General features: G+C 68.5%; 58 protein-coding genes and 1 pseudogene (1 of these 59 cut by a window edge). 31 read left to right on the forward strand and 28 right to left on the reverse strand.

All coding sequences use genetic code 11. From position 1 onward, the window contains the following. Window positions 1–110 precede the first annotated feature (110 nt). The 3 genes from ACSQ2G_RS14460 to queC form a co-directional block, all read right to left on the reverse strand. Window positions 111–476, reverse strand: a complete 366-nt coding sequence (locus ACSQ2G_RS14460; RefSeq protein WP_436031988.1) for a 6-carboxytetrahydropterin synthase — start codon at window positions 474–476, stop codon at window positions 111–113. 74 nt (window positions 477–550) lie between these two features. Further along, entirely contained in the window at window positions 551–1,183 is a 633-nt protein-coding gene (gene queE, locus ACSQ2G_RS14465; RefSeq protein ID WP_436031990.1) for a 7-carboxy-7-deazaguanine synthase, read from the reverse strand. A 153-nt stretch (window positions 1,184–1,336) separates the two neighbouring features. Then, a complete protein-coding gene (queC, locus tag ACSQ2G_RS14470) occupies window positions 1,337–2,092 on the reverse strand; it encodes a 7-cyano-7-deazaguanine synthase QueC (protein WP_436031992.1) in 756 nt (251 codons plus the stop codon). Window positions 2,093–2,573: 481 nt separating this feature from the next. Between queC and ACSQ2G_RS14475 the strand changes: the two genes are divergently transcribed. The 3 genes from ACSQ2G_RS14475 to ACSQ2G_RS14485 all read left to right on the forward strand — a co-directional run bounded on the left by ACSQ2G_RS14475 (window position 2,574) and on the right by ACSQ2G_RS14485 (window position 7,264). After that, window positions 2,574–5,429 carry a TonB-dependent receptor gene (locus ACSQ2G_RS14475; protein ID WP_436031994.1) on the forward strand — a complete coding sequence of 952 codons (2,856 nt, stop codon included), beginning with the start codon at window positions 2,574–2,576 and terminating at the stop codon, window positions 5,427–5,429. Between the two features lie 210 nt (window positions 5,430–5,639). After that, entirely contained in the window at window positions 5,640–6,002 is a 363-nt protein-coding gene (locus ACSQ2G_RS14480; RefSeq protein WP_436031995.1) for a BlaI/MecI/CopY family transcriptional regulator, read from the forward strand. Then, window positions 5,999–7,264 (forward strand): M56 family metallopeptidase, encoded by a 1,266-nt coding sequence (locus tag ACSQ2G_RS14485; protein WP_436031996.1) that lies wholly within the window; start codon window positions 5,999–6,001, stop codon window positions 7,262–7,264. Before ACSQ2G_RS14480 ends, ACSQ2G_RS14485 begins: the two co-directional genes overlap by 4 nt. Window positions 7,265–7,442: 178 nt before the next feature. Here the strand turns inward: ACSQ2G_RS14485 and ACSQ2G_RS14490 are convergent, their stop codons facing one another. Then, window positions 7,443–7,760, reverse strand: coding sequence for a hypothetical protein (locus tag ACSQ2G_RS14490; RefSeq protein ID WP_436031998.1), 318 nt, complete (start codon window positions 7,758–7,760; stop codon window positions 7,443–7,445). Between the two features lie 192 nt (window positions 7,761–7,952). Here ACSQ2G_RS14490 and ACSQ2G_RS14495 point away from each other — a divergent pair, with 192 nt between their 5' ends. Further along, the gene (locus ACSQ2G_RS14495; RefSeq protein ID WP_436032000.1) at window positions 7,953–9,479 is read left to right on the forward strand and encodes a response regulator; all 1,527 of its coding nucleotides are present in this window, start codon (window positions 7,953–7,955) and stop codon (window positions 9,477–9,479) included. A gap of 87 nt (window positions 9,480–9,566) precedes the next feature. On the opposite strand, the gene ACSQ2G_RS14500 is transcribed toward ACSQ2G_RS14495, so the two are convergent. Then, the gene (locus ACSQ2G_RS14500; RefSeq protein ID WP_436032002.1) at window positions 9,567–9,680 is read right to left on the reverse strand and encodes a DUF559 domain-containing protein; all 114 of its coding nucleotides are present in this window, start codon (window positions 9,678–9,680) and stop codon (window positions 9,567–9,569) included. A 49-nt stretch (window positions 9,681–9,729) separates the two neighbouring features. Then, a complete protein-coding gene (locus ACSQ2G_RS14505; RefSeq protein ID WP_436032004.1) occupies window positions 9,730–9,894 on the reverse strand; it encodes a DUF559 domain-containing protein in 165 nt (54 codons plus the stop codon). Window positions 9,895–10,156: 262 nt separating this feature from the next. On the opposite strand from ACSQ2G_RS14505, the gene ACSQ2G_RS14510 reads away from it, so the two are divergent. Beyond that, window positions 10,157–10,648: a hypothetical protein gene (locus ACSQ2G_RS14510; protein ID WP_436032006.1), complete on the forward strand. Its 492-nt coding sequence runs from the start codon at window positions 10,157–10,159 to the stop codon at window positions 10,646–10,648. Window positions 10,649–10,793: 145 nt separating this feature from the next. Here the strand turns inward: ACSQ2G_RS14510 and ACSQ2G_RS14515 are convergent. Next, window positions 10,794–10,901: pseudogene (locus ACSQ2G_RS14515) on the reverse strand (arsenical resistance protein ArsH); the annotation flags it as partial. 37 nt (window positions 10,902–10,938) lie between these two features. Here ACSQ2G_RS14515 and ACSQ2G_RS14520 point away from each other — a divergent pair. The 4 genes from ACSQ2G_RS14520 (at window position 10,939) to ACSQ2G_RS14535 (ending at window position 13,072) form a co-directional block, all read left to right on the forward strand. Beyond that, complete coding sequence (locus tag ACSQ2G_RS14520; protein ID WP_436032008.1) at window positions 10,939–11,307, forward strand: ArsR/SmtB family transcription factor; 369 nt, start codon at window positions 10,939–10,941, stop codon at window positions 11,305–11,307. Then, complete coding sequence (locus tag ACSQ2G_RS14525; protein WP_436032010.1) at window positions 11,304–11,978, forward strand: aquaporin; 675 nt, start codon at window positions 11,304–11,306, stop codon at window positions 11,976–11,978. Before ACSQ2G_RS14520 ends, ACSQ2G_RS14525 begins: the two co-directional genes overlap by 4 nt. Next, a complete protein-coding gene (gene arsC / locus ACSQ2G_RS14530; RefSeq protein ID WP_436032012.1) occupies window positions 11,975–12,394 on the forward strand; it encodes an arsenate reductase (glutaredoxin) in 420 nt (139 codons plus the stop codon). The genes ACSQ2G_RS14525 and arsC overlap by 4 nt, the downstream gene beginning before the upstream one ends. Window positions 12,395–12,577: 183 nt before the next feature. Continuing rightward, window positions 12,578–13,072: a CPBP family glutamic-type intramembrane protease gene (locus ACSQ2G_RS14535; protein WP_436032014.1), complete on the forward strand. Its 495-nt coding sequence runs from the start codon at window positions 12,578–12,580 to the stop codon at window positions 13,070–13,072. A gap of 7 nt (window positions 13,073–13,079) precedes the next feature. Here ACSQ2G_RS14535 and ACSQ2G_RS14540 read toward each other — a convergent pair whose 3' ends face one another. From ACSQ2G_RS14540 to ACSQ2G_RS14550, 3 genes are all read right to left on the reverse strand, one after another. Continuing rightward, window positions 13,080–13,436, reverse strand: a complete 357-nt coding sequence (locus ACSQ2G_RS14540; RefSeq protein ID WP_436032016.1) for a hypothetical protein — start codon at window positions 13,434–13,436, stop codon at window positions 13,080–13,082. A gap of 472 nt (window positions 13,437–13,908) precedes the next feature. Then, window positions 13,909–16,152, reverse strand: a complete 2,244-nt coding sequence (locus ACSQ2G_RS14545; protein WP_436032018.1) for a hypothetical protein — start codon at window positions 16,150–16,152, stop codon at window positions 13,909–13,911. Window positions 16,153–16,235: 83 nt separating this feature from the next. Further along, entirely contained in the window at window positions 16,236–17,921 is a 1,686-nt protein-coding gene (locus ACSQ2G_RS14550) for an acyl-CoA dehydrogenase family protein (RefSeq protein ID WP_436032882.1), read from the reverse strand. A 128-nt stretch (window positions 17,922–18,049) separates the two neighbouring features. Here ACSQ2G_RS14550 and ACSQ2G_RS14555 point away from each other — a divergent pair, with 128 nt between their 5' ends. Further along, window positions 18,050–18,676, forward strand: coding sequence for a glutathione S-transferase family protein (locus tag ACSQ2G_RS14555; RefSeq protein ID WP_436032020.1), 627 nt, complete (start codon window positions 18,050–18,052; stop codon window positions 18,674–18,676). 259 nt (window positions 18,677–18,935) lie between these two features. Further along, window positions 18,936–19,505: a hypothetical protein gene (locus tag ACSQ2G_RS14560; protein WP_436032021.1), complete on the forward strand. Its 570-nt coding sequence runs from the start codon at window positions 18,936–18,938 to the stop codon at window positions 19,503–19,505. Between the two features lie 426 nt (window positions 19,506–19,931). Here ACSQ2G_RS14560 and ACSQ2G_RS14565 read toward each other — a convergent pair whose 3' ends face one another. After that, entirely contained in the window at window positions 19,932–21,356 is a 1,425-nt protein-coding gene (locus ACSQ2G_RS14565) for a hypothetical protein (RefSeq protein ID WP_436032022.1), read from the reverse strand. Between the two features lie 270 nt (window positions 21,357–21,626). Between ACSQ2G_RS14565 and ACSQ2G_RS14570 the strand changes: the two genes are divergently transcribed. Together ACSQ2G_RS14570 and ACSQ2G_RS14575 are read left to right on the forward strand one after the other, a co-directional pair. Next, entirely contained in the window at window positions 21,627–22,202 is a 576-nt protein-coding gene (locus ACSQ2G_RS14570; protein WP_310082467.1) for an SH3 domain-containing protein, read from the forward strand. Window positions 22,203–22,437: 235 nt separating this feature from the next. Then, complete coding sequence (locus tag ACSQ2G_RS14575; protein ID WP_436032024.1) at window positions 22,438–24,045, forward strand: serine hydrolase; 1,608 nt, start codon at window positions 22,438–22,440, stop codon at window positions 24,043–24,045. A 159-nt stretch (window positions 24,046–24,204) separates the two neighbouring features. On the opposite strand, the gene ACSQ2G_RS14580 is transcribed toward ACSQ2G_RS14575, so the two are convergent. Beyond that, window positions 24,205–24,531 (reverse strand): GIY-YIG nuclease family protein, encoded by a 327-nt coding sequence (locus tag ACSQ2G_RS14580; protein ID WP_436032025.1) that lies wholly within the window; start codon window positions 24,529–24,531, stop codon window positions 24,205–24,207. 282 nt (window positions 24,532–24,813) lie between these two features. Here ACSQ2G_RS14580 and ACSQ2G_RS14585 point away from each other — a divergent pair, with 282 nt between their 5' ends. Continuing rightward, on the forward strand, window positions 24,814–25,005 hold the full coding sequence (locus tag ACSQ2G_RS14585) for a hypothetical protein (protein WP_436032027.1): 192 nt from the start codon (window positions 24,814–24,816) through the stop codon (window positions 25,003–25,005). Here ACSQ2G_RS14585 and ACSQ2G_RS14590 read toward each other — a convergent pair. From ACSQ2G_RS14590 to ACSQ2G_RS14600, 3 genes are all read right to left on the reverse strand, one after another. Next, complete coding sequence (locus ACSQ2G_RS14590) at window positions 25,002–25,604, reverse strand: TetR/AcrR family transcriptional regulator (RefSeq protein ID WP_436032029.1); 603 nt, start codon at window positions 25,602–25,604, stop codon at window positions 25,002–25,004. The two genes, ACSQ2G_RS14585 and ACSQ2G_RS14590, sit on opposite strands and share 4 nt — an antisense overlap. 87 nt (window positions 25,605–25,691) lie before the next feature. Then, on the reverse strand, window positions 25,692–26,339 hold the full coding sequence (locus tag ACSQ2G_RS14595; protein ID WP_310082473.1) for a TetR/AcrR family transcriptional regulator: 648 nt from the start codon (window positions 26,337–26,339) through the stop codon (window positions 25,692–25,694). Next, window positions 26,336–26,563 (reverse strand): hypothetical protein, encoded by a 228-nt coding sequence (locus ACSQ2G_RS14600; RefSeq protein ID WP_436032031.1) that lies wholly within the window; start codon window positions 26,561–26,563, stop codon window positions 26,336–26,338. Before ACSQ2G_RS14600 ends, ACSQ2G_RS14595 begins: the two co-directional genes overlap by 4 nt. Window positions 26,564–26,909: 346 nt before the next feature. Here ACSQ2G_RS14600 and ACSQ2G_RS14605 point away from each other — a divergent pair, with 346 nt between their 5' ends. Beyond that, window positions 26,910–27,107: a twin transmembrane helix small protein gene (locus tag ACSQ2G_RS14605; RefSeq protein WP_436032033.1), complete on the forward strand. Its 198-nt coding sequence runs from the start codon at window positions 26,910–26,912 to the stop codon at window positions 27,105–27,107. Between the two features lie 226 nt (window positions 27,108–27,333). Then, on the forward strand, window positions 27,334–27,912 hold the full coding sequence (locus ACSQ2G_RS14610; protein WP_436032035.1) for a cob(I)yrinic acid a,c-diamide adenosyltransferase: 579 nt from the start codon (window positions 27,334–27,336) through the stop codon (window positions 27,910–27,912). 45 nt (window positions 27,913–27,957) lie between these two features. Here the strand turns inward: ACSQ2G_RS14610 and ACSQ2G_RS14615 are convergent, their stop codons facing one another. Next, a complete protein-coding gene (locus ACSQ2G_RS14615; RefSeq protein ID WP_436032037.1) occupies window positions 27,958–28,230 on the reverse strand; it encodes a hypothetical protein in 273 nt (90 codons plus the stop codon). A 245-nt stretch (window positions 28,231–28,475) separates the two neighbouring features. On the opposite strand from ACSQ2G_RS14615, the gene ACSQ2G_RS14620 reads away from it, so the two are divergent. The 3 genes from ACSQ2G_RS14620 (at window position 28,476) to ACSQ2G_RS14630 (ending at window position 30,665) form a co-directional block, all read left to right on the forward strand. Beyond that, on the forward strand, window positions 28,476–29,222 hold the full coding sequence (locus tag ACSQ2G_RS14620; RefSeq protein WP_436032039.1) for an electron transfer flavoprotein subunit beta/FixA family protein: 747 nt from the start codon (window positions 28,476–28,478) through the stop codon (window positions 29,220–29,222). Beyond that, on the forward strand, window positions 29,222–30,163 hold the full coding sequence (locus ACSQ2G_RS14625; RefSeq protein ID WP_436032041.1) for an electron transfer flavoprotein subunit alpha/FixB family protein: 942 nt from the start codon (window positions 29,222–29,224) through the stop codon (window positions 30,161–30,163). The genes ACSQ2G_RS14620 and ACSQ2G_RS14625 overlap by 1 nt, the downstream gene beginning before the upstream one ends. A 103-nt stretch (window positions 30,164–30,266) precedes the next feature. Then, entirely contained in the window at window positions 30,267–30,665 is a 399-nt protein-coding gene (locus ACSQ2G_RS14630; protein WP_436032043.1) for a DUF4926 domain-containing protein, read from the forward strand. 67 nt (window positions 30,666–30,732) lie between these two features. Here the strand turns inward: ACSQ2G_RS14630 and ACSQ2G_RS14635 are convergent, their stop codons facing one another. Continuing rightward, window positions 30,733–30,864 (reverse strand): hypothetical protein, encoded by a 132-nt coding sequence (locus ACSQ2G_RS14635; RefSeq protein ID WP_436032045.1) that lies wholly within the window; start codon window positions 30,862–30,864, stop codon window positions 30,733–30,735. 128 nt (window positions 30,865–30,992) lie between these two features. Between ACSQ2G_RS14635 and ACSQ2G_RS14640 the strand changes: the two genes are divergently transcribed. Together ACSQ2G_RS14640 and ACSQ2G_RS14645 are read left to right on the forward strand one after the other, a co-directional pair. Next, entirely contained in the window at window positions 30,993–31,871 is an 879-nt protein-coding gene (locus ACSQ2G_RS14640) for a LysR substrate-binding domain-containing protein (RefSeq protein WP_436032047.1), read from the forward strand. A gap of 314 nt (window positions 31,872–32,185) precedes the next feature. After that, the gene (locus tag ACSQ2G_RS14645; protein ID WP_436032049.1) at window positions 32,186–32,911 is read left to right on the forward strand and encodes an alpha/beta fold hydrolase; all 726 of its coding nucleotides are present in this window, start codon (window positions 32,186–32,188) and stop codon (window positions 32,909–32,911) included. A 30-nt stretch (window positions 32,912–32,941) separates the two neighbouring features. On the opposite strand, the gene ACSQ2G_RS14650 is transcribed toward ACSQ2G_RS14645, so the two are convergent. The 3 genes from ACSQ2G_RS14650 to ACSQ2G_RS14660 form a co-directional block, all read right to left on the reverse strand. Beyond that, on the reverse strand, window positions 32,942–35,578 hold the full coding sequence (locus tag ACSQ2G_RS14650) for a TIM-barrel domain-containing protein (protein ID WP_436032050.1): 2,637 nt from the start codon (window positions 35,576–35,578) through the stop codon (window positions 32,942–32,944). Between the two features lie 362 nt (window positions 35,579–35,940). Continuing rightward, window positions 35,941–37,332 (reverse strand): glycoside hydrolase family 47 protein, encoded by a 1,392-nt coding sequence (locus ACSQ2G_RS14655; protein WP_436032051.1) that lies wholly within the window; start codon window positions 37,330–37,332, stop codon window positions 35,941–35,943. 202 nt (window positions 37,333–37,534) lie between these two features. Next, window positions 37,535–39,028 (reverse strand): calcium-binding protein, encoded by a 1,494-nt coding sequence (locus ACSQ2G_RS14660; protein ID WP_436032053.1) that lies wholly within the window; start codon window positions 39,026–39,028, stop codon window positions 37,535–37,537. Between the two features lie 298 nt (window positions 39,029–39,326). Here ACSQ2G_RS14660 and ACSQ2G_RS14665 point away from each other — a divergent pair, with 298 nt between their 5' ends. Next, entirely contained in the window at window positions 39,327–40,205 is an 879-nt protein-coding gene (locus ACSQ2G_RS14665; protein WP_310082488.1) for a 3-hydroxybutyryl-CoA dehydrogenase, read from the forward strand. Window positions 40,206–40,208: 3 nt separating this feature from the next. On the opposite strand, the gene ACSQ2G_RS14670 is transcribed toward ACSQ2G_RS14665, so the two are convergent. Both ACSQ2G_RS14670 and ACSQ2G_RS14675 read right to left on the reverse strand, forming a co-directional pair. Continuing rightward, window positions 40,209–40,601 carry a type II toxin-antitoxin system VapC family toxin gene (locus tag ACSQ2G_RS14670; protein WP_436032055.1) on the reverse strand — a complete coding sequence of 131 codons (393 nt, stop codon included), beginning with the start codon at window positions 40,599–40,601 and terminating at the stop codon, window positions 40,209–40,211. Then, window positions 40,598–40,882 carry a type II toxin-antitoxin system Phd/YefM family antitoxin gene (locus tag ACSQ2G_RS14675; protein ID WP_436032057.1) on the reverse strand — a complete coding sequence of 95 codons (285 nt, stop codon included), beginning with the start codon at window positions 40,880–40,882 and terminating at the stop codon, window positions 40,598–40,600. Before ACSQ2G_RS14675 ends, ACSQ2G_RS14670 begins: the two co-directional genes overlap by 4 nt. A gap of 97 nt (window positions 40,883–40,979) precedes the next feature. Between ACSQ2G_RS14675 and ACSQ2G_RS14680 the strand changes: the two genes are divergently transcribed. Together ACSQ2G_RS14680 and ACSQ2G_RS14685 are read left to right on the forward strand one after the other, a co-directional pair. Further along, the gene (locus tag ACSQ2G_RS14680; protein WP_436032059.1) at window positions 40,980–41,660 is read left to right on the forward strand and encodes a hypothetical protein; all 681 of its coding nucleotides are present in this window, start codon (window positions 40,980–40,982) and stop codon (window positions 41,658–41,660) included. An 80-nt stretch (window positions 41,661–41,740) separates the two neighbouring features. Next, window positions 41,741–42,739, forward strand: a complete 999-nt coding sequence (locus ACSQ2G_RS14685; RefSeq protein ID WP_436032061.1) for an alpha/beta fold hydrolase — start codon at window positions 41,741–41,743, stop codon at window positions 42,737–42,739. A 188-nt stretch (window positions 42,740–42,927) separates the two neighbouring features. Here ACSQ2G_RS14685 and feoB read toward each other — a convergent pair whose 3' ends face one another. Next, the gene (feoB, locus tag ACSQ2G_RS14690; protein ID WP_436032062.1) at window positions 42,928–44,805 is read right to left on the reverse strand and encodes a ferrous iron transport protein B; all 1,878 of its coding nucleotides are present in this window, start codon (window positions 44,803–44,805) and stop codon (window positions 42,928–42,930) included. A gap of 4 nt (window positions 44,806–44,809) precedes the next feature. Next, the gene (locus tag ACSQ2G_RS14695) at window positions 44,810–45,133 is read right to left on the reverse strand and encodes a FeoA family protein (protein ID WP_436032064.1); all 324 of its coding nucleotides are present in this window, start codon (window positions 45,131–45,133) and stop codon (window positions 44,810–44,812) included. Between the two features lie 152 nt (window positions 45,134–45,285). On the opposite strand from ACSQ2G_RS14695, the gene ACSQ2G_RS14700 reads away from it, so the two are divergent. The 4 genes from ACSQ2G_RS14700 to ACSQ2G_RS14715 all read left to right on the forward strand — a co-directional run bounded on the left by ACSQ2G_RS14700 (window position 45,286) and on the right by ACSQ2G_RS14715 (window position 48,353). Continuing rightward, window positions 45,286–46,074: a hypothetical protein gene (locus ACSQ2G_RS14700; RefSeq protein WP_436032066.1), complete on the forward strand. Its 789-nt coding sequence runs from the start codon at window positions 45,286–45,288 to the stop codon at window positions 46,072–46,074. Between the two features lie 148 nt (window positions 46,075–46,222). After that, the gene (gene tipF, locus ACSQ2G_RS14705) at window positions 46,223–47,482 is read left to right on the forward strand and encodes a flagella assembly cyclic-di-GMP phosphodiesterase TipF (protein WP_436032068.1); all 1,260 of its coding nucleotides are present in this window, start codon (window positions 46,223–46,225) and stop codon (window positions 47,480–47,482) included. A gap of 41 nt (window positions 47,483–47,523) precedes the next feature. Continuing rightward, window positions 47,524–47,703, forward strand: coding sequence for a hypothetical protein (locus tag ACSQ2G_RS14710; protein ID WP_436032070.1), 180 nt, complete (start codon window positions 47,524–47,526; stop codon window positions 47,701–47,703). A gap of 110 nt (window positions 47,704–47,813) precedes the next feature. Continuing rightward, a complete protein-coding gene (locus ACSQ2G_RS14715) occupies window positions 47,814–48,353 on the forward strand; it encodes a hypothetical protein (protein WP_436032072.1) in 540 nt (179 codons plus the stop codon). On the opposite strand, the gene ACSQ2G_RS14720 is transcribed toward ACSQ2G_RS14715, so the two are convergent. After that, the gene (locus ACSQ2G_RS14720; RefSeq protein WP_436032074.1) at window positions 48,350–48,757 is read right to left on the reverse strand and encodes a hypothetical protein; all 408 of its coding nucleotides are present in this window, start codon (window positions 48,755–48,757) and stop codon (window positions 48,350–48,352) included. The two genes, ACSQ2G_RS14715 and ACSQ2G_RS14720, sit on opposite strands and share 4 nt — an antisense overlap. An 82-nt stretch (window positions 48,758–48,839) precedes the next feature. Further along, window positions 48,840–50,429, reverse strand: coding sequence for a hypothetical protein (locus ACSQ2G_RS14725; RefSeq protein WP_436032076.1), 1,590 nt, complete (start codon window positions 50,427–50,429; stop codon window positions 48,840–48,842). A gap of 133 nt (window positions 50,430–50,562) precedes the next feature. Between ACSQ2G_RS14725 and ACSQ2G_RS14730 the strand changes: the two genes are divergently transcribed. Continuing rightward, complete coding sequence (locus ACSQ2G_RS14730; RefSeq protein ID WP_436032078.1) at window positions 50,563–51,030, forward strand: GNAT family N-acetyltransferase; 468 nt, start codon at window positions 50,563–50,565, stop codon at window positions 51,028–51,030. A gap of 71 nt (window positions 51,031–51,101) precedes the next feature. On the opposite strand, the gene ACSQ2G_RS14735 is transcribed toward ACSQ2G_RS14730, so the two are convergent. Together ACSQ2G_RS14735 and ACSQ2G_RS14740 are read right to left on the reverse strand one after the other, a co-directional pair. Then, entirely contained in the window at window positions 51,102–51,446 is a 345-nt protein-coding gene (locus tag ACSQ2G_RS14735) for a CC_3452 family protein (RefSeq protein ID WP_436032080.1), read from the reverse strand. A gap of 66 nt (window positions 51,447–51,512) precedes the next feature. Then, window positions 51,513–52,136, reverse strand: coding sequence for a glutathione S-transferase C-terminal domain-containing protein (locus ACSQ2G_RS14740; RefSeq protein WP_436032082.1), 624 nt, complete (start codon window positions 52,134–52,136; stop codon window positions 51,513–51,515). Window positions 52,137–52,239: 103 nt separating this feature from the next. Between ACSQ2G_RS14740 and ACSQ2G_RS14745 the strand changes: the two genes are divergently transcribed. Both ACSQ2G_RS14745 and ACSQ2G_RS14750 read left to right on the forward strand, forming a co-directional pair. Beyond that, window positions 52,240–52,857, forward strand: coding sequence for a TetR/AcrR family transcriptional regulator (locus tag ACSQ2G_RS14745; RefSeq protein WP_436032083.1), 618 nt, complete (start codon window positions 52,240–52,242; stop codon window positions 52,855–52,857). A gap of 225 nt (window positions 52,858–53,082) precedes the next feature. Next, on the forward strand, window positions 53,083–53,332 hold the start of the coding sequence (locus ACSQ2G_RS14750) for a methylated-DNA--[protein]-cysteine S-methyltransferase (protein WP_436032085.1). 491 nt of this gene lie beyond the right edge of the window; only the first 250 of its 741 coding nucleotides appear in the window; the start codon lies at window positions 53,083–53,085; its stop codon lies beyond the right edge, outside the window.

The following is a 53,332-nucleotide window of genomic DNA, read 5'->3' on the forward strand; positions in this document are numbered from 1 at the left end:
AAGGCCGACGGCGAGCCGGCAGGGGTTCGGGTAAAAACCGGTGAGGGCGTAATCCCTCACCCTCCCAAGCTTCGCTTGGGCCCCTCCCTCTCCCGCCGGGAGAGGGTGACTCAAAGCGCCAGCGCGCAGCTCTCGCCGATCGTCGGGCGCGAGATCACCACGCGCGACAGGCCCGGGAACTGAGGCGTCAGGCGCTCGGCGAAATAGAGGCAGAGGCGCTCCAGGGTCGGGCTCTCCAGCCCGGGGCGGTCGTTCAGCAGGCCGTGGTCCAGCTCGGCGGCGACCGCCTTCAGGGCGGCGTCCAGGCCGTCGAGGTCGGCGACCCAGCCGGCGTCCTGCATGGCCCCGCGCACGCTGGCCTCGACCTTGAACGAGTGGCCGTGCAGCTTGCGGTAGCGATGGTCGGCGGGACCTTGCTCGATATAGTGGGCCGCGTCGAAATGCGCGGCCTTCGTGATCTCGAAGACGGGCTTCATCAGGGTACTTCTTTTGACAAGGCCTGGGAGGCTCTAGCGGCTCGACCCTGTCACCAGGTCGAGCGCCTTATCCGTCAGGGCAGGCCGAGATATTTGTGCGTCTGGACGCTTAAACGCCATTGTGGGTGCGAAAGGCAATAGGCGACGGCCAATTGCGTGTTGCGCTCGCGGTCGGGACCGTCCATCGGCTGCAGGTAGAAGCGCTCGAAATCCAGGCTGGCGAAACGTTCCGGCAGGGCCTTGTCCTGGGGGTAGACCAGCTTCAGCTCCTGGCCGCGGGTCTGCACCACCGGGGCGTCGGCCTTGGGGCTGACGCAGACCCAGTCGATCCCATCAGGGGCCTGGAGCGTGCCGTTGCTCTCCACGGCGATCATGAAGCCGCGGGCGTGCAGGGCGGCGATGGCGGCGGCGTCCAGCTGCAGCAGCGGCTCGCCGCCGGTGCAGACCACCAGGCGGTCGCGCGGCCCGCCGGTCCAGGCGGCCTCGACCGCGTCGGCCAGGGCGTCGGCCGTGGCGAACTTGCCGCCGCCCTCGCCGTCGGTCCCCACGAAGTCGGTGTCGCAGAAGGTGCAGACGGCCTTGGCGCGGTCCTGCTCACGGCCGGTCCACAGGTTGCAGCCGGCGAACCGGCAGAACACCGCCGCCTTGCCCGCCTGCCCGCCCTCGCCCTGCAGGGTGAGGAAGATTTCCTTGACGCTGTAGGTCATCAGGAAGCGCCGCGAACGTGCAAAACGGCTGTCATCCCGGACGAAGCGAAGCGAAGATCCGGGACCGCCGGAAGCGCGGCGCTCAGGCGTCGGTCCCGGATCGGCGCGCTGCGCGCTTGTCCGGGATGACAGCCGTGGTTGGGTGAAGAAAACTCACGCACCGAGCACGCCCCGTCCGCCCGCATCCCACTCCTCATACCCCCGCTGCCTCAGCTCGCAGGCCGGGCATTCGCCGCAGCCGTGGCCCCAGGCGTGCAGCTCGCCGCGGTCGCCCTGGTAGCAGGTGTGGCTCTCGACCACGATCAGGTCGACCAGGTCCTCGCCGCCCAGGGTCTTGGCCAGGGCCCAGGTCTGCGCCTTCGTCAGCTTCATCAGCGGCGTCTCGATGACGAAGTCGCGGTCCATGCCCAGGTTCAGGGCGCTCTGCATGGCGTCCAGGGTGTCGCGGCGGCAGTCGGGATAGCCGGAGAAGTCGGTCTCGCACATGCCGCCGACCAGCGCCCCCAGGCCTCGGCGGTCGGCCAGGGCGGCGGCGTAGATCAGGAACACCAGGTTGCGGCCGGGCACGAAGGTCGAGGGCAGGCCGCGCTCGGTCATCTCGATGGCGACGTCGGCGGTCAGGGCCGACTGGGCCACCGCGCCGAAGCCGGTCAGGTCCAGCACATGGTCCTCGCCCAGGCGCTGCGCCCAATGCGGAAAGCGTTCGGCCATCTGGTGGCGCACGGCGACGCGGGCCTGCATCTCGATGACGTGGCGCTGGCCGTAGTCGAAGCCGACGGTCTCGACCCGGGCGTAGCGCTCCAGGGCCCAGGCCAGGCAGACGCTGCTGTCCTGGCCGCCGGAGAACAGCACCAGGGCGGCGTCGGCCCGCGAGCCGCCGGACGGGGTGGAAACTTCAGGAGTGGACATGGCGTCTCTCTACACGAGGCGCGCGGACTTGGCACGTGGGGGACGGCCATGCGGGCCCGTCCCGACCGTTGCCTGGGCCCCTCACAGACGAACAATCGTTTCGAACGCCGATATTTTGGCTGTACCTTCGGCGCGAATGAGACACTATGAACCGGGCGCTCCGGCAAGACGCGCTTGGGTTTACCGGCCTGAAACCACGCTTGACCTAGGGTCAGGCGCCGGACCGCCTTTTCGAATTTGCATGAAAACTTGCCAAGCTCAGGTGATTTCGCCCCTGGGTAAAGTGAAAACGCGTAACCTATCGCCGATTACTTACACCTTGGCCGGTTGACAGCCCCCAGGGCCAAGTATGCAATCCCTACTATCCTGCGCAGGGCCAGCCGTACGCCCGCGCAGTGTTCAAAAAGTACGGCGACCGAGGAAACAACACGACGCCCGCAGGGTCCGCCATAAGGAGCCGCGACGTCAGGGAGGGAATAGAATGTCGCAATCTCTGCGTATGCGGAGCCTGCTGGCCATGGGCGCGTCCGTGACCGTGCTGGCCGCCGTCGCCGCCCCAGCCTTCGCCCAGACCACGCCCCAGACCGCCGCCGCGCCGAAACCGGCCGCCCAGCAAGGCGGCGGCAACGTGCTCGAGGAACTGGTCGTCACCGCCCAGAAGAAGGAAGAGGCCCTGCAGGACGTGCCGATCGCGGTGTCGGCCTTCAGCCAGGACAGCCTCCAGGCGCAGAAGATCGACGGCGGCCCCAACCTGCAGCAGGCGATCCCGAACGTCACCTTCGCCAAGGGCAACTTCACCAACAGCTTCAACTTCGCGATCCGCGGCATCGGCAACAAGGCCGTCGGCGTCTCGACCGACGGCGGCGTCGGCGTCCACGAAAACAACGCCCCCCTGCAGACGGGCAACCTGTTCGACGCCGAGTTCTTCGACGTCGAGCGCGTCGAGGTGCTGCGCGGCCCGCAAGGCACCCTGTACGGCCGCAACGCCACCGGCGGCGTGGTCAACATCATCACCGCCAAGCCGACCGACACCTTCGAGGCCGAGATCACCGGCGAGCTGGGCAACTACAACACCCGGAAGCTGCGCGGCATGGTCAACCTGCCGATCCTGGGCGACAAGCTGGCCGTCCGCGTGGCCGGCAACTACCTCAAGCGCGACGGCTTCGTCACCAACACCTTCAACAACCACAAGGTCGACGACCGCGACCTGTACTCGACCCGCGTGTCGGTGATGTTCAATCCCATCGACAGCCTGCGCACCAACTTCATGTGGGAGCATTTCAACGAGGACGACAGCCGCGCCCGGGTCGGCAAGCAGCTGTGCACCAAGGACCTGGGCCCGGCCACGGTGGGCGGCGTGCCCAGCGGCGCGGCCCGCGCCTTCCTCAGCCAGGGCTGCCTGCCCGCCTCGCTGTACGGCGACAGCGCCTATGGCACGGTCAACACCTCCGGCACCCTGACCGGCGAGCTGGGCAACATCTTCGGCTTCACCAGCGGCGACGCCAACGCCGGCGACACCGCCAGCCGCGACCTGCGCGAAATCGAGTCGCTGCTCGACCCGATCTACCAGTCGAAATCCGACATCTACCAGTTCAACCTGGCCTACGACCTGACCGACGCCCTGACCTTCACGGCCATGACCTCGTACAGCAAGGGCAAGGTCTATACCAAGCTGGACTACAACCGGAACGTCGCGACCGTGCCGTTCAACAATACGGGCCTGACGCCCGGCGGGTTCTTCAACGATCCGCAAGTGGGAAACACCAACAAGTTCACCACCCTGGACGTCTCGGCGGGCAACTCCAAGCAGTGGAGCCAGGAGGTCCGCCTGCAGTCGAACTTCGACGGCCCGCTGAACTTCAACTTCGGCGGCATCTATTTCGACTACAAGACCGTCACCGACTATTACGTGATCGGCAACTCGCTGACCCTGTCGGCCCTGGCCCTGAACTTCCAGAAGACCGGCAATCCCAACTGCAGCCCGACCGCCCTGCCGACCACCTGCATCGGCATCGACCCCAACGCCACGCCGGACGGCAGCGGCCACAACTATTATGACAACCGCTCACCCTATCACCTGAAGTCCAACGCCCTGTTCGGCGAGCTGTACTGGCAGGCCAACGAGAAGCTGAAGTTCACCCTGGGCCTGCGCCGCACCCACGACGACAAGCGGCTGGACGTCTTCGACACCGTGCTGCTGTCGCCGGGCATCGGCCTCAAGCAGAGCACGACCCACCCGCAGGAAAGGTCGGTGTTCAACGAGCTGACCGGCCGCTTCGGCTTCGACTACAAGCTCAGCGACGACAACCTGCTCTACGCCTTCTATTCCAAGGGCTACAAGGGCGGCGGCTCGAACCCGCCGGCGGCGGCCGGCTCGGCCAGCGTCAAGCCGCAGTTCGACCCCGAATTCGTCAACGCCTTCGAGCTGGGGTCGAAGAACACCCTGCTGGGCGGCAGCCTGATGCTGAACGCCACGGGCTTCTACTACGACTACCAGGGCTACCAGATCTCCAAGATCGTCAACCGCACCTCGGTCAACGAGAACGTCAACGCCACGGTCTACGGCCTGGAGCTGGAGTCGGTCTGGTCGCCGGTCCACAACCTCAAGCTCAACGCCAATGTCGGCTATCTGCACACCAAGATCGGCAGCGGTGTGTCGTCGATCGACACCATGAACCGCACCCTGAGCAACCCGGCCTATACCGTGGTCAAGGCGGGCCCGAGCCTGCCCAATGTCGCGGTCGGTTCCAACTGCGTGCTGACCACCGCCGGGGTCGCCACCCTGATCGCGGCCGGGGCCGGCGCGACCGTGCCGTTCGCCTGCGGCGGTCCTCAGGTGTTCCAGGCCTTCCTGCAGACCCCGGCCGCGGCCGGCGGGGCGGGCCTGCCGGCCCCCACCGCCGCCTTCCTGGCCAACGCCACGGGCCTGTACAACTACGGCGCCGGCTACACGATCGAGGGCAAGGCCGCGGACCTGTCGGGCAACCAGCTGCCCAACTCGCCGCACTGGACCACCTCGGTCGGCGCCCAGTACACCTGGGACTTCTCCGCCGGCTGGTCGGCCACCCTGCGCGGCGACTACTACCGCCAGAGCAAGCAGTATACCCGGGTCTACAACACCGCCTACGACCAGCTGAAGTCGTGGGACAACGCCAACATCACCCTGAAGGTCGAAAAGCCCGAATGGGGCCTGCGGATCGACGCCTACGTCAAGAACCTGGGCAACGACACGCCGATCACCGACGCCTACACCACCGACGACAGCTCGGGCCTGTTCACCAACCTGATCACGCTGGAGCCGCGCACCTACGGCGTCAGCCTGACCAAGTCGTTCTAGGTCAAGGCTTCCCCAGCGGACACTAAGGAGGGCGGCGGAGCGATCCGCCGCCCTTTTCCTTGGCCGACGATCAATCAAGGAACGCCGACCTTTTCCGGAGTCAGTCTCTTCCGAACTGGCCCCTCCAACATTTCGATGACCGCCGGTTGACGAAATGGATGACAGCTGTCAACGTCACATTGTTGACAGCTGTCATCGAAGGACGTGACCATGAAGATCAGTTCGGCGGAGAGCGTGGTGATGGAGGCGCTGTGGCGACGCAGCCCCCTGACCTCGGAGGCGATCATGGCCGAGGTCCGCGAGCCCCAGGGCTGGACCGAGGGCACCGTGAAGGTGCTGATCAGCCGCCTGCTGAAGAAGAAGGCCGTTGGCGCGACCTCGGAGGGGCGACGCTATCTCTATTCGCCGCTCGTCTCGCGCCAGGCCTATGTCGGCAGTGAGAGCCAGGGCCTGCTGGACCGCCTGTTCGACGGCCGCCTAGCCCCGCTGGTGGCCCACTTCTCCGACAGCGACAAGCTGAGCGAGCAGGACGTCGCCGAACTGAAGGCCCTGATCGAGAAGATCGGCAAATGAGCGGCGTGGTCCTGTCCCTGCTGGGGCGCGGCCAGCTGGCCCTGACGATCGGGCTCCTGCTGGTCCTGGTCCTGCGGCGTCCGGTGCGCCAGGCGTTTGGCCCGGCGGCGGCCTATTCTTTGTGGCTGGCCGTACCGTTGTGCCTGCTGGCCGGCCTGCTGCCCGCCCCGGCCCCGACCGGAGCCATGGCCCCGGTGGTCTCGCTGTTCGCCGACGCCGCCTGGCGGGCCAGGCCGATCGCGCGCCAGGCGCGGCAGGTGTCGGACCTTCTGCTGGCCTTGTGGGCGACCGGCGCCGTCGGGGCGGCGGCGCTGTTCGCCCTGCGCCAGGCCCGTTTCGTCCGCGGCCTGGGCCGCCTGGTCCCGTCGCCCTCCGATCCCGCCCTGCTGCTGGGCCAGCACACCGGCGCCGGTCCGCTGCTGCTGGGCGCGCTGCGACCCCGCATCGTCGCGCCCGCCGACTTCGACGCCCGCTTCGAGGGCGCGGCGCGCGAGCTCGTCCTGGCCCACGAGCGCGTGCACCTGGCGCGGGGCGACGCGCTCGTGAACGCCCTGGTCGTCGCCGCGCGGTGCCTGGCCTGGTTCAATCCCCTGGCGCACCTGGCCGCTCGGCGCTTGCGCATGGACCAGGAGATCGCCTGCGACGCGGTCGTGGTCGAACGTCATCCCGACGCTCGCCGTCTCTACGCCGAGGCCTTGCTGAGCAGCGCCCTGACCCCCGTTTCCCCGCCGTTCGGCTGCTACTGGCCAGCCGTGGGCCCCCATCCCCTGAAGGAGAGACTGATGATGCTGCAGATCACTTCGACGACTCCCTATCGCAAGGCGCTCGGCGCCGTCCTGGTCGGCGCGGTGGGCCTGACCGCCGCCGGCGCGGTCTGGGCCGCCATTCCGCCCAAGCCCACCGTCGCCGCGCCCGTCTGGATCCAGCGCCCCGGCGGCGAGGACATGGCGCGCTACTATCCGAAAGCGGCGATCACGGCCGGGGTCGGCGCCGCCAAGGTGGTGATCGACTGCGGGATCACCGGCGAGGGCCGCCTGGACAACTGTCGGGTCCGGCAGGAGGAGCCGGCGCAGTACGGCTTCGGCGAGGCCACGATCCAGCTCGCCAGCCATTTCCGGATGGCCGCCAAGGATCTCGACGGCAAGCCGACGGCCGGCGGCACGGTCCGCATCCCGATCGTGTTCGTCCGCGCCCCCGACCTGGCGCCCGTGAGTTCGGACACGCCCGAACTCGCCAAGCCGGCTCCAGATTCGGCGAGTTAGAGCCTTTCCCGACGAGGCCTACAGCCTGTCCGGACACGAAAACGCCCGCCCCTCACGGAGCGGGCGTCCCGTCTAGCTCAGTCGGCTAGATCAGCAGCAGGAAGGCTGCGGTCGAGAAGATGCGTTTCATGATGATTTTTCCGATTTCAGAGTGATGGGATTTGGTCTGAACGCGGCGTCATCGCGGGGGCGGAAGTTCCGGCGCCAGGGCGCGGCCGGGCGGCAGGAGGGACCTGAGGGGCACGACCGGCGACGCCCCGATCTCGGCCGGCCCGAGGACCGGGGCCTCGGGCGCGACCAGGACGTGGCAGGCCAGCAGGCAGGCGTCGGGGCACGGCGCCGCCTTGCCCTCGTCGGGGCACGGCGCCTCGGCGCAGCACGCGTCGCGCGGCGTCGCGGCGACGGCGGGCAGGACCGGCGCGGCGAACAGCAGGATCGCGCTCAGGAGCATCAGCCCCCGCGCCCACCAGCGGGTTCTCACGATCCCCCATGTCATGCCCCCATCCTGTCCCAACCTACGGAATCAGGGAAGCGGCCGGCGCATCTTACGTAGCCAGCCTCCCTCGCGGGCACGCGCCGCAGGGACAACCGGTCGCAGGCGCCGCGCGTCAAACGCCTTGGCCATTTACGACTCCGCAACGCCAACCGGCGATGGTGAGATCCCAACGACGCCTCGCCGAACGGCTGCATGGACACGCTCGCCCGCCTTATCGACCGCCGAGCCCCGATCGACCCCGCGACGCCGTGCGCCGAGGTCCGGGCGCTGTTCGACGCCCACACGCACATGGCCGCCGTGGCCGTGGCCGTGGACGGCAAGCCGGTGGGCCTGGTCTATCGCGACGTGTTCCTGGGCCAGATGGCGGTGGCGCCCGACCTGGCGCGGCGTCCGATCGTCGAGATCATGGACCGCGCCCCGCGCCTCATCGACGCCAACATGGACGTCGGCGCGTTCGTCGAACGCATCGCCCACAGCGCCATCCCGGTCTTCCGCAGCGCCTATGTCGGCGTCGACGAGGCCGGCGACTATGTCGGCGTCGGCGGGCTGAATTCGCTGCTCACCTCCCACCGCCGCCGCCAGCACGAGGCCGACGAGGCCATGGCCCTGGTCGAGCGCATGGCCCACGACATTGGCGCCCACCTGGACGGCGTGCTGGCCTTCACCGAACGGCTGGAGCAGTCGCGGCTGACGCCCGACGCCAGCGCCTATGTCCGGGCCATCGGCGACACCAGCCGCGACATGAGCCTGGTCCTGGGCCGCGCCATGGACCTGCGCCGCGCGGCGACCGGCGGCCTGGCCCTGTCGCCGGCCCCCGCCCTGCTGCGCGACCTCAGCGACGCCGTCGAGGCCCGCTGGGCGTCCCGCGCCGCCGAGGGCGGCAGCACCCTGCTGTTCTCCTATGACGGCGACCCCGAGGCCGCCGCCCTGATCGACGCCGACCGCGTGCTGCAGGTGTTCGACGCCCTGATCGAGAGCGCCCTGGCTCACGGCCGCGGGGTGATCGAGGCCAGCCTCAAGGCCCGTCCGGTGGAAGGCGGCCTCAGGCTGGAAGCCCGGGTGCGCGACAACGCCGCCGGCTCGGCCGAGGTCCGCCTGGCCCGGGTGTTCGATCCGCTGGGCGCGGCCACCGTCGAGGACCGCAACGAACTGGCCCTGGGCGTCGGCATGGCCCTGGCCCACGGCCTGACCCGGGTCATGGGCGGCCCGCTGCGGGCCGAGGCCAACCTCGGCGCCGGCCTGACCCTGCAGTTCACCCTCACCGTGCCCGCCGCGACCCTGGCGACCGAAGCCGACGACGCGCCGATGATGGACGCCCGCTCGGCCCACATCCTGATCGTCGACGACAACGCCACCAACCGCATGGTCGCCGAGGCGCTGTGCGAGATGTTCGACTGCACCTCCGAGCAGGTGGTCGACGGCGTCGAGGCCGTCGAGGCCGCCAAGTCCGGCCGCTTCGATCTGATCCTGATGGACATCAAGATGCCGCGCATGGACGGCGTCACCGCCACCCGCGCCATCCGCGAACTGCCCGGCCGGGCCGGGTCGGCCCCGATCGTCGCCCTGACCGCCAACGCCGATCCCACCGACGTGGCCACTTACATCGCCGCCGGCATGCAGGACGTGGTCGAAAAGCCGATCAAGCCCGAGCGCCTGGCCGTGGTGCTGTCGGCCCTGCTGGGCGCCGACGACGACGAGGACGCCGAGGCGGCGGCGTAAGGTCGTATCGACCCGTTGCGGACTTGAATCCCTCTCTCTTTGAGAGAGGGAGGGGCCCGCCGCCGCAGGCGGTGGGAGGGTGAGAGGTTACACCCTCTCCGGTCGAAGCACGGCCAGGATGTCGTCGGCGCCCCCGCCGGGATCTGTCAGGACCCGCTTGTTGGGGAACCTCAAGATCAAATAGCCAAACAGTTCCAGCACCCGCGTGCGGCGGGCGTCGTAATCCTCCCGTTCCTGGTGAGCGGCGCCGTCAGTTCGACGGTGAGCTTGCCCAGACGAAGTCGGCGAAATAGCGATCGATCGAGACCTGTCGCAGGAACCTGAAACCGCCCAGCCGGCGGTTGCGCACCAGCTTCCAGAACGCCTTCTGGGCCAGGGTCTGGTGCTGGCGAAGGCGGCGGCCGGTGGCGTCCATGCCGACAGCTTGGGAGCGCCGCAAAGGCCGCGCTACGGAGGGAATCGGGATTTTCCGGCCAGCGGTGAAACCTCTCACCCTCCCACCGCTTCGCGGCGGGCCCCTCCCTCTCTCAAAGAGAGAGGGTTCCAGGGTGCGCCCGCCAATTTCCGACAACCACCCTTTGCGGAAGTTGGGAAAGTCCGCTTCCAGGCTTCAGGCGGCTAAGGTAACTGTCAAGTTTGAGTGACGTTGCTTACAGTTAGGCCTGGGCGGGAAAAATATGGCGGTCATCTATTATCAACTCGCAATCCTTGCGACCCTGATCTTCGTAAGAGTGGCCTTCCCAAAACGCCTCCTATTGGCGGTGCTGATTTGGACAGGCCTTACGACCATCAACCTGTTCTATCCCCCTCTAATCATCATTCAGCTTGCCGTGATCTGGGGAGGGTACGCCCTCCTGAGATCCCGCTCGGCTCCCGTGGTGCTGCCAATGCCCATCGCCACTCCCCGTCACACAGTGCCAATAGCGCCTAGGCTGGAGCCCTCACGGGCAGATACCGAAAGCATCAGCCAGTTCAAAACAGGGGTAACGACGGAAGCAATGGATGCGCCGAACGTCTGGCTGATCCGCAACCGCCATGACCATGAGCAATATTGGGATGGAGAAGCGCACCGCTGGGACATGCTAAGCCTTTCGACCCAAGGGTTCACCGACGCCGAAAAGACAGAGCACGGATTACCGCCAGCCGGGGAATGGGTGCGAGACAACTAATCCAACGATGTCTGCCTTCCCCCCACGACGGGTGGTCACCATGTCCGCTTCCGGCGCCGAAAGCCGGTCCTTGGCGGCTCGGTGCATCGCCATCTTACAGGGGCGAAGCGACGGATTGGAGGGCCTTTCCGCTTGGCCCCGCGGCTCAGGCCGGCGCCTCGTGGCGCGTCGCCGCCGCGCCCAGCTCGACCTGCTCGGCGATCCGGCCGCCAGCCTTGCGCTCGCTGTAACGGTCGACCAGGTAGTCGGCCCGTCATTGATCCGTCTTATATTTCGATCATATTGGAAATATGGAATCGAGAGCCGCCGTCGCCAGCCTGTCCGCCCTGGGCCACGAGGGGCGCCTGGCCATCTTCCGCCTGCTGGTCCAGGCCGGGCCGGCCGGCGTGGCGGCGGGCGAGATCGCACGGCGACTGGACAGCCTGCCCAACACCCTGTCGGCCAATCTCAACGTGCTGTCGCACGCCGGCCTGATCGTCTCGCGCCGCGAGGGGCGGTCGATCGTCTACTCGGCCGACTTCGCGGCCATGAGCGGCCTGCTGGGTTTCCTGATGGAAGACTGCTGCGCCGGCGCGCCGGAGATCTGCGCGCCGCTGGGCGACATCCTGGCCAAGGCCGCCGACTGCGGCCCGGCCTGTTCGCCGTCGCGGCCGTCGTGACCGCCGTCTCCCTGCCGCGCCGCCTGGCCGCCGAGGCGCTGGGATCGGGACTGCTGCTGGCCGTGGTGGTCGGCTCCGGGATCATGGGCGAGCGCCTGGCGGGCGGCAATGTCGCCATCGCCCTGCTGGGCAACACCCTGGCCACCGGCGCGGCCCTGGTCGTGCTGATCACCGTGTTCGGCCCGCTCTCGGGCGCCCATTTCAACCCCGTGGTCACCCTGGTGGCCGCCCTCCGGCGCGACCTGCCCTGGCGCGCGGCCTTGGCCTATCCGCCGGCCCAGCTGGCGGGCGCGGTCCTCGGCGTCTGGTGCGCCCACGCCATGTTCGGCGAGGCGATCTGGCAGGTCTCGACCAAGGCCCGCCTTGGTCCCGCCCAGGCCTTCGCCGAATTCGTCGCCACCTTCGGCCTGGTCGCCACCATCCTGGGCACGGTGCGGTTCCGCCCGGACTTCACGGCCGTGGCCGTGGGCCTCTACATCACCGCCGCCTACTGGTTCACGGCCTCGACATCGTTCGCCAACCCGGCGGTGACGATCGCCCGCAGCCTCAGCGACACCTTCGCCGGCATCGCCCCGTCGGGCGTTGCGGCCTTCATCCTGGCCCAGGCGGCCGGCGCGCTGGTCGCGGCGGCGGTCTTCGGCTGGCTTCTGAAAGACGAGCAGACCTCATGACAGACGCCCCCGACTTCCCCGTGACGATCTTCCACAACCCCGCCTGCGGCACCTCGCGCAACGTGGTGGCCATGGTCCAGGCGGCCGGCTACGCGCCGACGGTCGTGGAGTACCTCAAGGCCGGCTGGACGGCCGAGCAGCTGCGCGACCTGGCCGGCCGGGCGGGCCTTTCCCTGCGCGACCTGCTGCGCGAGAAGGGCACGCCGGCCGCCGAGCTGGGCCTGCTGGACGACGGCGTCGGCGAGGACCGCCTGGTCGAGGCCATGGTCGCCCACCCGATCCTGGTCAACCGCCCGCTGGTGGTCACCCCCAAGGGCGTCCGGCTGTGCCGTCCGTCCGAGACGGTGCTGGACCTGCTGGACCGCAAGCCGGCCAGCTTCACCAAGGAAGACGGCGAGGTGGTGGTGCTGGGGTAGGGGTTACCCTCGCCTGCCCCTACCGTTGTCATCCCGGAAAGCGCGCAGCGCTTGTCCGGGACCCAGGTGAACTGCACCGCACCAGCCCAGTCCCCTGGGTCCCGGACAGCCTCTACGAGGCTTCCGGGATGACAACGTTTGAAGCGTTTCCAGCGCCAGACACCGCGTTCTAGACTGCGGCCCATGCCCCCGCTCCGCCGCCTGCGCCGCGCCCTGACCACCCTGCCCGACACGCGCGGCTGGGCGCTGTGCGGGCTGGTCGCCGCGGTCACGGGCGGGGCGATGGCCGCCCTGGGGTTCTCGACCGGCCTCTACGCCGTGACCCCGACGGAGCCCGGCCTGCCGCTGCGGCTGCTGACCGTGCTGTTCGTGCCGGCCCTGGGCGAGGAGATCCCGTTTCGCGGCCTGCTGGTCCCGGCCCGCGATGAAGCCGCCCGACCCTGGACGGCCATCGCGCTCTCGACCGCCCTCTATGTCGCCTGGCATCCGCTGGAGGCCCTGACCTTCCTGCCGAAGGCGACGATGTTCCTGCGCCCGGACTTCCTGGCCTGCACCGCGATTCTGGGCCTGGGCTGCGCGCTGATGCGCTGGCGGACCGGCTCGCTGTGGCCGGCGGTGATCCTGCACGGCGGCTTCGTGGTGGTCTGGCAGACCTGGCTGGGCGGGGTGCGGCTTTAGAGGCCGCCTAGAACGAGAACGCCAGCTTGGCGCCGAGGAACTTGCCGTCGGGGTCGTAGCCGCGGGCCCGCCCGGCCCCGCTGTCGTCGGCGTTGGGCTTGAGGCCGCACAGCAGGCCCGCGCCCAGCAGGGCGTCGCCGGCCACCTTGCCCTCGACCGAGGTCCGCGCCACGCCGGGCGGCAGCGGAACCGGCGCGCGCGAATACAACACCGGCAGGCCCGGCGCGGTCAGGTCCAGCGGCTTGGCCGGGGCCAACGACAGCCGGGGCCCGGCGGCGGGCGCGGCGACCTCGGCCTGGGCGACTCCGGCCAGTGCGAAGGCCGCGACCAGGGCCAGCGCGGCGGGGCGAAGAACGGACGTCATAGCTGCAAGATGGGAAGCCGGCGGCGCGCGCCAAGGGCCACGCCCGTCCGCCCGTCGGCAAGGGCGCGGCGGAGGCCCGTCCCCGCGACGCTGCACCGCAGCATTGAAGCTTGAAAATGACAACGTTGTCATTTATAGAGGCGTTGTTGGAGGCGTCGATCGACGCCTCGGTTCGAACCGGAAAAACCCATGCTCAGCCTGATCGTCCTGACCCTTTCGGCCATCAAGGCGCAACGCGCCGCGGCCTGAAGAGCCGCCCTTCGGGCCGGCGTCGAAAAGGCCCGCGAACCCGGTTCGCGGGCCTTTTTCGTTGTGCGCCGCAGCAAGCCGGTTACGACGCCCGGCGTTCCGCTCGTTGCTTGATCAGGGCCAGCAGCCCGGCGTCTTCATCCCGTAGCGGGTCTCCAGCGTCACTCGGGTGCGGCCGGCGCCCAGATTGAGGTTCAGATCGCCAGGACCGCAAAACGCAGACCTAGCGCGCGCGGGGATAGATCGGCTTTGCCGCGGGCGGCGACGCCGCGACGTGAGGCGCCAGCCCTCCGACAGCGGCCAACTCAATGTCGTCAAAGAAGGGCGTGCTCATGGACTGCTCGCTCGCGCCAGCCTGCAGCCCCGCCATTCCCGACCGATAAAGCGTGTCGGAGGCCTTCACGACCGGCCGGCCATCGACGAACCCGATCAAGCTGCTCCCCTGCATTTGCAGCTTCAGCCGATGCCAGCCACTAGGCCCCATCCCGGCAAACCGCCCGGTCGCGAGGGTCTTTTCGCCGCCCTCGCCGGTATCCGCGCCGCTCTTGATGATCGCCTGCTGCACGGCGTCGCCCACGAGCGCCTTCTTGTCGACCTTGCCGCGAACGGCCACGATGCTGACCTCGCCGGCTGATGACAACCGCAAGACATAGCCCTTCGGGATGGAGCCGTAGCCGCTTCCGACATCGTTGATCCGGCCCATCACGCCGCCGGTTTCGCCGGGTTTCAGATAGATGTCGGCGCTGACGGCGTAGTCCTGCCACTGGTCGTCCCCGAGGATGGTGTAGGGGAGCCAGCCGGGGGCCCAGGATATGGGATGAGTTGGCGCTGCCTGGCGAAGGCAAACACCCTTGCGCTGGGGACAGCGCGCCAGTTCGAACGCCCCGTAGATGTCGGCGAAATAGCGGGGCAGATAGCCCCATCGCGCGGGCTGGTCATAGTCGCCGAACGTCTCGCGGTACGGAAAAGGAAAGGGTCTGGCGTCGGGCACAGCGTCGAAACGCCCCTTCTGCTGTCCGCGGGTCGTGGTGAAGGAGTAGACGGCCCCTGGCTCGAGCCGGAGGGTTGCGGCGCCATTGGACAACGCGACGTCGGGCTGGCGTACGAACTGTTCGGCCGCGGTGCTTCGCCATACGGCCAGCGGCCCTGAAGCGAGATTGAGGGCGTCGATCCGGACGGACTGGGCCTCTTTCGCGTCGGCGGTTTCTACAATGATGCTGTAGTCGTTGCTGGGTGATTTCAGCGCGACGAAGGTTCCGCCGCCTTTCAGCGCGCCGCTTCCGCCCGCCAGATAGGTCCAGCCAATCTCCGTAAACTGACCGTAGTGGGCATAGGCCCAGAGCTTGGGGTTGACGACATACCGGCCGCTCCAGGGCCAGTTCGCCCGGACAAGGGCCTCCTTCTCTCCCGAATAGGGCTCCATCGTGTACAGCCCCGCGATACCGTACCAGTCGGTGATCCTGGTGAAGCCGTCGATGATATAGCCTTCGTTGAACGACTTGACGGTGTTGAGGAGCCCTTCATAGCCAGCCTGGTAGACGTGCTGTTCGGTGTTCCAGAGCGGCTTGCCCATCTGTGCGGCCAATAGCCTGACCTCTGGCGAGACCTTCGTACCTTCCACCGGGCTGACATGCGCGCTGGCGATGTCGAGCGCCGCGCGCAAGGACCCGTCGCGGGCCATGTCCTTGACGAAGTCGAAGCGGTCGTCCTGCCAATTGTCGAAGCCGTGAAGCCGGACGGCGGCGAAGCCATTGGCGTCGAGCGCCCGCCGCATGGCCTTGGCGAAATCGTAGCTGACGCCCTTTTCGTTACGAAGGCCCATCGCATCGAGAGTCAGGCCGTGCACGTCGCGCAGGCCCTTGAGCCAGGAGATGTAATAGTCGACCCCGTCTTTCGAGAAGAACGGCTCGTCGGCATGGCCATAGCGGACGCCGCGGTCGCCCACCCAGCCGGGGGCGCTCCAGGCCGCTCCGTCGAGCGAAAGCCGGGGATTGCGCCGGCGAGCCTCGGTCATGACCCACCAGATATAGCCGCGACCGTAGTTGAGATCGTCCCGGCTGTGCATGTGGCTTGGCATCGAGCCCTGGGTCGAGTTGCCGTCGCCGGGGATTTCGACATAGAGCGCGCTGACGGACGCGCCGAATTTCGGCTTGTACACCAGATCGAGAATTTGCCGCCGCTGCGGCTCCGGATAGTCCTTCAGAAGGACCGAGGTCGCGCCACCGCCGTCGACCACCCCGATGCCCTCGAACGTCGCCCCGGTCGCCTTGCCGTCGAGATGCAAAGGGGTGACGGCCTTGTCCTCGGCCGTGGCCGGTTGAGCGGCCAGAAGAAGGGCCGCACCTAGCGCCGCGATCGTTCCGTAAAAGCCGTTCATCGATTCATCCCCATCATCGATCGCCGACTTCCAGACCACATCGAACGCTTTTTGTCGGACAAAATCGTTCACATCGTTCCATTCGGCCATTCCGGAGGTCTGCTAGGGTCGGCTCTCCCCCCGGCCCGGCTCTCCGCCCACGCGCCGTTCCAGCGCTTCGGCGCGGGTGGGGCCTAATTCCCCTCCTCCAGCAGCCGCCGGGCGATGACCTGGGCCTGGATCTCGCCGGCGCCCTCGAAGATGTTGAGGATCCGGGCGTCGGCCAGCAGGCGGCTGGCGGCGTATTCCAGGGCGAAGCCGTTGCCGCCGTGGATCTGCAGGGCGTTGTCGGCGGCGGCCCAGGCGACGCGGGCGGCGACCAGCTTGGCCATGCCGGCCTCCAGGTCGCAGCGCTTGCCCTCGTCCTTCTGGCGGGCGGCGTAATAGGTCAGCTGGCGCACGCCCATGATCTCGGCGGCCATCATCGCCAGCTTGTTGTGGACGCGGGGGAACTCGAAGATCGCCTGGCCGAACTGCTGGCGGTCCAGGGCGTAGGCCAGGCCGGTCTCCAGCGCCGCCTGGGCCACGCCGACGGCGCGGGCGGCGGTCTGGATGCGGGCGCTCTCGAAGGTGGCCATCAGCTGCTTGAAGCCCTGGCCCGGGACGCCGCCCAGCAGGTTCGCGGCCGGCACCGCGAAGCCGTCGAAGGCGAGCTCGTATTCCTTCATGCCGCGATAGCCGATCACCCCGATCTCGCCGCCGCTCATGCCGTCGGCCGGGAAGTCGTCGCCTTCGACGCCGCGCGGCTTCGGCGCCAGCAGCATCGACAGGCCGCGATAGTCGGCGGTGGCCGGGTCGGTGCGGACCAACAGGGTCATGACGTCGGCGCGGGCGGCGTGGGTGATCCAGGTCTTGTTCCCGGTCACGCGGTACTGGTCGCCTTGCAGTTCGGCGCGGGTGCGCAGGCTGCCCAGGTCCGAGCCGGTGTTGGGTTCGGTGAAGACGGCGGTCGGCAGGATCTCGGCCGAGGCGATCCTGGGCAGCCAGTATTGCTTCTGCGCCTCGGTGCCGCCGGTCAGGATCAGCTCGCCGGCGATCTCCGAGCGGGTGGCCAGCGAGCCGACGCCGATCCAGGCCCGCGACAGCTCCTCGGACACCACGCACATGGCGGTCTTGCCCATGCCGCTGCCGCCGTACTCTTCGGGGATGGTCAGGCCGAACACGCCCAGGGCGCCCAGCTCCTCGACCAGCTCGATCGGGATCAGCTGGTCCTGCAGGTGCCAGTCCTGGGCGAACGGCGTGACCTTCTCCTCGGCGAAGGCGTGGAACTGGTCGCGGACCATCTCGAAGGTCTCGTCCAGCCCCGTCCGCTCCAGGGTCGGGCGGCCGCGGGCCTCGGCCAGGCGGCGGGCGAGGCGGGTCTTCACCGCCTGGGTCCCGCCCTCGACCATCAGCTTCATCAGGCCGTTGGAATAGAGCCGGTTCAGCACCGCGCGGTCGGTGACCAGGTGGGCCGGGCGGACGATCTCGCCCTGGTTCATCGGCACGCCGCCGACCAGCTGGGCGCAGTATTCGGAGAACAGCAGCTGGGCCAGCAGGGCCTCGACCTCGCCGAACCGGCCCTCGGCCTCCAGCCGCTCGGCCCAGCCGGCCACCTGGTTCATCAGCTCGGCATAGGCGGCGTACCAGCCATAGCCGTGCACCTGGTGCTGGTGTTCGTCGGCCAGGGCGCGGTCGATCCGGCCGTCGGGGCCGGCGATCGCCGCCTTCACCGCCGGCCTGGCCTCGGCCACGAACAGCTGGGCGGCCCCGGCGGCCTCGCGCAGCAGCATGGTCAGGCCGGGCAGGATCGGGGACTGGGGGGATTCCTGGGCGACCATTTCTCCAAGGGTTGGGGCGGTCATGGCTTGCTCCCGTGCGCCAAACAGTTGTTTTCTTTCACTGTGGAGCCTTTCGCAGCTGCGAGCAATGCCGCAGCGCAGCATAACGGCCCATCGAGGGAAGAAACATGCTGGTCGTCCACCATCTCAACGAGTCGCGCTCGCAGCGGATCCTCTGGCTGCTGGAGGAGCTGGCCCTGCCCTACGAGGTCCGCTTCTACGAGCGCGATCCCCAGACCCGCCTGGGGCCGCCGGCCCTGCTGCAGGTCCACCCGCTGGGCAAGTCGCCGGTGCTGACCGACGGGGCGGCGACGATCATCGAGAGCGGGGCCATCACCGACTATGTCATCCGCCGCCACGCCGGCGGCCGGCTGGCCCCCGACCCGGCCAGCCCCGGCTATGACGCCTACCAGCAGTGGCTGCACTATGCCGAGGGCTCGGCCATGCTGCCGATGCTGCTGCGGCTGTATGTCGGCCGGCTGGGCGAGGCCGGCGCGCCGCTGCACCCGCGCATCGACAGCGAGATGGCCAACCACCTGGCCTATGTGGACGGCGCGCTGGCCGGCCGCGACTTCTTCGTCGGCGACGATTTGACCGGGGCCGACATCCAGATGAGCTTCGTGGCCGAGGTCGCCAAGGCGCACGGCCGGCTGGCCGACTATCCCAACCTTTCGGCCTGGATCGGCCGCATGCACGCGCGGCCGGCCTGGCGAGCGGCGCTGGAGAAGAGCGGGCCGTACAAGCTGGGGGACTAGGCGCGACAGGACGCCCCCTCCGTCCGCTTCGCGGCCACCTCCCCCGTTTCACGGGGGAGGAGAAGTTCCGCATCCTCCTCACCCGCATCGCGGGGGAGGTGGCGCGATGCGGATACGCATCGTGACGGAGGGGGTGTCCGCCGCCGCCGAAATCTCTCGCCCCAGGGTTACGCACAGCCGCGTGCTCACGCGCGCTTCACAAGCTTGGCGATATCGGGTTAGGTGGAGGCGCGGGATGGGGCCCGCGGGGGAAATATCTTTGAAACTGTTCCATAAAGCCGCCGTCGCGGTGCTGTTCGCCATGGCCGCGACCACCGTCCACGCCCAGACCGTCAAGGTGCCGGAAGGCACCGAGGTGGTGATCAGCGTCGACGACAAGCTGTCGTCGGACACCAGTCACGAGGGCGACCGCTTCTCGATCAGCCTGGTCGACGACATCGTCCTGGCCGACGGCACGAAGCTGCCGGCCGGCCTGAAGGGCGCGGGGGAAGTCACCCACGCCAAGAAGAAGGGCATGATGGGCAAGCCGGGCGAACTGAACGTCCGCTTCGACTACATCAAGGCCGGCGACACCAAGATCAAGCTGCGCGGCCAGAAGGGCGCGGAGGGCGACGCGCGCTATGGCACGACGATCACCCTGACCGTGCTGTTCGGCCCGCTGGGCCTGATCAAGCACGGCAAGGACGTCGAGATCAAACCCGGCCAGCGGATGACCATCTTCACCGACGCCGACGCCTCGGTGGACCTGCCGGGCGCTCCGGTGATCCCGGCCGCCGCGCCGGCGGCGGCTCCCGTCGCGACCGCCGCGCCGGTCGGCACCGCCAACTAGGCTTTCGGTCTTTCGACATGGCGAAGCCCCCTCCTACCGGAGGGGGCTTTTTCTTTGCGCCCAAGGCCCCATCGGCGGTCAACGCCGTGCGTGGTCCTCGTCCTTCGACAAGCTCAGGATGAGGACCAGTATTAGGGCCGTGTCAGTAGAAAACCTCATCCTGAGCTTGTCGAAGGACGAGGTTTTCGGCCCCGGGATCTGAACGCCGATCCGTTCCAGCCCTTTCCTGCGGGCGATCGCCTGTTGGTTCCCAGCCCAAAGAACTGTCATCCCGGACAAGCCCGGCGAAAGCCGGGCGCCGATCCGGGACCGCCGCAAGCGCAGGCGTTCAGGCCCCGGTCCCGGATCTTCGCGCTGCGCGCTCGTCCGGGATGACAGCCTCTTTGCCCCGTGGGCGCCCTCGCCCCTCCGCGAGAGAGCCAGCCCCTACGGCGGCGCGTCGGCCACGGCCCAGGAGAAGTCGGTGTGGGTGGTCAGGGTGGTGAAGTAGTTGGGGTCGGTGAAGAAGGCGATCGGCTTTTTGTAGTCGGCCGGGTAGCTGGCATTGCCGATCAGCGCCACGCCGTGGCAGCTGACGCAGTTGGAGGTGACTCCGACCGGAATGCCGGGCGAGGTCTCCAGATAGGGGTTGAAGCACACCGTCATGGTCGCGCCCCCCGACGTCGTCGTCTGGGCGTAGGCCGTGCAGGCGGCGTAGTTGTTCCATGGCGCGCCCAGGCCGGACGGCTGGCCCTGCTTGCTGCCCGGGAAGTTGTTGGGCGTGTCGCCGCCCGGCTGCCACCAGAAGGTCTGCCAGGTCCAGAACGGGATCTCCTTGGTGTTGACGTGCATGGCCAGCAGCACGCTGTAGTCGCCCGCCGCGGCCTGGACCGCCCCGTTCTCGGTGGCCGCGTTGAAGCTCTGGGCCTCGGCGGCGTTCATCTGGTCGGCGTAGAAGGTGCTCAGCGGCGCCCACAGATAGGTCTTGCAGGCCAGGTGCTGGGCCTGGACGCTGGCGGCGACGCTGCTGATCTCGGCCGTCGTCGCGGCGCGGACCGCGCCGCTCGCGCCCGGCTGGACCAGCACGCAGGTCATCCAGGTGTCGGGCGTGGGATGGGTGGCGTTGGTCGAGGCCGAGGGTCCCTGCCACAGCGGCTGGACGGTCAGGCCGCTGGCCTTGACCAGGCCGAACACCGGCTTGGTCTCGATGGCCTGGACCGGGAATTCGTTGATCCCCCGGTTCTGCGGCGTGGTCCCCGCCGGCCAGGCGGCGTTCAGCTTGGTCAGGCTGGCGCTGCTGGCGTAGGAATAGGTCCCGCCGCCGGGCCCGGATTGCGGCGCGCCGATGAAGCCGGCGGCCTGCGGGTCGAACTTGACGTCGACCGCGATCGGGAACTTGGCGTGGGCCGCCATCGCCAGCGCCCGCAGCCGTGCGTCCTTGGTGTGGTGGAACTGGGCCGGCGATTGGAACCTGCGATCGGCGCCAGGTTTGGCCGCCGCCTCGGTCTTGAGCGAGGCGTTCTGGGCCTGGGGCTGGGGGAAGACGGTCGTGGCGTCGGCCCAGGTGTCCCAGATCGGCAGCTGCTGCTGACCCACGGACTGGCCCGACGGGGCGGTCATGGCCTGCCACAGGCTCCAGGCGTGGCCCTGGATCGCGGCCGTGTCGTTGTTGGCCACCCAGCCGTTGATCGTCGCGGCCGGCACCGGGAAGTTCGGTCCGACCGGCAGGGGCACCGGCGTCACCGCGGCCGTGGCCGCCGCCGCCGGGGTCGCCTTCTCGCCGCCGCCCGCCGTCTTGGCGCCGTCGCAGCCGCCCACGGCCAGCACCGCCATCGCGGCCGCCGCCGTCAGACCGATGTCGCGCCTGTTCATTCCAGCCCCTCCGTCGCCACCCGTGGCCGCACCCGGACCGGACGCGCGCACAGGTAGTAGCGTCCACGAATCCACAATCGTCAATAGAAATGGAATTTGCCGCTCGGATAACGCGACTTGTGGACAGGCGGTGTGGATAGGCGGAAAGAAATCTTCACATGAACGAAATCTGTCAATCGACCTGACGGCGCCGTTCAGCTTCGCCTTGGCATGGTGCATCTCACGGGGCCGACGGCTCCGGAGCCATCAAGGGACGAAGGACTAACGACCATGACCAACACCAAGACCATCCAGACGATCGCCGCGAGCCTGGCCATGGCCGCCACCGCCCTGACCCTGGTCGCGGCGCCCACCGCGGCCAGCGCCATGTCGCAGAAGCTGGGCGGGGTCGTCGGCTGCGACGCCTCGGGCGGCAAGCAGGAAGTCGGCGCCGTGCTCGGCGGCGTCCTGGGCGCCGTCGCCGGCAACAAGCTGGCCAAGCACGACCGGGGCACGGGCACCGCCATCGGCGCCGTGGTCGGGGCGGGCGCGGGCTCCTACGCCGGCTGCCAGATGCAGAAGAGCCGGGCGGCCAACAACGCCGGCGGCGTCTACACCAGCAACGGCATCCGCGTCGCCAGCTCGGTCGATGCGGTTCCGATGACCAAGATCAAGGGCAAGTATGTCGCCCGCTCGACCCTGAACCTGCGCAGCGGCGCCTCGACCCGCGCCCAGGCCGTGGGCTCGGTCCAGGCCGGCGAGACCTTCCAGGCCCTGGGCCGCACCGGCGACGGCAAGTGGATCCTGGTCGGCCAGGACGGCGTCGGCGTGGGTTACGTCTCCAGCGCCTACGTCTACCGGGCGTAACACCACTGGGGACAGGCGCATGCGCCTGTCCCCGACAATTGATACCGCTGGGGACAGGCACATGTGCCTGTCCCCGACAGGGGCCGCTTAGCGTCAGGCCCAGCAAGGCAAGCCCGTCTGCTCCCCCCGGCAGGCGGGCTTGTTGCTGTTTAGGGCGCGGTTCAAAGATGCCGCCTCCCTCTTGCTCAAGACTGGCGACGCAGCTTCACTGCACGCCCTTGACGAGGACGCCTCCATGATCGCCACGACCCGCCGCGCCGCCCTGCTGTCGGCCTTCGCCACCGTCGGGGCCGCGGCGCTGGCCAGGCCGGCCTTCGCCAGGCAGACGGGCAAGGCCGGGGCGGCCGTCGACCAGTTCGCCCAGGACGTCATGGCCGCCTTCCCCGACGAGCCGGGCCTGGGGATCACCGTCGTCGAGGACGGCGAGATCACCCTGGCCAAGGGCTATGGCGTGCGCCGCCTGGGCGGGCCCGACAAGGTCACCGACGCCACCCTGTTCGGCGTGGCCTCCAACACCAAGGCCTTCACCGCCGCCGCCCTGGCCATGCTGGTCGAGGAAGGCAAGCTGGCCTGGGACGACCCGGTCACCAAATACCTGCCGGCCTTCGAGATGAGCGACCCGATCGTCACCAGGCTGATGACCGTGCGCGACCTGCTGTGCCATCGCTCGGGCCTGACGCTCGGGGCCGGCGACCTGATGATCTGGCCCAACCCCACCCACACCCGGGCCGACATCGTCGCGGGCCTGAAGTACCTACCGATCGGCGGCCAGTTCCGGGGCGGCTACGCCTATGACAACGTGCTGTACGTGGCGGCCGGCGAGGTGATCGCCGCCCTGACCGGCGCGCCGTGGGAGGTGTTCATCCAGAAGCGGATCCTGGACCCGCTGAAGATGACCGACAGCGTGCCCCTGCCCTCGCTGATCGGCAACCGGCCGCGGGCCGAGCCGCACGCGCGGATGGGACCGCCGGTGCGCGGCCTGGGTCCGCAGACCGTGCTGCTGTTCGACGGCAGCTTCGACTCGGCCGGCGCGGCCGGCGGCCTCAACGCCAGCCCGCGCGACATCGGCAAGTGGATGCAGGTCCAGTTGGGCCTGGGCACGACGCCCGGCGGGGTCAAGCTGTGGACCGAGGCCTCGGGCCGCGAGATGTGGAAGCCCCAGACCATCACCGCCTGGTCCGACGGCCCCACCGCCGACAACCCCGTGCGCGCCTCGCTGCAGGCCTACGCCCTGGGCTGGTTCGTCAACGATCATCGCGGCGAGAAGATCGTCTGGCACACCGGCGGCCTGGCCGGCTTCATCTCCTATACCGGCCTGCTGCCGGGCCGGAAGTCGGGGATCATGGTGATGACCAACGCCGAGGAGACGCCGGTCTTCCGCAGCCTGCGCTACGGCGGTCCCGACCGGCTGCAGGGCCGCGGCGACTTCGACTGGATCGCCTCCAGCAAGAAGGTCCAGGCCGAGGCCGACGCCAAGCTGGTCAAGGACGCGGCCGAGGCCATGACCCCCAAGGGCGGCGGCGTGCCTCCTACGCTGCCGCTGGCGGCCTATGCCGGGACCTATCGCGACCCCTGGTACGGCACGGTGACGGTGTCCGTCGCGGGGAAAGGCAAGAAGGCGGCGCTGAAGATCGCCTTCGACAAGACCCCGGCCCTGAGGGGCGCCCTGGAGACCTTCGACGGCGACACCTTCAAGACCCGCTTCGACGACCGCTCGCAAGAGGACGCCTTCGTCGTGTTCGCCGTCAAGGACGGCGCGGTGACGAGCGCCACGATGCGCGCGGTCTCGCCGCTGGCGGACTTTTCCTATGACTATCAGGATTTGAAGCTGGTGAAGATCTGATCCCTCCCGCTCGTCATCCTCGGACTTGTTCCGAGGACCCCTGCTTCAGCTGAGAAGAAGCTCGACCCGTGAAACGGTGAGGCTGCGGCCGCACCTGTGACGGCAGCGCGGCGGACCAAGGGGTCCTCGGAACAAGTCCGAGGATGACGGCGGGGGGGATCACACCTGCGGCGGAACCGGCGTCCAGTTGACGATGGGGTCGAACAGATCATTCCAGCAGGGATTGTCCCGCTCGATCAGGTTGATCTTCCAATCCCGCACCCAGTGCTTGAGCGTCTTCTCACGTCGGATCGCTTCGGTCATCACGCCGTAGGTTTGGTACCAGACTAGACGGTGAAGGCCGTATTCCTTGGTGAAGCCGTCGAAGACGCCCTCGCGATGCTTGATGACGCGGCTGATCAGGTCGCTGGTCACGCCGACATAGAGCGTGCCGCGATAGTGGTCGCTTAGGATATAGACGGCGATCCAGGGATAACGCTCCTCCATGAGGAGAGCTTGCAGCAAAGGCTCGCGTTCTGCAAGTGTTCTGGTTGTTGCGATCCGCACCCCCACAGCCGTCATCCTCGGACTTGTTCCGAGGACCCCTGCTTCAGTTGAGGTGAAGGCGGATCCGTAGGGCGGTGAGGTCGCGACCGAACCTGTAACGGCGGCTCGGCGGACCTAGGGGTCCTCGGAACAAGTCCAAGGATGACGGGCGTTGGGGTTCCGACCCAACTCCAGCCCGACAATTGCAGGTTGCACGGCGTTCGTCCCGAAAGAGCACACGCCATGCCGCCCAGCCGTCGCCGCCGCCTTCGCGCCTTCGCCGAGACCGAGACCGGCGGGGCGGCGGTCGAGAGCGCGCTGGTCCTGAGCCTGACGGCGGCGATGATCTATGTCTTCAAGATGGCCAGCGGCGTCGCGGCCCTGGTCAAGCCCTTCCAGCAGGCGATGGCGGCGCTCCTGCGCGCCCTCGGCTAAACCGGACGCCACCCCTCGGCGATGAGCTGGATCTGCTTGTCCATCATCGCCGACAGCTCGGCGGCGGCGGCCTGGCGGCAGGCGGCCATGCGGTAGTTCCAGGCGTAGGTCGCCTTGAGCACGTCGATGGCCAGCCGCGGATCCAGGTCCGGGCGGACGTCGCCGCGCGCGATCCCCTCCTGCAGCACCTCGCGCAGCATGTCGGTCAGGCGCTCGTTGCGGCCGTAGGGCGTGACGCCCGGGTCCTGGCTGGGGCTGTAGGAGGCGGCGATGTGGGCCAGGAATAGCTTCACCCGCCGGGTCTCGAACTCGTAGTGGATGGCGAAGATCGAGCACAGCCGATCCGCCGTCGAGCCGCGCAGGTAAGGCACGACCCGGTCGAACTCGGCGTAGAGCTCGCCCAGGCGCCGGTCCATGACATGGCTGAGCACCTCCGCCTTGGAGGCGAAGGTGGTGAAGACGCTGCCGACCGAGACCCCCGCCCGTTCGGCGATCGCCCGGATGGTGGTCTCCTCGTAGCCCGTCTCGTTGAACAGGTCGCGCGCCGCCTCGAGCACCTTCTCGCGCGTCGCCTGCTTCTGATCGTCTCTCACGCCCACGCACTGTCCCCCCGGATAGGCTGCGTCGCTTTTATTGATCCGGGGGCGGGCGCTCCGGCAAGAAGCGTCCGCCCCCAGCCGTCTTATTTACGCGCGCGCGCCCGCCAGGATGACTTTCAGTTGATCCGAAAGTCGCGACAGCAGTGCCTCGACCGACCAGGCGTCGAAAATCGCCCGGCGATAGTTGGCGACATACACGTCCCAGATGATCTCGGCGAGCAGCTTAACGTCCGCGTCGCCTTTCAGTTCGCCGCGCTCGACGCCGCGGGTCAGAACGCCGTTAAGCAGGGCGAAGATGTGCTTGAGGTGACCACGGTTGCGGCGCTCGGCGGTTTCCGAGCGGGTCCACGACACCGCGATGCTGGCCTGCAGCAGCGGCAGTTGCTCGACATGGAAGCCGTAGGCCACCGCGAACATGCCGATGACGCCCTCCTCCACCGTGGCGGCGTTGACGCTGGCCTGCTTCATCTGGGCGTAGATGACTTCGTAGTCGGCGGTCAGGATCTCGTCGAACAGCTCGCTCTTGTCCGAGAAGCTGGCGAACACCGCGCCGGTCGACATGCCTGCGGCCTGGGCGATGTCGCGGATGGTCGCGCCCTCGTAGCCGCGTTCGGTGAACAGGCGGCGGGCGGCCGACAGGACCCGCTCGCGGGTGCGCTGCTTGGCCAGGGCCCGGCGCGTCAGCTTGACGGGGGCGTCGGTCGGCGACTCGATGTTCAGGGATACAAAGCTCATTCCACGATCTCCAGGCGAGCAAGCGCGGCTTCGGCGCGCTTCTCGAATTCGATGCAATATTCGTCGACGACATTGGTCAGGACGTCGGCGTAGCGGCGCGCCAGGGCGCGCCCGTCCTGCGCGGCGTCGCGCAGGTCGGTAATCAGTTGGCGGACTTCGGCCATGGCGTCTTCGCGCTCGGACGCGGAGAAGTCGGCGGCGGCGATAGGGGCGCTGCGGGCCATTCTGCTTTCTCCTGCCTCCCCGCTGAAAAAAAGGGCGCTGACATGACCTGCGGTGAGGAGGTGATCATGTTCAACGAACGCGCACTTGAATTGGAAGGTGGCGCGTTTATCCCGTGCCGCAAGGGTGCGCAACCCAAAAACCGAACCAGAATCGTCTAATGGTAACGTTTACAGGATCTATGGTATCGTTAGCAGTCGGTCACTGCGACAAATGCGCTCAACGAACAGGGTCGGCGAATTACGATATGGAACCCGGGGGTGGAGCTCGGGGCCGATCTAGGCTCGGCCCGCGACGGGATTAGGGCGCGCTCTGGCCAAGCCTGAAGCGAGCGCCTAGCTTGCGGCCATGGACCACTTGTTCGACTTCCTGATCCCGATCGTGCTGGGCGCGGTCCTGATCACCCTTTGCGTCGGCGTCTACGCCCTGTTCCGGGGCGGCGATTTCGGACGTTCCTATTCCAACAAGCTGATGCGCCTGCGCGTGGCGCTGCAGTTCCTGGCCGTGCTGGTGCTGGTCGCCGCCTTCTGGTGGCGAAGCCACTGAACGCTTGGGAACCCCACTGAAACGCGACGGCCATCCTGCTTGCGGGGGTATGAACGGCCGTCGCGCCTAAGCTGCTGAACGCATAAGCTACTGAACGCCTAAGTCCCGGAGCGGCTAGGGGGAAGGCGCTCCGGTAAGGCGAGTAGAGTGCAGCGGCGCACCGATAGCGATAGGACAACTTGTCCCAGGACAAGTTGTCATTCGACAGCCTGGAGAGACACCGCCGATGGTGACGCTGAACCGCATCTACACCCGCACCGGCGACAAGGGCCTGACGCGGCTCTCCACCGGCCAGCCGGTCAGCAAGGCCTCGCCGCGGGTCGAGGCCTATGGCGGGGTCGACGAGACCAACGCCTTCATCGGCGTGGCCCGCCAGCACACCAAGGCCGACCCCGAGCTCGACGCCCTGCTCGAGCGCATCCAGAATGACCTGTTCGACCTGGGCGCGGACCTGGCCACCCCCGAGCAGGACGAGACGCCGGCGTGGGAGCCGCTGCGGGTGGTCGACAGCCAGGTCGAGCGGCTGGAGCGCGAGATCGACGCCATCAACGCGCGGCTCTCGCCCCTGACCTCGTTCGTCCTGCCGGCCGGCAGCCCGGCCGCGGCGGCCCTGCACGTGGCCCGCACCGTCTGCCGGCGGGCCGAGCGCGGCCTGGTCGAGTTGATGGCGCTCGAGGGCGAGATCGTCGGCGAGCCGGCCCTGCGCTACCTGAACCGCCTGTCGGACCTGCTGTTCGTCGCCGCCCGCCGGGCCAACGATGACGGCGCCGCCGACGTGCTGTGGAAGCCGGGGGCGACGCGGTAGGCTCTCGTCCTTCTCCCCTTGCGAGGGGGAGAGGGAAGAAGAAAGCTACTTCTTCGGCGAATGCTCGGCCCGGGGCCCTTCCATCTTCCTGGGATCGGTGTTGATCGGCGGCACGTTCAGCGGCCGCTGGGTCAGGGTCTCGATCGAGTAGAGCTTGGCGCACTTCATCCAGCGCCCGGCCCAGGCGTAGTCCGACCCGCGCGCGACGCAGCGGTCCCGCGGCCAGACGTAGAAATAGTGGAAGCAGAAGACGCTGAGGGTCGCGCCGAGGAACACGGCGAAGAAGATCTTCTGCAGGCGAGGGATGGTGCTCTTCATGGGCCGCCTCATACTGGCCCGCCGCGTGGCTGGCCAGAGGCTAAAGCGCGGATCCACGGCCGCCGTTCGCCCATGCGCTCGGTGTGCGCCGCGGCAGACGCGGGGCGCGAACTATCCTACGACTGTTTGAACGTAGCGATCGCGAAAGCATTACGCTTACGTCAGGGGAAACTTGCAAACCTGCGTGGACGCGCTAATTCCGTCGGCGCAGGCAGGAAAAACTAGCCAGGAGGCGGCGTAGACCGATGAAGGTTCTGGTCCCGGTCAAACGGGTTATCGATTACAATGTGAAGGTCCGGGTGAAGCCCGATCAGACCGGCGTCGACCTGGCGAACGTCAAGATGTCGATGAACCCCTTCTGCGAGATCGCGGTCGAGGAAGCCGTCCGTCTGAAGGAAAAGGGCGTCGCGACGGAGGTCGTGATCGTCTCCATCGGCCCGCAGCAGGCGCAGGAAACCATCCGCACGGCGCTGGCCATGGGCGGCGACCGCGGCATCCTGATCACCACCGACGCCGATCCCGAGCCGCTGGCCGTGGCCAAGCTGCTGGCCGCCGTGGTCGCCGAGGAAGCGCCCCAGCTGGTGCTGATGGGCAAGCAGGCCATCGACGGCGACAACAACGCCGTGGGCCAGATGCTGTCGGCCCTGCTGGGCTGGCCCCAGGCCACCTACGCCTCGGCCGTGGAAGTTTCCGGTTCGACCGCCAAGGTCACCCGCGAAGTCGACGGGGGCCTGCAGACCCTGGACGTCGACCTGCCGGCCGTCGTCACCGCCGACCTGCGCCTGAACGAGCCGCGCTACGCCTCCTTGCCCAACATCATGAAGGCCAAGAAGAAGGAAATCGCGCAAAAGACCGTCGCCGACTACGGCGTCGACGTCGCCCCGCGCCTCAAGGTCGTCAAGGTGGCCGAACCGGCCAAGCGCTCGGCCGGCGTCAAGCTCGAGTCCGCCGCCGACCTCGTCTCCAAGCTCAAAACCGCGGGGGTGCTGTAATGGCCGTTCTCGTCGTCGCCGATAACGACAACGCGCACCTGCGCGATGGCACCCACAAGACCGTCACCGCCGCCCTGAAGCTGTCGGGCGAGGTCGACATCCTGGTCCTGGGCCAAGGCGTGGCCGGCGTCGCCGCCGAGGCCGCCAAGATCGCTGGCGTCCGCAAGGTGCTGGTCTCGGAAAGCCAGGCCTTGGGCCATGGGATCGCCGAGGCGGAAGCCGACGCGGTGCTGGCCCTGGCCGGCAATTACGACGCCATCCTGGTTCCGGCCACCTCGGGCGGCAAGAACTTCGCCCCGCGCGTCGCGGCCAAGCTGGACGTCGCCCCGATCAGCGAGATCGTCGAGGTCGTCTCGGCCGACACTTTCGTTCGTCCGATCTATGCCGGCAACGCGCTGGAGACCGTCCAGACCTCCGACGCCAAGAAGGTGATCACCGTGCGTCCCACCGCCTTCGCGGCGGCCGGCGAAGGCGGCTCGGCTCCGGTCGAGACCGTCGGCGGCGCCGACGCCGGCAAGACCCGCTTCGTCAGCGAAGAGATGGTCAAATCCGACCGTCCCGAACTGGCCGCGGCCAAGATCGTCGTCTCGGGCGGCCGCGCCATGGGTTCGGCCGAGGAGTTCCAGAAGGTCATCGAGCCCCTGGCCGACAAGCTGGGCGCCGCCGTCGGCGCCTCGCGCGCCGCGGTCGACGCCGGCTACGCGCCCAACGACTACCAGGTCGGCCAGACCGGCAAGGTGGTCGCGCCGGCGCTGTACGTCGCCATCGGCATCTCGGGCGCCATCCAGCACCTGGCCGGCATGAAGGACAGCAAGATCATCGTCGCGATCAACAAGGACGCCGACGCCCCGATCTTCCAGATCGCCGACTACGGCCTGGTGGCCGACTACAAGTCCGCCGTGCCCGAACTGATGGACGCCCTGACGGCGGCCGGGAAGTAAGGCTTTCGCGTTCAAGCGAAGACAGGAAAGGCCCGGGAGCGATCCCGGGCCTTTTTCTTTTGCTATAAGATCGCGCCTCCAGCCTCAGGCCGAGCGGACACGCATGCTCAACGAGATCGATACCGTCGCTCTGCTGGTCGATCGACCCGACGCGGAATTGTCGCGCGGCGAAATCGGCACGGTCGTCTGCGTGCACGGTCCGGATGCGTTCGAGGTCGAATTCGTCGCCCTTGATGGCTGGACCTATGCGATGGAGGTGTTCCGTCGCGACGAGCTTTTGAAATTGCTCCCCCATCGACAGGTCGCCGAACCGGAGGCCCCCGAAGCCGCCGACGCCCCGAGCAACGTCAAACCGAGCGGCTTGGCGCGGCTCTGGCCCTTCAAACGCCGATCCTCCTCACCCGCTAGCGGGGGAGGTGAAACCCTGAACTCCGCTCATCCCGGCGAATGCCGGGACCCAGATGGAATGGCTTTGAGGCGGGTTCCTCGAACTCAGAGCTGATCCAGCCCGACACACCGCCATAGGATCTGGGTCCCGGCATTCGCCGGGATGAGCGGTTTTCGGATCATCACCGCGGGCTGTGGATCGGCACGCTGGCCGCCCAGGGCGCGGCGGCGTCGGGCAGCGGGGCCGCGAGCTTGTCGACCGAGGCGAACAGGAAGGACAGCACGGCGACGCCGGAGATCAGAAGCAGTTTCATCGGAGCACCTGTGAGACGGGTTCGCGGCCGAAGCCGCCTTGCCCCTGTAAGATGCCCCCGCACAGCACGCTTTACGAACGATGGTATCTGCGCGAACCTGTGAGCTGGACTAACAAGCCGAGCCCGCCATGCGCCTGCCGCCGTTCCTGACCCTGACCGCCCTGGAGGCCGCCGCCCGTCACCGCAGCTACAGCCGCGCGGCGCGAGAGCTGTTCGTCACCCACGGCGCGGTCAGCCAGCAGATCCGCAAGCTGGAGGACGAGCTGGGGACCAAGCTGTTCGTCCGGCAAGGCAACGCCATGGTCCCCACCGCCACCGGCCAGCGCCTGGCCGACCAGGTGACCGCGGCCCTGGCGACGCTGCGAGCCGCTGTCGACGAGGCCCGGCTGGCGGCGCGCGGCCCGCTGGTGATCAGCAGCAGCGCCGCCTTCGCCAGCCGCTGGCTGGTCACCCGCCTGGAGCGGCTGGCCCGCGAGACCGACGAGCCCGACCTGATCGTCCGCGCCGAGGACCGGGTCGCCGACCTGACCACCGACGGGGTCGACATCGCCCTGCGCTTCGGCCTGGGCGCCTGGCCGGGCGTCGAAACCGCCACCCTGATGGTCGAGCGGATCTTTCCGGTCTGCAGCCCCGACTTCCTGGTCCGCCACCCGATCCGCGAGCCGCGCGACCTGCTGGACGTCCCCTTGCTGCGCCACGTGGGCCTGCCGTGGTCGATCTGGCTGACGGCCATGGGGGTCGACGAGGCCCCGCGCCAGCAGGGCCTCGGCTTCGAGGACACCGCCCTGATGCTGGACACCGCCGCCCACGGGGTGGGCGTGGCCTTGGCCCGGAGCGGCCTGGCCGAACGCGACCTGCGCGAGGGCCGCCTGGTCCGCCCGTTCTCCGGCGAGGTGGCGGTCGAGACCGGCAACCACTTCGTCTGGCGGGCCGACAGTCCCAAACTGGCGCGGATCCTGAAGCTACGCGACTGGTTCCTGGCCGAGACGGCTGAGTTGAGGGGGTAGCCGGGATCGAGCTCCCCCCTCGCGGCCGTCATCCCGACCTTGTGCCCGGCCCCCCTGCGGCGCGTTCCAGGATCCCGACGACACGCTGGGCGCGACCTACGGCCTGGCCGACGGCGACCTGGCGCTGGTCCGCTCCGACGGCTACGTCGCGGCGCCCCTCGCCGCTGGCGACGGCGAGCGGCTGGAGGCCTACCTGGCCGAGGCAGGCCTGGCTCGGCCCTCGCTTGCCCGCGCTCGAGCCGCTTGATTTTGCGATGGTCCGGCGCGGGATCCTGCGCTAGCGGTCAGGCCCCGAGCATCCCGCGGAGCCTCCGATGCCCTTCGTCACCCACCGCGGCCAACGCATCCACTACACGGTCGAGGGCGAGGGGCCGCTGGTCGTCCTGCAGCATGGCCTGTTCATGGACGCGGCCAGCTGGACGGCCAACGGCGTGGTCGAGGCCCTGGCCGGCCGTCATCGCGTCGCCTGCGTCGATTCCCTGGGCCATGGCCGGAGCGACAAGCCCGTCGACCCGGCCCTCTACGCCCAGGACCAGCGGGCCGGCGACCTGGCGGCGGTGATCGATGCGTTGGGCGAGCCTAAGGCCGCCGTGCTCGGCTATTCGATGGGCGCCTGGATGGCGGTGGGCCTGGCCTGCCATCATCCCGAGAAGGTCTCGCGCCTGGTGGTCGGCGGCTGGGACCTGCTGAACGGGGTTCCCAAGACCCCGAGCGGGCCGCTGACCTTCGACCTGTTCTGGGCCTTCGCCCGCGCCACCGCCCCGGCGCTGGTCGCCTGGGTGACGCCCGAGGTGGAGCCGGCCATGCGCGCCTGTTTCGAGGCCCTGGCCCAGCTGGACGGGGCGCGCGGGGCGGTGCTGGGCGGCGACTTTCCCGTGCTGCTGTGGAACGGCGACCAGGACGCCTACGCCCCGCCGATGCGGGCCTTCGCCGCCGCCGAGGGCCTGCCGTTCCTGTCCAGCCCCGGCGGCCACGTCCCGACCATCGAGACCCCGGGGGCGGAGACGGTGGCGGCGCTGGCGGCGTTCCTGGCGGGATAGCCGCGGCGTCGCTCCGCCCGGCCGCCGTGGTCAGGGGAAGGACGCCTTTCCATGGCCGCGCTCCAGGGTCACCGGAGCACGACGCACCTGGCCGGACTCGGGGCCGTGCAGCACGACGTCGAAGCGATCGGACGCATAGGCCGCGCTCGGCCTGCCCGACCGCCGGAGTTCGAGCGTCCGGTCCGCGTCGCGCCAACGGCAGGTGACCATGGCGAAGTCGCCCCGTTCGTAGCCATAGTCGAGGCCGGCGTCCTCGTGCAGCGTCGCCACGCCGTCGGCGCCGGCGAAGACGTGCAGTTCGAGGCGGTTGCGGATGCTCTCGGCGGTGGACTGGGTTATCGGCCCCATCGGGACGACGCCGCCAGCCCGGACGTGCAGGGGAATGCGGTCGACGGGGGCCGGAACGACATAGCTGCGACCGCCCTGGCGCCGCTCGCCCGTCCAGAAGTCGTGCCAGCCGCCGGGCGTCGGCGGCAGATAGACCGGCCATTCGCCGACGCCGGCCTCGAGCACCGGCGCGACGTGCAGCGCCCGGCCGAACATGTAGCTGTGGCTCTCGTCCAGCGCCCGGGCGTCGGCGGGGAAATCGAACACCAGCGGCCGAAGCAGCGGCGTGCCCGTGCGCCAGGTGTCGGCGGCCATGGAATAGATGTAGGGCAGAAGCTTGTAGCGCAGCTCGATATACTGCTTGCCGATCCGCTCGACCTGGTCGCCGTAGCGCCAGATCTCGGTCTTAGTCTGATAGCCGTGCACCCGCTGCAAGGGCAGAAAGGTCGCGTACTGCAGCCAGCGCAGGAACCGCTCGTGATAGGCCGGATCGGTGTACTGGCCGTCACCGGGCCGGAAGAAGCCGCCGGCGTCCACGGTCCAATAGGGATAGCCCGCGACGGCCATGTTGAGGCCCGCCGGAACCTGCCGCTTCAGCGTCTCCCAATCGTGGCCGATATCGCCCGACCAGGTGGCGGCGGCGAACTGCTGCTGCCCGGGAAAGGCCGACCGGGTCAGGATCATCACCCGCTTCTCCGGGAACGCCTTGCGCTGCGTCTCGTAGACCGTGCGCGAGACTTGCAGCGCGTAGGTCATCCGCACGCGCTCGCCCGGACCGGCGGCCGTGTCGCGGTCGCGCAGGTCGTCGTTCTCCGGCTCGGTCGCGTCCTGCCACCAGGCGTCGATACCGAGCGAGGTCAGCCGCCGGTTCTGGCTCTCGCCATAGAACGCCGCCGCCTTGGGATTGAAGAAATCGACCCAATCGGTGTTCTGGATGTAGAAACCGCGCGCGGCGATCTCCTGGCCCAGCTCCGCCTTGCGGTCGACCTTGGACCAGACCGACAGCATCAGGCGCAGGTCCATGGCGTGCAGATCGCGCACTAGGCCGGCGGGATCGGGATAGCGCGTCTCGTCGAAGCGCATGGCGTTCCAGCCGTGCTTGCCCCAGTACAGCCAGTCCTGAACCATCACGTCGACGGGGATCTTCCGGTTCCGGAACTCGCGGGCGTTCTCCAGGATCTCGGCCGACGACTCGAACCGCTCGCGGCAGTGGATGTAGCCATAGGCCCAGCGCGGAAACAGCGGGGTCGGCCCGAGGATTTCCCGGTAGCCTTCCATCACCTCGTCGGCGCTGGGGCCGGCGATGACGACATAGTCGATGGCGTCCGCGACGGGCGAGCGCCAGACGGTGGTCGGCGTGACGGGACCGTAGTGCAGCACCGGCGCGTCCTGGCTGGCGCCGATGACCCGCACGCGGTGCTCGCCGGCCGACAGCTCCAGCCGCAGGCTGGTGGTGGGCGGCAACCACGGATTGGCGAAGTCGCAGACGATCTTGCCGTCGATCTCCAGATAGTACCGCGAGGCCATGGCCTGGCCGACATCGAGCAGCAGCGCATGGGCCCCGGCGGTCGGGACGGAGAAGCGCCCCTCGAACGTCGCCGGGCGTCGGGTGACCTTCGCCCCGCCGGTCGAGGTGGTGACATCGACCTCCTTCGCCTCGGCGGCCGTCTCGACCTTGTCCAGCCGCAGCAGATTTCGGGGCGGGTTCAGCTCCGAAAGGCCGGTGTTGTGCCAGAGCAGGCCATAGCCGCGGCTGGAGAGCACGAAGGGCAGGCTGATCTGGGTGTTCACCTGCGTCAGGCGCCGCGGGAGGCCGCGCAGGTCGAGGGCGCCGTCCTGGAAGCAACCCGTGCCATAGAGGCGCTCGTCGGGCGGGGAGGCGAAGGCCTGCGACGCCGCGACGGTCGGGTGGCCCCGCACGTCCGACGGCGTGACGACCCGGCCGCCCGCCGCTTCGTCGAGGAGCGGCCGCCCGGCGCGATCCTGGAAGTGGAGGGTCCCGGTTTCGGCGTCGATCCGGCAGCGGATTTCCGGCAGGGCGAAGAGGGTCGCAGCGGACGACCGGGTGATTTCCGGCCGGCTTGGCTTGGGCCGTCGCTGGACGATTTCCGGCATTCGCATCGGGGGCGAGGCCGTCCGGCGGCTGAAGCGGACCCTCACAGCGCGATCGCTGAGCGCGAAGAGTTCAAGCGTTCCGCCATCCATTGGCAGGGTCAGGTCGGCCGCGGCGGCGACCGAGGCTAGGGCGGGCCCGACCGGCACGGCGGCCAGGGCGCCCATGGCGACGCCGGTCTTCAGCAGGACTCGGCGCGTCGCGCCGCCCGATCTTGTTTCGCTCATGTTTCCTCCCGGGGAGCGCCCCTGGAACGGAAAGCTAGTCGAACGACGGAAGAGCGACAAACGGGTTTTTGCTCATGAAAATATAATCACTTGTAAAAACAGGGTGACAGCGACCCGCCCCGTCACCTCCCTTGGTCCATCAGGGCTATCGCATATGACCGAAAACGGTTGTCATCCCGGACGAGCGCGTAGCGCGAAGATCCGGGACCGGGGCGTAAACTCGGAGCTTGCGGCGGTCCCGGATCTGCGCTCGGCTTCGCCAAGCTTGTCCGGGATGACAGCTTTTTTTAGGGCAAATCCATGGACGATAGCCCTGCATGATCCATGCAGCGCGCGTCGCCCGGCCGTTCCTGGCGTCCGGCCTATCCCTTCGCGAACCCGCGCAGCACGTTGGCCTCGGTGCTCAGCTGCAGCTGGGCGTAATCGATGCGCGGCGTGTCGGAGAACAGCAGGTAGTAGTATTTCATCTGCTCGGACCACCAGTAGCCGGGGCAGTTGTCGCCCTGGGTCATCGGCCGGGTGGTGATGTCCTTCAGGGCGGTGTAGCCGAAGGCGGCGCGGCTGGTGGCCTTCATTTCACGATAGTGGATCGCGGCCAGCTTCCGGTAGCGCTCGTCGCGGTCGCCCAGCCACAGGTTCAGGCAGGCGTCGGGATATTCCGGGCGCAGGCCGGTGGCCTTGCGGCGCGGCTGGGCCGTGGTCACGTCGATCGATTCCGGGATCACCCCGAACGTCTGCTGAAGATAGGTGAACGAGGCCAGGTAGTCGTCGCCCTGGGCCTTGCGCCCGACCTGGCCCAGCAGGCCGGCATAATAGGCGGCCAGCTCGCTCTGGGCCGTGGAGGTCACCGCCCCGGTCTCGAAGTCGACCATCGGGAACCACAGTCGGCCGTCGTAGCGCTTGGCCTGGTGGGCCAGCTGGGCGTCGACGCATTCGACCGCCCAGCGCCTGCAGTCGGCGTCGCCGAACAGTTCCCAGGCGTCCCACAGATATTCGTAGAAGCTGTCGGCATAGACGTCGATGCTGGCGTTGCGGCTGGTGAAGTCGCCGGTGGTCGCATGGATGTTGGCGGCCATCAGGCCGATCTTCGAGCGGCGGTCCAGGGCGTGGCGCATGGCCCGCTTGGCCATGTCGAAATACTTGCGCTCGCCGGTCAGCTGGCTCAGCACCCCGAACTCGGAGAGATAGGTGCCGATCTCGGCCAGGTTGGTCTCCGGGTCGCGGACCGCGCCGGTGCGCAGGTTCACATAGCGCCAGGGCAGGCCGTGGGGCGAGGCCGTGAAGGCCTTGGCCAGGCGGTCGGCCAGGTCGCGGGCCTTCCCCAGCAGCATGGGGTCGCCGCAGGCCAGGTGGGCCGACAGCAGGCCGCCGACCAGGCGGATGTTGGTCTCGAACACCTGGGCGTCGCCGTCGACGTCGAAGTCGAGACTGGTCCTGACCCAGTCGACCCCGGCCTGGAACTCGGCGTCCAACCCCATGATCCACAGGGTGTCCAGCGCCTCGACCAGCGACAGGCCCAGGTCGTGGCCCTCGACGAAGAACGACGACGACGTGCCGCTGACCGGATTGATCTCGTCCTTGCCCCAGGCCTTGGCGACATAGCCGCGCCAGGCCCACTGGAACTCGGCGCGGACGTCGGCGGCCAGGGCCTTCCAGTCCTCGGGGACGGTTTCGGCGGCGAAGGCCGGGGCGGCGGCGGCCGAGGCGACCAGGGCCAGGGCGTGACGGCGGGAGGGTTGCGAGGGGTTTGTCATCCGGTAGCTCGAGGGTGGATCATATTCGGCCGAGGGCGAAAACCTCGCCCTTGGACAAGCTCTGGATGAAGTTTTCGAATGCCGAGACCCACACAATGGTCCTCGTCATGAGCTTGTCGAAGGACGAGGACCAGGCGCAATGCCGACCCGGCGGCTCGGCGCCGCGCCGACCCCGGACTGTCCGAGGGTGGCGTCCGAGTTGCTACCAGACGATGTCGGTCGCATGCAGGCCGGGGATTGTGAGTTGGATCAACATGTCGTTGACCCCGTCGCCGTTGGTTTCGACGAACAGGAAGCTGCCGTCGGAGGTATAGGCGACGCCGTACGAGCCCACACCCGCCGCGTGCACGCCGGACAGGTCGATCTTGTCCACACCCGACTGGAAGTCGAAGATGGTGTCGGCCGCCGACAGGCCGCTTTCGGCGACGGCGAGGTACTTGAAGGTGTCCGCGCCCGCGCCGCCGAACAGCGCGTCGCCGCCAGCCCCGCCGATCAGCGTGTCGACGCCCGAGCCGCCCTGAACGACATCGCCCAACGTCGAGCCGATCAACTGGTCGCCGGCGTCGTCGCCGATCATGTAGACCCCGACATGGCTGGCGCCCCAGCCCGACACGATGTCGCCGCCGTTGACCGCCCCGTTGGCAGCGATGGTCATGTCGCCGGCCGACGTCTGCAGGAAGACGAAACTGGCCTGGCTCGAGCGCACGATGCTGATCGCCGAGGCCTGCGTCGCGCCGACGTCCAGCAGGTCCTGGCCGGTCTGGAAGTCCAGGATGACGTCGTAAGTCGTGGCCATGGAGTCCGTCTGGGCCGAATAGAGGAAGGTGTCGGCCCCGGCCCCGCCGCTCAAGGTGTCGGAATCACTCAGCCCGATGATCAGGTCCGAACCCGTTCCGCCCGCCAGGACGTCGGCGCCGTCCTGGCCGATGACTTGCAGGTTGGGATTGACGCCGCCGCTGACGAAGATGTCGCCGCCTTGGATCAGGCCATTGACGCCGATAACGGTCTGACTCGCCCCGCTCGTCGACGAGGCGAACACCAGAGCGCCCGCGCCGGCCCGCACGAGCGACACGCCGCTGATCTGATCGACGTCCGCCAGATTGAGCTGATCCTGGCCGGTCTGGAAGTCGACGATGTTGTCGATATACCCGCTCGAGGAATCGACACGATTGCCGCCGGGTATTCCGCCCAGGAACGATGAGCCAAACGAGAAGATGTCCGCGCCGTCACCGCCGATAAGCGTGTCTCTGCCCTGGCCGCCGACTAGGACGTCATTGCCGGCGCCGCCGATCAGCGTGTCGCTGCCGGCCTGGCCGAACATTCGCGATCCGCTGGCGGCGGCCGTGATGGTGTCGCCCGCCGCCGTGCCGGAAACTCCTTCTATGCCGGTCAGCGCATAGGTCGACTTTTCCACCACCGGCACGCCATCAACGATGGTGATGTGACCATAGTCGAAGAAGGTCGCCACACCGGTCGAAAGGTCAATATCGATTCCGGGACCCGAGACCGGCCCGCCCATTATGCCACTGGCCAATTGTCCGAAATAGACAAGGTCGAAGCCCTCGCCGCCGTCGATGGTCTGGTTGCCGCCGCGCACCCAGATCGCGTCGTCGCCCGCCAGGCCATTGACGATGTAGTCGCCCGACGAGGTCTCCTCCAAGGTGTCGTTACCCGAGGTTCCGTTCAACGTGATCATGGTGGTTTCTCTGTTCCGATGGATTCCGACGACCAGGGCGTTACGACGTGGAATTGTATACGCGAAAGCTTAGCATTACAAAACGGCTTTCCAGAGCCGCCGCATCGCTGGTGCGGACAACGGTCGAGTGGTCTTTCGAAGCCGTGTCCGTCGCCGCCCCGCCGAACCAAAGACGACGGTTCGCGCTGCGTCGCAGCAAAGCCTTGGCGACTGTGGGGTTGCTCGTGCTAGAAAAGCAGGCATGAACTCCGGGCCGGGCGCGTGACGCCTTGCCCCGCCTCGAACAAGGCTTGTCTGAATGACGGATATCAAGACGGTCGGCGTGATCGGCGCTGGCCAGATGGGGTCGGGCATCGCTCATGTCGTCGCCCTGGGCGGCTATGACGTGCGCCTGCACGACGTCTCGCGCGAGCGCATCGAGGCCGGCCTGGCCCTGATCGAGAAGAACCTGGCCCGCCAGGTGCATCGCGGCATCATCGACGAAGCGGCCATGAGCGCGGCCCTGGCGCGGATCACCGCCGCCGAGGACCTAGCCCTGATCGGCGCGACCGACCTGGCCATCGAGGCGGCGACCGAGAACGAGGAGGTCAAGAAGTCGATCTTCCGCGGCCTGCAGCCCCACCTGGGCCCCGACACCCTGCTGGCCTCGAACACCTCGTCGATCTCGATCACCCGCCTGGCCAGCGCCACCGATCGCCCCGAGCGGTTCATCGGCCTGCACTTCATGAACCCGGTCCCGCTGATGAAGCTGGTCGAGATCATCCGCGGCATCGCCACCGACGTGCCGACCTACGAGCGGGCCGTGGCCTTCGCCAAGTCGCTGGGCAAGATCACCAGCAACGCCGAGGACTTCCCCGCCTTCATCGTCAACCGCGTGCTGGTGCCGATGATCAACGAGGCGATCTACACCCTGTACGAGGGCGTGGGCACGGTCGACGCCATCGACACCGCCATGAAGCTGGGCGCCAACCACCCGATGGGCCCGCTGGAGCTGGGCGACTTCATCGGCCTGGACACCGTGCTCAGCATCATGAACGTGCTGCACGAGGGCCTGGCCGACAGCAAGTACCGTCCCTGTCCGCTGCTGGTGAAGTATGTCGAGGCCGGCTGGCTGGGCAAGAAAGCCGGCCGCGGCTTCTACGACTACCGCGGCGAGCACCCGGTCCCGACGCGGTAGGGACTACCAGAGGGTCGGGATGTCCCACCGTTGACAAGCGACGGTCAGGTCCCGATCGATGGTGATAAGGCTAAGCTCGCGCCGCCAAGCTTGGGCGGCGATTATTCTGTCCCATGGATCGCGATGGGCCTTGTCGAATCGAGCAGCGCGAAAGGCGTCCGTCGCTTCGATCGGAAGCCATTCGAAACCGAGCCGCGGAACGGATTCCGGAATGTTTCGGGGCAAGCGATCGAGGGACGAGTCATGCTTTCGCTTGTACTCGACCTCATAGACGCTCGCCGTACTGACGAAGAGGCGCCGCTCGCCGCTCTTGATATGATCATAGGCAAGTCGCGAGAGACGCTCAGGCTCAAGCAGCCACCATATCAGCGCGTGGGTATCGAGCAGGAGACTCATTCACCGGGCTTTAGCGGCCGGTAGAAATCGTCTTCATCATGCGACTCGGCCAGCTCTTCCAATTCGGGATCAGGTCGCAGGAAGAGATAAGGATCCTCCATCGGCCCCAAATGCGCCCAGGCGCCGGGTATCCGGTCTGGCCGTTTGGCAGGGGGTTCGACCTTCGTCAGGGCCGCGACGGTTTGACCATCCCGCGTCAACAGGACCTCTTCACCGGCCTCGATCCGCGCGACCAGCTCGGCCAGAAGGGCTTGCTCCGCGATGTCGACTTGAATGGTCATACCCCAACCCTAACACGGAACATACCGAGAACCAACCTTACCATCGCCCGACCTGCAAACCCATGTTACGCAAGGGTCCATCTCGGGGGAGCTGGTCTTGCGCAATCTGTATCTCGCCTTCCTGCTGGCGTTCGCCGTCACGATGTTCGGCTTCTGGCCCAGCTTCACCGGCGGGATGGGGCCGCTGGACCCGATCCGGCTCGTCCACGGCGCCCTGGCCGCCGGCTGGATGGCGCTGCTGGTGGTCCAGAGCTGGCTGATCGGTCACGGCCACAACCGCTTTCACCGCTGGATCGGCCGGGCGTCGCTGGTGATCGCCCCGGCCCTGGTGGTCAGCGCCGCCGTCGTCGTCCACGACATGCTGGGCCCCAGGTCGCACTTCGGCGTGCCGCTGCGCCTGACCCTGGCCTGGATCGACGTCTGGTCTCTGGCGCTGTTCAGCCTGCTGTACGGCCTGGCCATCGCCTATCGGCGGACCCTGTTCCTGCACGCGCGGTTCATGGCCTCGACCCTGTTCGTCGCCCTGCCGCCGGCCCTGGGGCGAGCCTACGGCATGAACATCCCGTCGCTGCACGGCCTGGCCGGCGCCCTGCCGCCCAGCTTCTGGACCGTCGAGGCGGTGCTGGTCGGGCTGATCCTCTGGGACGGCTTCAAGGGCCGCTGGCTGACGCCCTGGTGGCTGACCCTGGGCGTGATGGCGGCCATCCACCTGACCATGTTCCAGGCCCCGACCTGGCCGGGCGTGGTGGCCGCCGCGCGCCTGGCGGGCCTTCCCTAGAATCGCCCGGACAGCCGTCGAGACTCCCCGCCCCCTTCGCGCTACGGTCGAGTCGAGAGGCAGACCGGAGAGACGGCGACATGGCCGCGTTCATGATTTCGCTTCGCGCCAAGACCAACGAGGGCAAGATGGGCCCCGCCCGCTACCTGCGGATCGAGGACGACGGCGCCCAGACCCCGCTCAGCCCCACGGCCTGGCGCAAGGCGGTGCTGGACAGCTTCGGCGAGAAAACCCCGCAGGGCCTGCCCCGGGGCGACCTGCTGTTCTTCGTCCACGGCTTCAACACCAGCTTCAAGGACGCCCTGAAGGGCGACGCCGACAACCGCGCCAAGCTGGCGGCCCACGGCTGGACCGGGGTCTATGTCAGCTACGACTGGCCGTCCCTGGGCGAGACCCTGGGCTACTACGCCGACCGCAGCAACGCCCGGGCCAGCGCCAACGCCCTGATCGACTCGGCGCTGACGATGTTCGTCGGCGCCATCGTGCCCGACTGCCAGGTGCGGGTCAGCCTCATGGCCCATTCGATGGGGGCCTTCGTGGTGCGCCAGGCGTTCAGCTGGGCCTACCAGGACGTCAAGACCAACGCCAAGGCCTGGTCGATCTCGCAGCTGGTGCTGGTGGCCGGCGACGTCTCGCAGGGCAGCCTGTCGGCCGACCAGGACGGCGGCCGCTGGTTCAACAAGTACGCCGGCCGCACGACCACCTATTCGAACCGCTTCGACAGCGTGCTGAAGATCTCGGACCTCAAGAACGGCGAGCCGACGCCGCGGGCCGGCCGGGTGGGCCTGCCGGTCGACGCCCCGGCCTCGTTCTGCGACATCGACTGCAGCGCCCTGTTCAACGGGCTGGACCTGAGCCTCGCCCAGCGGGTCAACCCGTCCACGGCCCACTGCTTCTATTTCGACCAGGACGCCTTCTGGCGCGACGCGGTGCTGACTCTGGAGGGCGGCATCGACCGCCACGTGATCCCCACCCGCGCCCTGCTGGGGACGACGGACAACCGCTTCACCCTGAAGACCGAGCCGATCACCGCCGCCGAATATCGCGCGTCGCTGCAGCTGGCCCAGGCGGGGAACTGATCGAGCCCAGGGCATGGGCGGTTTGGGCGCCGCCATCTTCCTCAACGGTTGTCATCCCGGAAGCCTCGCAGAGGCTGTCCGGGACCCAGGGGACTGGGCTGATGCGGTGCGGCTGTCCTGGGTCCCGGACAAGCGCTCCGCGCTTTCCGGGATGACAACAGGAGGGGCGACGGGAGGGGCGGCGCCCTCTACCCCGCCCCCATCGCCACGGCCACGTGGTAGACTGTGAACGAGGCCAGGTAGGCCAGGCTGGTCATGTAGAGGAACATCACGCTCGGCCACAGCCAGCCGTTGGTCTCGCGCTTGACCACGCCCAGGGTCGCCGCGCACTGCGGGGCGAACACGTACCAGGCCAGGAACGACAGGGCCGTGGCCAGCGACCACTGGTGCGACAGCAGTTGGCCCAGATTGGTGCCCGCCTCGTCGTCGCCGCCCACCGCATAGACGGTGCCCAGGGCGGCCACGGCGACTTCCCGGGCGGCGAAACCCGGGATCAGCGCCACCGTCATTTGCCAGTTGAAGCCGATGGGTTGCATGACCGGCGCGATGAAGTGCCCGATCCGCCCGGCGAAGCTGTAGTCGATGGCCGGTCCCGTCGCGCCCGCCGGCGGATAGGGGAAGGTCGACAGCACCCAGACCAGCACCATCAGCGGCAGGATGATGCGCCCGGCCCGCTCGATGAAGATCCGCGCCCGGGTCCACAGGTTCAGCAGCACGTTGCGCGGCTCGGGCCAGCGATAGGTCGGCAGCTCCATCATGAACGGCTCGACCGTGCCGCGCCAAAAGATCTTGCGGATCACGAACGACACCACCAGGGCGCTGACGATGCCGCTGGCGTAGAGGCCGAACATCACCAGGCCCGGCAGGCTGAGCACGCCCCAGACCTTGGTGTGGGGGATGAAGGCGGCGATGATCAGGGTGTAGACCGGGATCCGCGCCGAGCAGGTCATCAGCGGGGCGACCAGGATGGTGGTCAGCCGGTCGTGCTTGTTGTCGATCACCCGCGTCGACATGATGCCGGGAATGGCGCAGGCGAAGCTTGAGAGCAGCGGGATGAACGCCCGGCCGTGCAGGCCCGCCCCGCCCATGATCTTGTCCATCAGGAAGGCCGCGCGGGTCATGTAGCCGCTGTCTTCCAGCACCAGGATGAAGAAGAACAGGATCACGATCTGCGGCAGGAAGACCAGCACGCTGCCCACCCCGGCGATCAGGCCGTCGGTGATCAGGCTCTGGAACAGGCCGTGCGGCAGGACGGCGGCGACCCCGGCGCTGAGCGCCGCGAAACCCGCCTCGATCAGGCCCATCAGCGGCTCGGCCCAGGTGAACACCGCCTGGAACATCACGAACAGCAGCAGGGCCAGGATCAGCAGGCCGGCGGCCGGGTGCAGCAGCACCGCGTCGACCTTGCCGGTGACCGTGTCGGGCCGCTCGGCCGGGCGGACGCAGGCCTTGACGATGCGCTGGGCCTCGCGGTGGGCGGCGCGGATCTCGGCGGCGGTGGGCTCGCGCCAGACGTTGTCGTGCTCGCCGGCACGGCTCACGGAAAGCGCGTCGGCCTTGGCGACCAGCTCTTCCAGGCCGCGCTTGCGGGTGGCCACGGTGGTGACGATCGGCGCGCCGATCTCGGCCGACAGCCGCTCCAGGTCGATCCGCAGGCCCTGGCGCTGGGCGATGTCGAACATGTTCAGGGCCAGCACGAACGGCCGGCCCACCTGCTTGAGCTCCAGCACCAGCCGCAGCACCAGCCGCAGGTTGGTGGCGTCGGCCACGCAGATCAGCACGTCGGGCGCCTGTTCGCCCGACAAGCGGCCCAGCACCGCGTCGCGGGTGACCACCTCGTCGGGGCTGCGGGCCCGCAGGGAATAGGTGCCGGGCAGGTCCAGCACGTGGGCGCCGCGGCCGCTGGCCATGGTCAGCACGCCCTCCTTGCGCTCGACGGTGACGCCGGCGTAGTTGGCGACCTTCTGGCGGCTGCCGGTCAGGGCGTTGAACAGGGCGGTCTTGCCGGAATTGGGATTGCCGACCAGCGCCAGGCGCGCGGGCCGCGAAACGGCGGTGTCGGTCAAGACGTCAGGCCTCTTCGAACTGGACGGTGACGGCGGCGGCCTCGCGGCGGCGCAGGGCCACGCGCATGTCGTCGATGCGCACGGCGATCGGGTCGCGGCCGAACAGCCCCTCGTGCAGCACCTCGAAGGCCGCGCCCTCGACGAAGCCCATCTCCAGCAGGCGGCGCTCCAGCTCCTCGGGATCGATCGACTCCGACCGCCCGGTCTCGCCGCCGACCCGCACGATCAGCCCGCGCTGGCCCTTGCGGGCCTTGCTGAGCGGACTTTCGGCCCCGCGCGAGACGGGGATGGCGGTGAAGTCTGGGGCTAGGCTGAGAGCGTCGGACATGGTCGCACCGGAAAAACTTGCGAACGATTATCAGTCTAAGGCCGTGCTGTCATGTCACGAATGGGGCTGGCGGGAACCTTCGGCGAGCCTCCGCCTCGGCTTGCGGCCGGACCGGCCTGTCGGCATAGTATCTTGGGTTGAGGGGGCGACGGATGTTCATGGAACTTCGCTGGGCGATGCTTTGCGCGGCTGGGACCTCGGCCGTGGCGGGAACGGCGGCGGCCGCCTCCTCCGAAGCGGTGACCGTCCGCGTGGGCTTCGACGTTTCCGAGATCTCCGACGCCGACCGGCAGCAGAAGACGCTGGGGCCGGGCGACCCGATCTTCATCCAGCGGCTCACGGCGATCAAAAGCGCCACGCTGGCGGACGAAAGCACCGGCTTGCCGGCGGGCGCCCGCCTGCTTCTGGCCACGGGGCCGGCCGGGCGCGAGTTCTACTGCGGCGCGCCCGCGCCCAAGGGCACGGCCCGGATCATGGGCGGCGCCCACACCTCGCAATGGATCTGCTTCGAGGACGCCGGCGCCGATGGTGTGTTCGAGACCGTCTGGAAGACGCCCTACAACGGCGGGGCCAGGATCCCGTCGTTCGGCAGCGTGATCGCGCCGACGCCGGTGGCGATCCACTACGCCGTCGATCCCGAGGACCAGCGCGACTTCTTCGAGACGACGATCATGCACGAGAAGTCGTTCAACATTTACGGCAGCATGTTTTTCTACATCAAGGTCCGCCGGCAGGGCGAGGCCGAGTGGCAGAACATAGCATCCACCGCCTCGGGCATGATGGGCGGCTACAGCACCCTCGCCGCCAAGGCGCTGCCGACCACGCTCGCCTTGGGCGGCGCGCGCATTCGGGTTCTCAGCGCAACGGGCCAGCAGATGACCGTGCAGGTCGAGTCCGCCCATTCGGGCTATGTGGCCTACGGCACCAGCCGAGACTTCTAACGTCCGGCGCCCGTTGCTTCTCCCCGCGCGTTCACGAAGAGCTGATTTGTGGTTAAGGCGCGGCGTAATGGCTCAGAGTCGTTAATCCGTTCGACTCACGGCACGCGCGACTCGCATACTGAGCTTGACGATTCGTAGGGACCCTCGAATGCGAAGGCTGATGCTGGCGCTGCTGACCGGCGCCTATCTCTGTCTGGCCTTGGTCGTCTCCCTCGCCCTCTGGCGGATGGGAGCCGCGCCGGCCGTCGGCCTGGCCGCCTTCATCGGCGCCATGGGCCTGTGCTTCGCCGTGCACGGCGTGATCGCCGGCGTCCTGCAGGGCGCGGCCCTGCGCGTCGACATCGAGACCATCCGCGAGGCCCACGGCATCCTGCTGGAGCAGGTCGAGAAGGTCGACGCCCGGATCACCGGCCTGCTTACGAGCGTCGCCGACGACGCCCAGCGCCGCTCGGCCGAGCTGACCAGCGAGGTCCACCAGCTGGAGGACCTGGTCGTGCGCATGAGCGAGCGGCTGGAGCACCAGCTGAGCTACGAGGTCGAGGTGGCCCGCGCCGAGCCGCGCGGCCGCTCGCCCCAGTCCAACGCCCTGATCGGGGTGGTGCAGGACGCGCTGGCCGAGAACCGGGTCGACCTCTACCTGCAGCCGGTGGTCAGCCTGCCCCAGCGCCGGACCGTGTTCTACGAGAGCTTCTCGCGCCTGCGCGACGACACCGGCCGCGTCATGATGCCGGCCGAGTACCTGGCCGTGGCTGAGCCCGAGGGCCTGACCGCCGCCATCGACAACCTGCTGCTGTTCCGCTGCGTGCAGATCGTCCGCCGCCTGGCCAAGCAGGACCGCAAGGTCGGGATCTTCTGCAACATCTCGCTGGCCAGCCTGGCCGACGAGGCGTTCTTCGCCCAGTTCCTGGAGTTCCTGCAGGTCAACAAGGACCTGCACGGCGCCCTGATCTTCGAACTGGGCCAGGCCGCCTTCAACGACCGCGGCCCGGTCGAGGCCCGCCACATGGCGCGGCTGGCCAGCCTGGGCTTCCGCTTCAGCCTGGACAAGGTCACCGACCTGGACCTGGACTTCCAGGACCTGGCCCGCGCCGACGTCAAGTTCCTGAAGGTCGGCGCCCAGATGATGCTGGACCAGCTGGAAGAGCAGGACGGCAAGCTGGTCATCGCCTCGCTGCCCGACCTCAACGCCGAGGACTTCGCCGGCCTGACCCGCCGCTACGGCATCGAGGTGATCGCCGAGAAGGTCGAGCACGAGCGCCAGGTGGTCGACGTGCTGGAGCTCGACATCGGCTACGCCCAGGGCCACCTGTTCGGCGAGCCCCGCGCCATCCGCGACTCGATCATCGCCGAGGCCGATCCCCCCCAGGACTTCATGCGCGGCGCCCTGCGCCGCGGGATGGGGCGGTAGGGCTCCTCCCGCGTCAGCGCAGACTGTGGTAGGCTCGACGCATGTCGAAGCCTGAGCCTTCCCTTTTCGACGAGACTGACGACGAGGCCGAAGCGGCGGCTGACGCCCGCGCCGAGGCCGACATCGCGGCGGGGCGGGTGATCAGCCACGAAGCCATGAAGCGCTGGCTGCTCTCCTGGGGTACACCCGACGAAGGCCCCGCCCCGAAGTGCGGCGAGTAATCTGGACGGACGAGGCGCGTCACGCCGCTCGCAAACCCGACTAGCGGCGCCATTTGACCGACGCCGCCGCGCCGCCCTAAGGTTGTTTCACGACCAAGGGGGACATCGTCATGCAAGCCGGACCGCCGCCCGCCTCGACGCCGCCTATTTCTTCGCCCCACGCAGCGCCCGCTCCCAGCACCGTCAAGGGGGCCAGCGCCACGATGACGGTCGTCGCCAGCGACCTGCGGCTGGTCCTGACCAAGGCCCGGCGGGCGGAAAGCGCCATGGTCCGTCACCAGGTGTTCCTGCGCTACGACGTCGACCGCAAGGTTCCCGACGGCGCCGACCAGCGGGCCGTACAGTGCGGCTGGCGGCTGCGGGCCTATCTGCAGCGGTCGATCTGCTTCTCCTCGATGACCGGCCTGCTCGGCTGCACCGACCCGGTGTCGGAGGAGCTGCCCACGGGCGAGACCGGCGCGGCCGAACCTGGCCAGGACCCGACCGCCAGCGCCTGCGACCTCAACTTCCCACCCGCCCGCGAAGCCCGCGACCGGGTGATCGCCGCCGTCAAGGCCGACGCCCAGGCCCGGTTCGACGAGGACTACGCCCTGAACGTCAAGCCGCAGCTGCTGGCCGCGGGCGTGAAGATCACCAAGCCGAAGTCCTAGACCCCGCTAGACGCGGGTTTAGGCGCAGGGCCGGGCGCCGGCGTGGTCTTCACCGAGGCGTCGGCCGATGCGTCGGAGCCCCATTTCGCACCGCTGGAGAACTCGAAAGCCACCCCGGCCTTAGCGGCGGCCTTGCCCAGGCCGACCAGTTCGCCGGCCGGTAGGCCTCCCGGCTTCGTGAAGGCGGCCCGCTCGCGGCCATCGGCCAGCTTCTCAAGGTGCGCCTGGACCGGCGAGTCATACAGCTTGTACTGGGCGATCAGGGCCTCGACCTTGTCGGGCGGGCCGGTCAGGACGACGCTGGTCGAGCTGGAGCCCTGGCCGCACGCGGCCAGGAGGCCGGCGGCGGCGAAGGCCAGGATCGCCAGCCCGCGGCGCGCGCGGCGATTCGCATCGGATCTCATCACCCAGGCTCCTGAAGCTTGGGCGGCAGCTTGGTGCGTCGGCGAGACCGCCGCAACCTGCAATATCGAGCGCCTCCGCGGGTTAGCGCCACGCCTCCACGGTCCAGGCCAGGGGGCGGGGCGGCAGCGGCGTCTTGCACGCGATCGTGGCCACCAGCTTGCCGCGATAGGTGAAGGCCACGTCGCCCTTGGCCGCGCAGATCTCGACCGCGGCGTCGCGCGCCGCCAAGGCGTCCGCCACCACGTCGTGGCCTGCCACCGCGTCGATCAGCGGATCGCCGTTCAGCGGACCGCAGCGGTCGCCTGTGTCGAGCTTCAACGCGCTGGGATTGTCGCCGTAGAAGCCGAAGCCGCCCGTGCAGACCAGGCCTTCCAGGTGAAACAGCAGGTTCTGGCGCTCGACCGCGGCGGATCGGGTTCCGACAATCCGCGCGCCCCGCGCGTTCAGCGCCGCCGTTAGCCGATCCCAGCGATTGTCGACGTCCGGCTCCATCAGCAGGCGCAGCGGATCTTCCGGGGACGCCGACTGGCCGGCCCGGGCGAGGAAGTCCCTGGCGTCGTAGGTCAAGTCCCTGGCCCGACTGGCCATGAACAGGTCGCGCCAGATGTCGAACACGTCGCGGCGGCCCCCGGACGCCGAGCGGGCCACCAGATCCGCGCTCCACTGGACCATCACCCCGCAGTCATAGACGGCCTTGCCGCGCTTAGGCGGGTCGCTGGCCAGACCCTTGGGCCGCAGCCCGGCAACGCAATCGTTGAGCCGGTCGGTCAGCTCCCGGCCGACCTCCGCGTCGGTCAGCTCGCCTTGTTCGCGCCCGGCCAGCAGGGCGGCGTATTCGGCCATGCCCTCGTGCAGCCAGGCTTCGTTCTCGCCGTCACGCGACGCGAAGAGGCGGTTGTTCCACAGATGGAAGACTTCGTGGTCGACGAACTTGGCGACCATGCCGCTGCTTTCCCAAGTGTCCTTATCGGGACCGAAGAACCGCAGCGAGACAACCCCGCCGCTGACATCGCCCTGTCGGCCCTGGCCGAAGGCGGGCACGCGGGTGACGATCACTGTGGGCGGGGTCTCCAGCCGCACGCCCAGCCGGCGACCGTAGAGCGCCGCGGCGCCGTTCGCCGCCTTGCCGATCCTCGCCTTCAGCGCGGCTTCGACGTGGGGCGAGGCGATCAGCGTCGCCGGCCCCTTGGCCACGTAGCCGCCAGGGCCGACGAACGTCCAGCCGTCCAGCGCGATCCTGTCGGCGTCCTTGGCCTCGGCGGGCGCGACCACCCAACCGCCGGGGCGGGTCACATGCGCCACCACCAACGGCTTGTCGTCGACCAGCCGGAAGTAGGGACCGTAGACCTGCCAGCCCTCGCCCACCCGGGTCAGGGCCGGATAGCTGCGGTCGCGGGGCGCGGTGTCGGGCGTGATCCGAACCTCGAAGGCCTGGAACCGCTTGCCGTCCTTGCGCCGCAGCACGCCGTCGGCCAGCACCATGTCGTCGGGCGGGCGCCAAGTATCCTGGCGAACGGTCGGCGCCTTCTGGTCGAACGCCAGCTGCTCGACCGGCCTGGACAGGCTGTAGGCCGCGCGCAATCCACCCGGCTCGGGCGTGATCTGAATATCGATCCTGTCCCGCGCGAGCGCCGCCGTCGCCAGCCCCGTCGCGAGCGCCGCGACAACCACCGCCGTTCTCAACGCCCGCCCCGCCATCTTCGCCCCCGCCGCAACCTTGAGGCGCAGGAGAGGCGATCGACTCTGAACTTGAGGTAAACGGCCGGTCTTGCCCCGCTCGCCGCCGGCGGCCTATTCAAGCCCCATGCTGATCGAAGCCACCGACGCCCATTTCGCCGCCCTGATCGCCGGAGAGGCCCCCGACGGCCTGGCCGTCGCCGAGGGCGGGGTCGAGGCGCCGGAGGTGCTGGCCATGCTGCGCGGCCTGTCGGAGCAGGTCGGCGAAAGCTTTCACCCCAACGCCTGGATGATCGTCGAGGACGGCGAGGTGGTGGGCCTGACCTCGCTGGTCCGCACGCCCTATGTCGGCGACACGGTGATGATCGGCTACGGCGTCGCCGCCTCGCGCCGCCAGCGGGGCGTGGCCCGGCGGGCCGTGGCCGACCTGCTGGCCTGGGCGCGGGCCGACCACCGCGTCACCACCGTCACCGCCGAGACCTCGATCCACAACGGCCCTTCGCAACGGGTGCTGGAGGCCAACGGCTTCGAACGCACCGGCGAGCGGACGGACGAGGAGGACGGCGAACTGTTCTGCTGGTCGGTGGCGGTTTAGGCCTGGTCACCCGAAAAAGTCGGGGACAGGCGCGGGCGCCCGTCCCCAAGTTCCTCCTCCGAGGTCGGAGCTCAGTGGGCGGCGGCGACTTCGGACGTCGCCGGGGTCTTGGCGATCTGCACCGGGTTGCAGTCCGCCAGTTGCGCCTCGGACAGGGTCACGCCGCGATAGCTGAAGCTGGTGATCGGCCCCAGCTCGCGCGCCAGGCGCTTGCAGCTGCGCAAGGGCGGCAGCGACTTGACCTGGGTCGAGCGGCAGACGTCGCCCTGGCAGCGCCAGACCGCGCCGTCGAACACGACATGGTTCTGGGTGGTGGGGGCGCTCAGGGTCAGCCAGCCGTTCTGGGCCTTGGTCTCGGCCATGGCGGGGCCGCCCGTCGCGGCGAGGGCCGCGACGGCGATGATGAAACTACGCATGATTTATCTCCTGGGGAGGAAGGGCTGGGGACAGGCCCATGGGCCTGTCCCCGATCCAGGTCGCGACTAGGCCGCGGCCTTGAACAGGGTGAATTCCTCGTCGAAGGCCCGCGCCACCGAGGGCCGGGTCTGCAGGCGGTCGCGATAGGCCGACAGCGCCGGATAGGGCGAGAAGTCGATCGCCAGGTAGCGGGCCCAGGTCAGCATCACGAACAGGTAGGCGTCGGCGACGCTGAACCGGCCCTGCAGGAACTCGCGCCCCTTCAGGTGGGCGTCGAGATGGGCCAGGCGCTCGGCCAGCCGTTCACGAGCGAAGGCCTTGGCGCCGTCCGGCGAGGTCGGCCGCAGCAGGACGGTGAACGCCCCGACGTGCAGCTCCGAGCCGATGAAGCCGAGCCAGCTCTGCACCTTGCGGCGCTCGGCCCCTTCGGCCGGGATCAGGCCGGCGGCCGGGAAGCGGTCGGCGACATATTGCAGGATCACCGCGTTTTCGACGATCAGCTCGCCGTCGTCGGCGCGCAGCACGGGCACCTGGCCCATGGGGTTGATCGTCAGGAATTCGGCGCCGTCCTCGACCAGCTTGGGCCGCGCCTTGGTGTCGACCTTCAGGAAGCGGATGTCGGCGCCCGCCTCGTAGGCCGCGATCCGCGTCGCCATCGAGCAGGCCATCGGCGAGAAGTAGAGATCCATCGAACCCTCCATTGCATTTCCGTACTGTTTCGCATAAAAATAACGATGGTCAAGGAATAAAATGCGATACGGTACAAAAATAGGATCCGACCAGGAGAGCCCGATGCCCGAAGCGCCCGCCAAACGTCGCGGCCGCCCCCGCGCCTACGATCCGGAAGTCGCCCTGGCCAAGGCCACGGACATCTTCTGGGCCCAAGGCTTCGCGGGCGCCTCGCTGGACGACCTGAGCGCCGCGACGGGCATGAACCGGCCAAGCCTGTACGGGGCGTTCGGCGACAAGCAGGCGCTCTTCAAGTCCGCGCTGGATCGCTACATGGACAGCTCGCGGGCGGCGATGACCGAGGCGTTCCGCGGCGGCGGCTCGCTGCGCGAGGTCCTGACGCGGATCTATCATACGGCGCTGGGCTTCTATCTGTCGGACGACGCGGGCGGGCGGGGCTGTTTCCTGGCCAGCGCGGGCCTGGGCCAGGCGCTCGTCGATGACGAGGTGCGCCAGACCGTCGCCGACGGCATGCACGAGCTGGACCGAGCCGTCGAAGGCCTGATGACGCGCCGCCAGGCCAGGGGCGAGCTTCCGCCGACGGTCGACCCCGCGGTGCTTGGCCGCGTCGCCAGCATGATGATGAACGCCCTGTCGGTCCGCGCCCGGGCCGGCGAGACGCGCGAACAGCTGGAGGCGACGATCCCGGTCATGGTCGGGCTGATCTGCGGAGCGGAATAGACGGGACGAGCGCCCGTGAGCCGCCCTCGTCCTTCGACAGGCTCAGGATGAGGGCTACTTTCGATGCGGCGGTTGAATTCGAATTCCTCATCCTGAGCTTGTCGAAGGACGGGGAATTCGCGCCGTGGCGCCGAGGGTCCGCAGCGCAGAACCAGAACCGCAAGCATCGGAATGACGTCCCCGGTCATGGCGCGCATCCTCCTTTTCACGAAAGGAGACCGACCCATGACCGCTTCTCAATGCCTGACCGACGACGCGCGCTGGGAGGCCATGCGCCGCCGCGACCGCGACCTCGACGGCGCCTTCTTCATCGCCGTGCGCACCACCGGCGTCTACTGCCTGGCCAGCTGCGCCGGGCGGCCGCTGCGCAAGAACGTCGAGTTCCACGACACCCGGGAGAGCGCCCGCGCCGCCGGCTTCCGCCCGTGCCTGCGCTGCAAACCCGACCTGCCGCGCGAGACCCTGCGCTGGGCCA

It is taken from the genome of Caulobacter sp. LjRoot300 (assembly GCF_964253875.1).
Classification (GTDB): Bacteria; Pseudomonadota; Alphaproteobacteria; order Caulobacterales; family Caulobacteraceae; genus Caulobacter.

Coding starts and splice junctions, on each gene's coding strand:
- ACSQ2G_RS14460 (WP_436031988.1), bottom strand. CDS start 476: ATGAAGCCCGTCTTCGAGATCACGAAGGCCGCGCATTTCGACGCGGCC.
- queE (WP_436031990.1), bottom strand. CDS start 1,183: ATGACCTACAGCGTCAAGGAAATCTTCCTCACCCTGCAGGGCGAGGGC.
- queC (WP_436031992.1), bottom strand. CDS start 2,092: ATGTCCACTCCTGAAGTTTCCACCCCGTCCGGCGGCTCGCGGGCCGAC.
- ACSQ2G_RS14475 (WP_436031994.1), top strand. CDS start 2,574: ATGTCGCAATCTCTGCGTATGCGGAGCCTGCTGGCCATGGGCGCGTCC.
- ACSQ2G_RS14480 (WP_436031995.1), top strand. CDS start 5,640: ATGAAGATCAGTTCGGCGGAGAGCGTGGTGATGGAGGCGCTGTGGCGA.
- ACSQ2G_RS14485 (WP_436031996.1), top strand. CDS start 5,999: ATGAGCGGCGTGGTCCTGTCCCTGCTGGGGCGCGGCCAGCTGGCCCTG.
- ACSQ2G_RS14490 (WP_436031998.1), bottom strand. CDS start 7,760: ATGACATGGGGGATCGTGAGAACCCGCTGGTGGGCGCGGGGGCTGATG.
- ACSQ2G_RS14495 (WP_436032000.1), top strand. CDS start 7,953: ATGGACACGCTCGCCCGCCTTATCGACCGCCGAGCCCCGATCGACCCC.
- ACSQ2G_RS14505 (WP_436032004.1), bottom strand. CDS start 9,894: ATGGACGCCACCGGCCGCCGCCTTCGCCAGCACCAGACCCTGGCCCAG.
- ACSQ2G_RS14510 (WP_436032006.1), top strand. CDS start 10,157: ATGGCGGTCATCTATTATCAACTCGCAATCCTTGCGACCCTGATCTTC.
- ACSQ2G_RS14520 (WP_436032008.1), top strand. CDS start 10,939: ATGGAATCGAGAGCCGCCGTCGCCAGCCTGTCCGCCCTGGGCCACGAG.
- arsC (WP_436032012.1), top strand. CDS start 11,975: ATGACAGACGCCCCCGACTTCCCCGTGACGATCTTCCACAACCCCGCC.
- ACSQ2G_RS14535 (WP_436032014.1), top strand. CDS start 12,578: ATGCCCCCGCTCCGCCGCCTGCGCCGCGCCCTGACCACCCTGCCCGAC.
- ACSQ2G_RS14540 (WP_436032016.1), bottom strand. CDS start 13,436: ATGACGTCCGTTCTTCGCCCCGCCGCGCTGGCCCTGGTCGCGGCCTTC.
- ACSQ2G_RS14545 (WP_436032018.1), bottom strand. CDS start 16,152: ATGGCCGAATGGAACGATGTGAACGATTTTGTCCGACAAAAAGCGTTC.
- ACSQ2G_RS14550 (WP_436032882.1), bottom strand. CDS start 17,921: ATGGTCGCCCAGGAATCCCCCCAGTCCCCGATCCTGCCCGGCCTGACC.
- ACSQ2G_RS14555 (WP_436032020.1), top strand. CDS start 18,050: ATGCTGGTCGTCCACCATCTCAACGAGTCGCGCTCGCAGCGGATCCTC.
- ACSQ2G_RS14565 (WP_436032022.1), bottom strand. CDS start 21,356: ATGAACAGGCGCGACATCGGTCTGACGGCGGCGGCCGCGATGGCGGTG.
- ACSQ2G_RS14570 (WP_310082467.1), top strand. CDS start 21,627: ATGACCAACACCAAGACCATCCAGACGATCGCCGCGAGCCTGGCCATG.
- ACSQ2G_RS14575 (WP_436032024.1), top strand. CDS start 22,438: ATGATCGCCACGACCCGCCGCGCCGCCCTGCTGTCGGCCTTCGCCACC.
- ACSQ2G_RS14580 (WP_436032025.1), bottom strand. CDS start 24,531: ATGGAGGAGCGTTATCCCTGGATCGCCGTCTATATCCTAAGCGACCAC.
- ACSQ2G_RS14585 (WP_436032027.1), top strand. CDS start 24,814: ATGCCGCCCAGCCGTCGCCGCCGCCTTCGCGCCTTCGCCGAGACCGAG.
- ACSQ2G_RS14595 (WP_310082473.1), bottom strand. CDS start 26,339: ATGAGCTTTGTATCCCTGAACATCGAGTCGCCGACCGACGCCCCCGTC.
- ACSQ2G_RS14600 (WP_436032031.1), bottom strand. CDS start 26,563: ATGGCCCGCAGCGCCCCTATCGCCGCCGCCGACTTCTCCGCGTCCGAG.
- ACSQ2G_RS14605 (WP_436032033.1), top strand. CDS start 26,910: ATGGACCACTTGTTCGACTTCCTGATCCCGATCGTGCTGGGCGCGGTC.
- ACSQ2G_RS14610 (WP_436032035.1), top strand. CDS start 27,334: ATGGTGACGCTGAACCGCATCTACACCCGCACCGGCGACAAGGGCCTG.
- ACSQ2G_RS14615 (WP_436032037.1), bottom strand. CDS start 28,230: ATGAAGAGCACCATCCCTCGCCTGCAGAAGATCTTCTTCGCCGTGTTC.
- ACSQ2G_RS14620 (WP_436032039.1), top strand. CDS start 28,476: ATGAAGGTTCTGGTCCCGGTCAAACGGGTTATCGATTACAATGTGAAG.
- ACSQ2G_RS14625 (WP_436032041.1), top strand. CDS start 29,222: ATGGCCGTTCTCGTCGTCGCCGATAACGACAACGCGCACCTGCGCGAT.
- ACSQ2G_RS14630 (WP_436032043.1), top strand. CDS start 30,267: ATGCTCAACGAGATCGATACCGTCGCTCTGCTGGTCGATCGACCCGAC.
- ACSQ2G_RS14635 (WP_436032045.1), bottom strand. CDS start 30,864: ATGAAACTGCTTCTGATCTCCGGCGTCGCCGTGCTGTCCTTCCTGTTC.
- ACSQ2G_RS14640 (WP_436032047.1), top strand. CDS start 30,993: ATGCGCCTGCCGCCGTTCCTGACCCTGACCGCCCTGGAGGCCGCCGCC.
- ACSQ2G_RS14645 (WP_436032049.1), top strand. CDS start 32,186: ATGCCCTTCGTCACCCACCGCGGCCAACGCATCCACTACACGGTCGAG.
- ACSQ2G_RS14650 (WP_436032050.1), bottom strand. CDS start 35,578: ATGAGCGAAACAAGATCGGGCGGCGCGACGCGCCGAGTCCTGCTGAAG.
- ACSQ2G_RS14655 (WP_436032051.1), bottom strand. CDS start 37,332: ATGACAAACCCCTCGCAACCCTCCCGCCGTCACGCCCTGGCCCTGGTC.
- ACSQ2G_RS14660 (WP_436032053.1), bottom strand. CDS start 39,028: ATGATCACGTTGAACGGAACCTCGGGTAACGACACCTTGGAGGAGACC.
- ACSQ2G_RS14665 (WP_310082488.1), top strand. CDS start 39,327: ATGACGGATATCAAGACGGTCGGCGTGATCGGCGCTGGCCAGATGGGG.
- ACSQ2G_RS14670 (WP_436032055.1), bottom strand. CDS start 40,601: ATGAGTCTCCTGCTCGATACCCACGCGCTGATATGGTGGCTGCTTGAG.
- ACSQ2G_RS14675 (WP_436032057.1), bottom strand. CDS start 40,882: ATGACCATTCAAGTCGACATCGCGGAGCAAGCCCTTCTGGCCGAGCTG.
- ACSQ2G_RS14685 (WP_436032061.1), top strand. CDS start 41,741: ATGGCCGCGTTCATGATTTCGCTTCGCGCCAAGACCAACGAGGGCAAG.
- ACSQ2G_RS14695 (WP_436032064.1), bottom strand. CDS start 45,133: ATGTCCGACGCTCTCAGCCTAGCCCCAGACTTCACCGCCATCCCCGTC.
- ACSQ2G_RS14700 (WP_436032066.1), top strand. CDS start 45,286: ATGTTCATGGAACTTCGCTGGGCGATGCTTTGCGCGGCTGGGACCTCG.
- tipF (WP_436032068.1), top strand. CDS start 46,223: ATGCGAAGGCTGATGCTGGCGCTGCTGACCGGCGCCTATCTCTGTCTG.
- ACSQ2G_RS14710 (WP_436032070.1), top strand. CDS start 47,524: ATGTCGAAGCCTGAGCCTTCCCTTTTCGACGAGACTGACGACGAGGCC.
- ACSQ2G_RS14715 (WP_436032072.1), top strand. CDS start 47,814: ATGCAAGCCGGACCGCCGCCCGCCTCGACGCCGCCTATTTCTTCGCCC.
- ACSQ2G_RS14720 (WP_436032074.1), bottom strand. CDS start 48,757: ATGAGATCCGATGCGAATCGCCGCGCGCGCCGCGGGCTGGCGATCCTG.
- ACSQ2G_RS14730 (WP_436032078.1), top strand. CDS start 50,563: ATGCTGATCGAAGCCACCGACGCCCATTTCGCCGCCCTGATCGCCGGA.
- ACSQ2G_RS14735 (WP_436032080.1), bottom strand. CDS start 51,446: ATGCGTAGTTTCATCATCGCCGTCGCGGCCCTCGCCGCGACGGGCGGC.
- ACSQ2G_RS14740 (WP_436032082.1), bottom strand. CDS start 52,136: ATGGATCTCTACTTCTCGCCGATGGCCTGCTCGATGGCGACGCGGATC.
- ACSQ2G_RS14745 (WP_436032083.1), top strand. CDS start 52,240: ATGCCCGAAGCGCCCGCCAAACGTCGCGGCCGCCCCCGCGCCTACGAT.